Origin of the sequence: Streptomyces sp. NPDC056224 (genome assembly GCF_042267665.1) — a bacterium.
Taxonomy (GTDB): Bacteria; Actinomycetota; Actinomycetes; order Streptomycetales; family Streptomycetaceae; genus Streptomyces.
On the sequence record NZ_JBHJTK010000032.1, the window covers coordinates 1 to 57,671 of the forward strand.

Genomic DNA, 57,671 nt, shown 5'->3' on the forward strand with positions numbered 1-57,671 from the left:
GGGCAGGACCTTACGCGTCCTGCCCGTCGGCCGCCGTGGGCGCCGGATGGTGTGGTGCCTATTCGTCGTTCGTGACGGTCAACCCCTTGAGACCTGCCACGAGTGCCTGAAGGTCGTCATCCGAGAGATCGGCGGCGTAGGTCTCGTCTTCCTCGTTCACGGTCCTTCTCCTCTGCTGTATTTCCTGGGGGTTTCGGGTTCCTGGGATTCGACGGCGTTCAGCGCGGAACGTCGGACAGCGCGGGGTGGCCGAGGCCGGCCACGAGGGAGTCCAGCTCCTCCTCGGTGAGGTCGGTGGCCTCGAACCGCTCCGGGTACGGGACCAGCAGCCTGAGTGTGCCCCGGTCGGGAATCTGCTCCCAGGCCCGGATCTGGGATTCCAGGGTCCCGGACGCCGCGGGCTGATCGCGGACGACCTCGATGACGGTGCCCGTCGGCACGCTGATTCCGTGTTCGGCGAGCAGGGCCGCAGGGTCGCAGGACAGCATCCGCTCCTTGCCCGGGTCCGACCAGGCGGCCGCGACCACCGCGTTGTAGCGAGCGGTGAAAGTAGTGCGCTCGGCTTCTTCCATAGTGCGAACCTTCGCTTTTCGTCAAGGAGTTGAGGAGGTGGCGGCCGCATCGCACGGGTTCGCCGACTGCGCCCAGAGCTGGCGCTGGGCAAGCCGGTGGAACAGTCCACCGGTTTCCGCGAGCAACTCGTGATAGGTGCCGCTCTGGACGATCCGGCCCTGGTCCATGACCAGGATGACGTCCGCGTTGATCACGGTGGAGAGCCGGTGGGCGATGACGATCCGGGTCGCGGCGAGTTGCTGGGTGCTGGCGGTGACGATTTCCTGGGTGTGGTTGTCGAGAGCACTGGTCGCTTCATCGAAGAAGAGCACCCGTGGTTTGGAGATCAGCGCCCTGGCGATCAGGACGCGTTGCCTCTGGCCGACGGACAGGGCGCCGCCGCCGAAGGACAGCAGACTGTTGAGCCCCATGGGCATCCGGTCGATGTCCTCGTCGAGCCCTGCCATGGCGGCGGCCTCCCGGACCTGCTCGATGGAGTAGGGCTGGGCGCCGCAGATGTTCTCCCGGATGGTGCCGCTGAACAGCCGCCCGTCCTGGAGGACCACTCCGCACTGCCGGCGTACGGCCTGCACGTCGAGCTCGGCCAGGTCCTGTCCGTCGTAGAGCACGGAGCCGCTGCGCGGACGCTCGAAGCCGAGCAGCAGCCGCAGGAGGGTGGACTTGCCGGATCCGCTGGGCCCGACGATCGCTATGAACTGGCCGGGGCGGGCGTGCAGCGTCACCTTGTCGAGCACCGGGGTGTCCTGGGTCGGGTAACCGAAGGTCGCGTTGACGATCTCGATCTCCCCGCGGAGGTCCACCGGCTGGACATGGCTGGGTTCCCGCTCGGCCCGCGCGGTCAGTACCTCGGAGAGGCCGTGCAGGCGGGGGAGCACGACGACGAACTCGGCACCGCTCGTGACCAGGAGGATCATGGACTGGAGTTGCAGGGCGAAGGCCGCGTTGAGCGTGAAGAAGCCGCTCGCCGGCACCTGGCCCCGCAAAGGGCCCGCCAGGACGGCGAAGAGGATCAGTTGTCCGGCGATGGGTACGGTGACGGCGACCGCGGACAGGGCTCCCTGCACCCGGTGAACGCGTTGCAGCCGGGCGCGGGCCACGACGGTGGCCTGCGCCCAGCGGCTGAACATGGCATTCTCGGCGCCGGCCAGCCTGATCTTCATGATGCCGCCGAAGATCTCGTTCGTCACGGCCGCGGCGTGGTGCTCGGCGGGCAGGGCCTCGCGCTGACGGCGGATCACCACCGCACCGAAGAGGACTCCCAGGCCGCTGGTGCCGGCCAGCAGCACGAGGGTGTACAGGCCGACGACGGGATTGACCGTCATGGTCAGGGCCAGTCCGGCCGCCGCGGTCAGCAGGGCGAGGAAGGTCCGGGTCGCCAGCCCGTTCAAGGCCTGGCGGGCGTATGCGGTGCCCAGCATCTTGCTGGCCAGCACACCGCTCGTGGTCTGGGTGAAGAAGTCGGACGGCAGTCGGATCAGCCGGTCCCAGAGGGCCAGTTGGACCCCCGATTCCAAGCGGTCCTCCAGCCGCAACGCGTGCAGATTCAGCAGCGCGGTGAACAGGGCCGCCGCGACGGCGCTCACCAGGTACAGCCCGGTGGCCCAGGGAAGGTCCTGGAGGCTCCCGGACGTCAGGGAACTGAGCACCTGGCCGATGAGCAGCGGGGTGGCGAGGCTGAGCGACGCCACGGCAACTCCGTTGGCCAGCATGGAACGCAGCTCCGGCGCGGTGCCGAAGGCCCCCCGGCGCAGGAGTTGCCGCAGGCTGCTGTGCGCGGGCAGGGGCAGTTGGGCCAGGGTGGCGTTCCGGCTGAAGGTTTGCGCGCGCCGATGGTCCACCGGGGTACGCGCCCGGGTGTGCGGGTTGACCATCCAGTACCTGCCGCGGGCGAACAGCAGGGGAACCGGAATCAGCCGGGCGTCGTCGTCGGAGGCCACGGCTGCGCCGCCGGTCGGCGTGTCCGTCAGCTGATCGGCGGATGCCGGGCCGACCGACGAGGCCGGGCGCCAGCCGATGAGCGGTCCGACGTTGTTGTGCCACCACTTCGCGGACAGCCGGACCCGACGCAGGTGGAGCCCCGAACTCTGGGCGACCGCCCGCAGTTCGTCGCCGGGGTTGCTGGTCCCCGGCGTATGAGTGGGCGGCTCGGTCACGGCGACGTCCGCTCCCTCGGTGACCACCTGGAGGGTCTCGACCGCCCAGGCCCGGGCGTCCTGGGCGCCCTCGGTGGCGAGTCGCCCGCCGCGGGCGCTGTTGGCGCCGAGTACGCCCAGGGCCCGTCGGGCACTCGCTGCCACCATCTGCTCGGCCGCGCGTTTGCGGACGTCCAGGGCGTGCAGGAACGCGGTGTCGGTCGCCAGGGCGCGGTCGCCGAGCGAACGCACCAGATGGGCCATCTGCTGGTCGACCGCTTCGAAGAGGGCTCCGGAGCGCAGCAGGTCCGGGGTGTTCAGGAGCTCGACCAGACAGTCCGACTCCGCACGGGTCCAGTCCTGGAGACCGAGGAAGAGCGCTTCGCGTCCGGCGGAGACGATGTGGTCGGCCAGGCCGTTCTTGCTCATGCGGCCGTCCGCCAGCCGGATCCAGCACGGCCGACCGCCGCCGACGACCGTACGGCCGCGCGTGAGGGAGACGATCTGCCGGGAGCGCAGGACCTGGGAGTCCCGCGGGGCGCTGGTGGAGCGTACGGCGTCCGAGACGGCCTGCAGCGCACGGTCCAGCGCGTCGCTGATCACGTCGGCGATCCGGTCGTCGTGACCGGGCGGCCGACCGCCGTCCGACTCCTCGGGCTGGACCTGGCGGACCAGCCTGGAGAGCTGGTCGTGGTCGACGCCGCGGAGGCGGCCACCGGGCAGTGGCACCACGGTGAGCTGCCACTCGCCGGTCGCGGTCGAGGAGGGGATCGCGCTGTGGGCGGGGCAGCGGGCGACGAAGTGCTGCCGGGAGGTGTCGCCGTCGGGCACGAGACGGCTCGCGAAGATGTCGGCCGGCCCGCCTTCGACCAGGTAGACGGTGTGCCGCCCGTCGATGCGGCGGGTAGCGGCGGAGCCGGGGGCCGCCAGTCGGGCGAGCAGGTCCCAGTCCTGGGGCGGAACAACGGTGTTCATGTGGTTTCCCCCGCTGACTTCGCGTGGTGCCGGATGAGTGCCGCGTAGGAACCGTCGCGTTCCATGAGGGCGTCGTGAGTGCCGCGTTCGACCTCCTGGCCGTGCTGGAGCACGATGATCCGGTCGCAGTCACGAATGGTGGACAAGCGGTGGGCGACGATGAGGCAGGTGGCGCCGCGGCGGCGAAGGTTGGAGTCGATCAGTCGCTCCGTCTCGGTGTCCAGGGCGCTGGTGGCCTCGTCCAGGATGAGCAGCCGGGGGTTGCGGACCAGGGCGCGGGCGATTTCCAGGCGTTGGCGCTGGCCTCCGGAGAAGTTGCGTCCGCCTTCGTGCACCGGGCTGGCCAGGCCGCCGGGGCGGGCCGCCACTTCCTGGTGGATGCAGGCGTCCTTGAGGGCCTGTACGACGTCCTCGTCGGGGATGGTCGGGTCCCACAGGGTGATGTTGTCCCGTACCGTGCCCTCGAACATGATCTTGTCCTGGTCGACCATCGCCATGGTGGCGGCCCACAGCCCCGGGTCGAGGGTGTGCGGCTCCCGGCCGTCGATGGTGATCCGCCCGCTCCAGGGCTGGTGCAGGCCGGCGAGCAGCCGGCCGACGGTGGACTTCCCACTGCCGGAGCCTCCGACAAGTGCCACCCGCGCCCCGGGAGGCAGCTCGAGTGAGAAGTCCTGGAGGAGGGGCGGGACGAGCGGGTTGTAGCCGAAGGTGACCTTGTCGAGCACCACGTGGCCTTCCAGCGGTGTCGGTGTGCCGGAGACGACGGGTGCGGGTGGCAGCGGATAGCGCTCCACGTCCTGGAGGCGTTGCAGGTCCGCCCCTATCTCCTCGACCTGGGCGCTGACCGTGGTGAGGCTGGTGACGGGCCGGTTCATCGCGACGGCCAGGCCCTGCATGGCGACGAGCACTCCCACGGTCAGGGTGCCGGTCAGGACGAGGTGACTGCCCAGCGCGATCAGCACTGCGGTGTTCAGCGCGGCGAGCAGGGCGGGCACCGCTGCCACGACGGCGGCGGGCACGCCCGCTTTCTGCTGACCCGTGGTGACCGCCGCCTGGCGTGCGGCGAACTGCTGGTAGCTCAGCTCCTCCTGCCCGCTGGCCTTGACCGTCTCGATCATCGAGATGGTGGTGTACACGGCGGCGAAGAGCCGGCCGCGTTCGGCCTGCAGGCCTGCGATGGCAGTCGCGCGGATGGCGGACAGCCAGCGCAGCACGACCACGTTGAGGCCGGAGAAGACCAGCGCGCACAACCCCAGGACGAGCTCGTACTGGCACAGCAGCGCGGCGTAGGACAGGGCCAGTGCCATGTCCACCGCGGTGGATGCCAGACGCCGGGTGAAGATGTCGGCCACCACGTCGTTCGTGCGTACCCGCCGGGCCAGGTCGGCTGCCATCCGCTGGTTGAAGAAGCCCAGCGGAAGCTTGAGCATGTGCCGCATCAGGCGGGCCGCGCTGCCGAGCGCCACCGCGGTCTCGGCGCGCACGAGCAGGCGCTGTTGGAGCCATCCGGCGACGAGGGTGATCACGGTGGCCACGGCCATCGCCGCGACCAGCGCGACGGAGGTGACCGATTCCGATCCGAGCAGCACCCGGTCGACGAAGACCCGGGTGAGGGCGGGCACCGCGATGCCGACCAGGGCGACCAGCAGACCGAGGATCGCGGTCTGCGGCACCACCGAGCCGAGATTGCGCCAGCGTTCCCGCAGCGTGCGGACCAGACTGAACGGGTGCCCTCCGCGCTCGAACCCGGGGCCCGGTTCCAGCGCGATCAGGATGCCCGTGTACGCGTCGTCGAACTCCTCCCAGCTCGCCGTGCGGGGGCCGGTGGCCGGGTCGTTGAGCCTGACCTTCCGCCCCAGCCCCTCCAACACCAGGAAGTGTTCGAAGTTCCAGTACAGAATGGCCGGCAGCCGCACGGAGCCGAGGTCCGCGACGGGACTCTGCCGACCGCGCGCGGTCAGCCCGTACCGGCGCGCCGCCTTGGCGACGCTGGCCGCGGTGGAGCCGTCCCGGCTCACCCCGCAGGCCTGCCTGAGTTCTTCGAGCGGTACGTGGCGGCCGTAGTGGGCCAGGACGATGCCCAGCGAGGCCGCCCCGCACTCGGTGGCCTCCATCTGGATCACGGTGGGGGTGCGCACCCGCTTGGAGGTCGGCCGGTCGGTTCCGCGCTTCGGGAGGGTCAGACTCATCGGTTCACCAGCCAGCTCAGCGGGCGCTCGTGGGCCACGGTCAGGGTCGCCGTCACCGCGCTCTGCGAGTTCAGCGCGAAGGACGGGGAGGAGCGCGACCACTTCAGCCCGCTCGGCGACTCGGCGTCCGGGGTGAGGCGGACGGTCACCGCGACGACCGAACCGGTACTGAGGAACGGCGTCACATCGCGGCCGGAGCCGAGGAAGGCGTGCAGGGACTCCTCCGTCTCCGGCAGGGAGCCGACGGCCGAGACCGTCCCGGACAGTGTGCCGAAGACGCTCACCGGCGCCACCGCGGTCGAGAGCCGCACGGGCATGCCGACGCGCAGCAGCGGGGCATGGGCCGCCGGGACGTAGACCATCGCCTCCAACTGGTCGCCGGGCGTGTCCAACCGCTCCAGAACGGCGACCTTGCTCCCGGGCAGCAGCATCTCTCCTTCGGAGATCCGCACACTGACCACGTGCGCGGTCCACGGCGCGGTGACCGTTTCGGTCGAGCCGTTCTGGCCGACCAGGGTGTAGAGCGGCTGCTCCTTGCCGACCCGTTGGTTCGGGGCCACCAGGACCGAGGTCACCTGCCCCTGCCGGGTGGCGTCCAGGGTGACGGCGCCCGCCGCGTGGGTGAGCACCCCGGGGGCGGCGACGGTCTTCGGTACGGTGGCGAACGCCGACCAGGTGCCGACGGAGAGCACCACGACCAGGAGGGCCACCGTCGTCAGCCAGGTGGGTATCGAGGCCAGTCGGGCGATCTCGTCGAGCTGCTCGGGCGATTCGAGCTTTCGAAGGGCTTGTTTGCGGAATCTCAAGGCTGCTCCTCACAGTCGGACGGGCAAGAGCCGAGGACGAACTCGGCGATGGCGGGTTCGACCAGCGCGTCCAGTCCCGACAGCGCGGCGAACGAGGCGACGTCTCCCGCCCCCAGCGCGCACGGGGCCAGCCCCATGTCGGTGGCGACCAGGTACATCCACGCGGTCAGGATTCCGGCGTCCTTGAGCGCCAGCGCGTACGGGATTCCCTCGTACTTCCACATCAGGCGCCCGATCCGTGCGGTGATGACGAACAACACCTGCGGCGGGTCGGGCATGGTGGCCGTGGCGCGCGCGAACGACAGCATCTTCGCGGTCTCGGGGCCCGTGGCGGCCACGGCCGCCAGCCGGTGCCGTCGCGAGTCGTAGTGGTAGAGCCCGCTCTCCAGCCCGGCGCAGCGCGAGACCAGCGGATAGATCTCCAGTTCGCCGATCCCACCGGCCCCCGGGTACGGGCGCCTGCCGGTCTCCAGGCCGTCCGCGTCGCCGGTCGCGGCGGGTCCCAGGCGCTGGACCCGGTGCAGGAACTCGCCCAATTGGGCCGCGGTGATCGGCCGCGTGTCGTCCTGGCGGCGGACGCTGCGGCGACGGGACATCACCGCGGCCAGCGAGTCCGGCGCCGCCCCGGCGGGGCGCGCGGCGGGCGCGGGCAGCGCGATGGTGCGACGCGCGGTGGGACCGCCGGTCTGTGCGGGCTCCGGCTCCAGGACACCGCGGAAGCGGTGGGTGGCGCCGATCGGCGCCGCGTGGCGTTGCGGCCGCGTCCGGTCGTGCAGCCACAGTTCCTCCGGCGACCACAGACCCATCGGCGCGGTGCTGACTTCGGCCTCGGCTTCCTCGGACGTCACCAGGACTTGGGCGGAGAGCAGTTCGTCCAGCACGTACCCGGCGGTGGGCTCGTCCACCTCCAGTGCCTTGGCCACGTCGATCCGGCTGACCCCGTCCGCCGCCGCGCCCGCCAGGACGGCGCCCAGCTGGGTGTGCGCGCAGGCGATGGCGACGGTGCTCAGCGGGGAATGGGCCAGCATCCGCCCCCGATCGGTACGGAGCACCGCGAAGCGGGACAGCCGGTAGACCACCCCGGCGCCGTGCGGACGCCGGACGGGACCGCTCTGCGCCCCGAGCCCACGGGGCACCACGTCCAGCAGCGCCCGGGCCCCGGCAGCGATCCTTCGCTCCAGCCAGCAGTGCAACAGCAGGCGGCGTACGAGGAGCTGGGCGGGCAGGATTCGCGTTTCGCCCTCAAGGCCGGTGACGAGCTGGGCAATCTGGAGGTCGCTCAGCCACCCCTCGGACATGCGTAAAAGCAGCGCGCGCCGGCCGGCCTCCGGGGCGGGTAGGCGCAGCCGGTAGCGGGATTGCTCCAGCACCAGGGATCCGTCCGGCTCCTGGGTCAACCGTGCGTCGACGCGCAGCCGATAGCTCTCGACCTTGGCGGCGCCCGGAAACGGGGACGTGCGTTTCATGGGATTTCACGATCCTGATAGGGGAATGGTCGTGCGGGGGGTGGGCGGGGTCGGATCGGTATGAGGGCCGGCGGCTTGCGGCAGGTGGGGATCGGCCGTCCCGCAGCGCCTGCGGCAAGCCCGGTCGCCACTGACCGTAGGGCGGATGGGGCCGGTCCTCGGCGAACGGATCGATCCCGTGCCCAACACCGGATCGACCGCGGCACGGAATGGTGTCATCGGCCCACTGGGGGGCCGGGTTGCTCATCCGTTCTCGACGACGACGGATTCCTCGGCCCAGGGGGCAGACCCGTAGCTGCTGGCCAGCAGGTCCGCGGCCAGTTCCCGGCCGTGGTTCTCGGCAGCCGCGCGGAAGGCGCTCGCGAGGAGCTCCACCAATCCCTGGGCGAAGGTGCCGGTGCTGTGGTCATCCAACCCGGCGGCGGAATTCCGCCCGTGGCAAGGAAGGTTGAGCGAGAGGATGTCCGAGCCGACGACCTTGATCAGCTCCTCGGCCGCGCCGTCGATCCGGTCCAGCAACCGTGCCAGGCACTGCAGGGTGACCGCCGCGGGGATCCCCGCCCGGACGAGGTCGAGGGCGGCACGCAGGACGCCCGGCCGGGCGATGCGCACGGCGCCGTCCTCGTCCCAGCCGACCACGCCGTGCCGGTTCAGGGAGTGGAAGACGCCGGGCCTTTCCCGTATCACGCGCTGCAGGGCGGCGGTGATCTTCTCCCGGTCGTCATCGCGGCCCTCCGCACCGAGGATGGCGCCGATGGACACGAGGTTGAAGCCTTGGCGCTGCAGCGAAACGATGTGCTCCAGTCGGCGCACATGCGTGTCGTCGTAGTAGCCGACCCGCCCCCTGCGGATCGGCGGCTGCAGCAACTTGCGTGATTGGTGCGCTCGGACGTTCCTCGGCGACATGCCGACGATCCTGGAGAGTTCCTCCACGGTGTAGCGGGCTGCCGGACGATCCGGGCTCGTCAGGGACAGGGGGCTCGATGTCATGGTGTGTCCTTCCACGGGCCCGCACCGTGGTGATGGCGATGGGATGCGGTGCGGTGAGGTGATGTGGTGAGGTCGATGAGGTGGGCGCACCGCACCGCGAGAGGGGCGTGCGGTGTGAGGGGTCTGCCCTGCGGCCTTGGGGGTCGGCCGTGAGCCTGCCGTGCCGTGGTGTGGTGTGCCGTGGTGTGGCGCGTCGTGGTGTGGCGCGTCGTGGTGTGGCGCGTCGTGGTGTGGCGCGTCGTGCCCCGGCAGTGCGGCCGGACCCAGTCGAGCACGCGCCCGGTAGCGCGGACCAGGCGGTTCAGCCCGCAGGACTGCATCCGGCATACTTCTGCCGTACCGCTCGCGCCGCCCCCGGGGGAGCGCAGCACCGCGAGGAGCGTTCCACGTGCGGCAGCCCTGCCGAGCCCCTGCCATCGGGCGTTCACCAGCAGCGGGTCCGTCATGAGCGTCGGCGGATCCGCGCCCGGCGGGTTCGGGGAGCTGCTGCGCAGCCTGCGCCTCCGCGCCGGCCACACCCAGGAACGACTCGCCCACGCCGCGGGAGTGAGCGTCCGCACCCTCGTCGACCTGGAACGCGGCCGTACTCGCGGACCGCAGCGCCGTACCGTGCAGGCCCTGGCCCGTGCACTCGCCCTGGACACCGCGGACCGCGGAGACCTGGAACGGGTCGCCGCCTTCGGCCGTCCCCGCTCACGCCCGGCCGCCGTACCCTCGGGCACCCTGCCGCTGCCGCGCGACCTCAGTGACTTCACCGCCAGGACCCAGGCCCTGGCCCGCCTGCGCGCCCTGGCCGAACGCCCCGAAGGAGAGTCGGCACCCGTGGCGGTCGTCGCCGGACAGCCGGGCCTCGGCAAGACCGCCTTCGCCGTCCACGCCGCGCACTCCCTCGCCCCGCACTACCCCGACGGCCAGTTCGCCGTCGATCTGCTCGGCATGGACGAGCGGCCCGCTGACCCGCGTGAGGTCCTGGCCCGCCTGCTGCGCGCCCTCGGTGTGACCGAGCGTGCCGTCCCTCACGACACCCAGGACCGCACGGGTCTGCTCCGCTCGATCACCGCCGTCCGTCGGCTGCTCCTGCTGCTGGACAACGCCGCCGACGAGGACCAGCTCCGCCCGCTGCTCCCGAGTCGGGGCAACTCGCTGACCGTCGTCACCAGCCGCCACGCCCTGGCCGGCCTGGAGTGCGCACACCGCATCGACCTCGCGCTGCTGCACCGTGAGGAGTCCGTCGAACTGATCACCCGCATCATCGGCGCACAGCGCGTCTCCCAGGAGGCCCAGGCCGCCCGCGACCTCGCCGATCTGTGCGGCCACCTGCCGCTGGCCGTCCGGATCGCCGGACAGCGCCTGGCGATCCGGCCGCAGGAGCGCCTTGCCAAGCTCGTCGCCCAACTCACGCGCGAAGAGAGCCGCTTGGACGCCCTGAGGGCCGGCAGCCTCGAAATGCGGGCCGCGTTCGCGCTGTCCTACCGTCGGCTCACCCCGACCGCCCGCACCGTGCTCCGGCGCGCCGCCCTGGCGGCCGGCCCCGACTTCAGCCCGGAGACCGCCGCCCTGCTGGCCGGCACCACGCTGCGCCGGGCCCGGCTGTGCGCCCAGGACCTCGCTGACCGCGGACTTCTCCAGGCCCACCCGGAAACCGAGCGCTACCGCTTCCACGATCTGCTGAAACTGTTCGCCACCGAGCAGCTCGCCTCCGACGACGACCCCGCCGCCCTCGCGGGCGCCCGCGACCGCACCGCCCGCTGGATGCTGACCCGGGCCACGGCGGCGGCGCTCCATTTCGACGCGGAGCACCACCGGGCCCCCGACGGCGACCCCGACCCCGTCACCGCCCCCACCGGCCGCGAACCGGCCCGCGCCTGGCTGGAAGCCGAACGCGCCCAGTGGCTCTGGGCGCTCCAGCATGCCCAGGCCGCCGGATGGCACCGTGAGGTCATCGACACCGCCGAGGCCATGCACTGGTTCTCCGACCGCACCCAGCACTGGGAGCAGTGGGCGGAGGTGTTCCGACTCGCCGTCGCTGCCGCCCGCGCGCTGGGCAGCCGGGCGGACGAGGCCGTTCACCTCAACTATCTCGCCTGGGCCTACAACGTGTGCACCTACGACCACCATGCCGCCCTGGAGGCCGCCGACGCGGCCTTCACCGCAGCCGGGGAGAGCGGCGACCGGCTCCAGATGGGCTGGGCCCTGGGCTACGGAGCCGGCGCGCTGAAACGTCTCGGCCGCACCGGCGAGGCCATCGCCTGGCTGCGCGACTCCGCCGCCTGCCACCGCGACAACACCACCCCGCAGGGCCGGCTCGCCGAACTGACCACTCTCAACACGCTGGGCATCGTGCTGCGCGAGACCGGCCATGCCGACCAGGCCCTCGCCATCCACCGCAGCAGTGAGGCCATCTGCCGCGCGGGAATCCCGGGCCAGTCACCCGACCTGATCGCCGTCTACCACGCCGCCACCCTCCACCACCTCGGTGGCGACCTGGCCGTACTCGCCCGCTGGTCCGAGGCGGAAGCCCCCCTGCGCCGAGCGCTCACCGCCTTCGAGGCCGCGGACATGCCGGCCTGGAGCGAACCGGCCCGCCTCGACCTGGGTATCGCCCTGCACCACCTCGGCCGCGACGAGGAAGCCCGCACCGCCCTGGCCACGGCCCACCGCACCCTGACGGAACTCAACCACCCCCGCCACCCCGAAGCCGCCGCCCACCTGGGAGGACTCCCGGACGCCACCGCATGACCCGGGGGTCACTGACGGGACCGAATCCGACCGACCTCGGCAAGCCGGACGAAAGGGCCGGTCCCGGCCCGTACCGCGGGCGTGATCTCCGAACCGGTACAGGCCTTCCGGCTGGACCGGGCGTCCCTGGCGAGCGGTGTCGTCCTCGTCGCCGACTGCGGGCTCGGAACGTGGGCGGTGCTCCGGACGCCTCCTGGACGACGGCGCTCGGCCGGGGACCGGCGCTCGTCGGGTGGCGACAGCGACCGGCCGATGGCCGGATCTGAGACAACCTCGTCATTGCAGACACTGGCCGTGACGTCAATGATCAGTGCATGCCCTCACCGCGAAGAGTCGTCATCGTTGCGTTCCCCGGCGTCGAGCTGCTCGACGTCACGGGACCCGCCGAGGTGTTCTCCGTGGCGTCCCGGGTCCTCGTGGAGTCGGGGAAGCCCGGCTACCGGATCCAGATCGCGACGGCGGCCGGAGGGGAAGTACCGACCTCCAGTGGTGTACGGCTCATGTCCGACCTGAGGCTGGGAGAAGTGGACGGCCGCGTCGACACCCTGCTGGTGTCCGGTGCGATCACCCACACCGGCAACGGGGTTGAGGCGGTCATCGACGAGACGGTCACCGCCTGGCTGCGGCGGGGCGAACCCCGGGCCCGCAGGATCGGCTCGATCTGCGCCGGCGCGCACCTGCTGGCCGACGCCGGGCTGCTGAAGGGGCGGCGGGCGACGACCCACTGGCTGACCGCCGCGCAGCTGGCCGTCGATCACCCGGACATCGGCGTCGATCCGGACCCCATCTTCATCCGGTCCGGACGGGTGTGGACCTGCGCGGGGGTCACCTCGGGGATGGACATGGCCCTTGCGATGGTGGCGGAGGACCACGGTCAGGCCGTCGCGCTCGCCACCGCCCGCATGATGGTCATGTACGTCAAGCGCTCCGGCGGGCAGAGCCAGTTCAGTGCGCCCCTCGCGCTGCGGACTCCCCCGGACGACCCGGTGGAAGAGCTGTGCCGGTGGGTCACCGAGCACCCGCGCGAAGAGCTGTCCACCGAAGCGCTCGCCGCCCGCCTGAACCTCAGCCCCCGCCATTTCTCACGGACGTTCGTCAGACGTACGGGCAGCACCCCCGCCTCGTACGTGGAAACCGTACGGCTCGAAGCGGCCCGCCGGCTGCTGGAGGAAACCGACCTGAGCCTTCCGGAGATCGCCGACGACAGCGGACTGGGCTCGGTGAAGACGCTGCACCGGTCCTTCCAGCGTCGGCTGCGGACCACTCCCGCCGAGTACCGCCGCCGCTTCCGCTAGTCCCCGGGCGCACCAGCCCACCCCAACCCGGCCAGAAGGCCACGCCCGCCCCGGGCGCCCGGCCTGGCAGCCGCATGCCCCGGCAGCGGCATCAATCACCCCAGGAGCACCCGTGCCCGACACCAGAATCATCCCGATCCCCGTCCTGGGCAGGCACGCGGTCAACGCCTACCTGCTGCTGGGCCGCCGCCCCGTCGTCGTCGACGCCGGTACACCGGGCAGCGCCCGCAGGATCCGCGACCAAGTAGCCGCGCACGGAGTCGACCCGGCGGACATCGCACTGATCGTCCTCACGCACGGCCACATCGACCACTTCGGCTCCGCGGCCGAGCTGCACCGGCTGACCGGAGCCCCCGTCGCCGGCCACGTTGCCGATCTCGAGCCCTACCGAACCGGCCGCGTCCGCCTGCCGTACCTGCCCACCGGCCCCATGGGCCGCCTCATGAACCGCAACAAGAACCTGCACGTCCGAGCCGAGCCGATCGAGCCCGGCATCCTGCTCCGCGGGGAAACCGACCTCGACGACTTCGGGATCACCGCCCGCATCATGCCCACGCCCGGACACACCGCCGGGTCGGTATCCGTCATCACCGGCGCAGGTGACCTGGTCGCCGGCGACCTGGTCGCCAACTCCTTCATGGGACTCATCCCCGGCAAGCCCGCCAACCCGCCCTTCCACGACGACCCGCTCGGCAACCTCGCCAGCCTCCGCGAAATGCTCGCGCTCAACCCCACCCGCCTGCACGTCGGCCACGGAACCCCGCTGGACCCGGACCGCGTACGACGCTGGGCCGACCGCGAGGAACAGCGCCTCGCTCGCCTCGCCACACGCGGACGCCTGACCACACGGTAGTAGTCGGTGAGGAAGCGGCCGACGAGTACGGTCTGGGCGGCGCGTTCCCGGAACGGGGCCTGGCGGCGAGATGGGCGTGCGCGGCGCCAGCGGGGTGTCATGGCGGCGGTTGGTTCTCCGGCGGGTACTCGTACGACTCGGGCCGCGGCTCCATCCGCCCCACCATCTCCCCGAGCCGCGCGCAGACCCGTTTGATCTCCTCGTACGTTTTGTCGCGTTCGGTGATGACGGCCGCGATGAGGAGGGCCGTCAGCGCCGTCGTGCCGTTGAAGGCCTGGAGCGTGACCATGTCGGCAAAGACGTTCTCGCCGACGAACGGGCCTTTGTCGCCGGCGGCAGCGAGAATCGCCAGCGTCGACACCACGAGCGCGCAGGGCGCCGCGCCGGGCAGCCGGAAGCGGAAGGCCGCCCAGATCAAGAACGGCGAGACGAGGAAGAGCAGGTTCGAATCGGGCGTGCGCGTCACGAAGAGCGTGGCGAGAACCGTACCGAGGGCCAGCGCCACCGCCTCGAACCATCGGCCGGGTCCGGCCCGCGACGGCCACCGGGCCTTGCGCAGCACGAGCAGGAAGGGTGTGACGACGAGGATTCCCATCGCGTCGCCGGTCCACCACACCGACCACGTCCGCCAGAATTCGCCCGCATCCAGTGCTCCGGAGAGGACCAGGACGCCGCTGCCGATGGTTGAACTGATCAGCATCCCGGCGAGGGCGCCGAGGAAGACCAGCGCCAGCACGTCCCGCAGGCGGTCCAGCTCGTTCCTGAACCCCGCTCTGCGCAACATCAGGCAGGCACAGACCGGCGCCAGGGTATTGCCCGCCGTGATGGCCAGCACGGAGATCAACGACGGCCCGAGGAGCACGTTGGCCAGGAACGCGCCCAGTGCGATGCCCGGCCAGACGCGCAGTCCCAGCAGGAGCAGCCCGGCCAGCGCGACGCCGGTAGGCGGCCACAGGGGAGTGACCTGGTCACGCACCAGCTGCTGGAGAAGGCCGACCCGTGCGGCCCCGTAGTAGACGGCGGCGACGGCGAGAATGCGCAGAGCGGTGGACCCGTGACGACCCACCTTCGCGCTGCGCACGACAGCAGTCTGCACTCGGATCCCGCCACCGGCGACCGCAGCGACGCCCACCGGTCAGGCGGCCGGCTCCTGCGGGCCGTCGTAGCGGACGACGAGGACAGCGGCGTCATCGCGGTGTCCCGTCAGGTCGGCCACTTTGACGACGGCGGAGGCCAGCACGCCGGGATCGGCGTCGAACCCCGCGCGCACCAGTTTGACCACCTCGGCCAGACCCTGCTCCATCGGGTAGTGCGGGCCTTCCACCACTCCGTCGGTGAGCAGCACGAGCACCCCTGCCTCCGTCAGACGCCGGTGGGTCACCGGATACCGCTCGCCCGGCACGATGCCGAGCGGCGGCCCGCCGCGGTCGAGCGCTATGCCGTAGCGGCCTCCGGCTGTGGCCCAGACCATCGGGACGTGGCCGGCCCTGGAGTCCGTCAGATCGCGACTGACCGGGTCGAAACGAAGGAAACAGCACGTCGCGAAGAGGCCGCACCCCATGGCGATCAGCAGATCGTTGGCGCGGCCCAACACCTCGCGGGTGTCGCTCGTCGTCCGCGCGAGGGCGCGCAGGCTGGTACGCACCTGCCCCATGAAGGCGATGGCCTCCACGTCGTGCCCCTGCACATCGCCGACCGTGAGCCCCAGTGACCCGTCGTGCATGACGAAGGCGTCGTACCAGTCGCCGCCCACGTCCAGACCGCCCCGTGACGGCGCGTACCTGGCGGCCAGGCGCAGCCCGGGCAACTCCGGCAGCCCGGGCGGGAGCATGTGGCGCTGCAAAGCCATGGCCAGCTCGACCCTGGCCCGCTGGTACTCGACCCGTTCCAGGGCCTGATCGACGAGCTGTCCGAGGGCGACCAGAAGCTCCTGAACACTGTCGGGCGGCTCGGGACGGGGTCCGCGCGGTCCGCGCATCACGGCTCCTGGCTCTCCCCCCAGCCCTCCTCACCTCACCCTAGACGCCGCTGCCGCACGGCTCCACAGGGGTGATGCGGCGGGGCGGAGCTGGTACAGCGGCCGGACGGGGCGGAGTGGCCGTGGGCCAGCCGGCGGCCGGCCCACAGCGTCCCGGCCGTCGAGGGCGGGGCGGCCAGGAGCCCGGCCGCGCGCATCGTCGGGCAGCCGCCCCAGGCAGCCTTCCACGACGGGCGAGTCGCCGTTCCACGGAGGTCCGGTGAACGCGGGCGAGCGGGACGGGCTCGGGCGGGCGGCCGCCGTTCGGCTCGGGCAGCTGGCGGGCCGACCGGTCCGGGCAACATCAGCCGATGTCGGGCCCGCCGTGCCGTACGGCGTCGTGGGCGGCCAGCGCGGCGCGCAGCGTCAGCTGGTCGGCACCCCGGGCGGCGTCCAGGCCGGTGAGCTTCGTGGCGCTGCGCAGGCGGTAGTCGACCGTGTTGGGGTGGACCTGGAGCCGGGCGGCGGCTTGGCGCCGGTCGATGCCGCAGGCGAGGAAGGTGCGCAGCGTGTCGAGCAGCTCCGGGCGCGCCGCCAACGGGTCCAGCAGCGCGGCGAGCGCGCTGCTGGCCGGGCTCGGGCGGCTCAGCTGGTACTCCAGCAGGACATCGTCGAGCAGGTACAGCCCGGGGCCTCGGCCGGATGCCCTCGCCACCTCCCGGATCTCCCCCACCAGCCGGGCCGCGTCCGCGACACCGTCCGGTGCGGCGGCGGCTGCAGCCACCAGCAGTTCGGCGCCGCAGATCCGCCCGAGCTCCTCGACCAGCCGGGAGAGCCGGTCCCGGTCCGCACGGCCGAAGTCGGCGGCCGGGGTCTCGTACGGGATGAGCACCAGCCCGCCGTCTCCGGACAGCACGGACAGCGGGACGCCCGGCGTCTGGCGCTGCAGCTCGTCGCGCAGCCGCCGGAGTTTGCGGCGCGCGGCGACGGAGTGGTTCACGCCCGGCCGCAGCTCGTCCGGGTGCTGCCCCATGGTGATGCGCAGGACCAGATAGCAGGGCGGCAGCCGGATGCCGGCGCGGTCGGCCGCGGCCTGCGGGTCGCCGCCCTCCAGCAGCCGGGACAGCAGCGACTGCCGGGCGACCTGCTCGTCACCGAGCGCCGCCTGCCGCTCCTGGACGTACCCGGCCGCGACCGCGCAGCTCACCAGCCGCAGGTAGCCCAGCAGCTGGCGCTGGACCAGCAGCAGGTCCGACAGGTCGCCCGGCTCGGCGGCCGACAGGACCTGGGCCCCACACCTCTCCGCGCCGAAGTGGTAGGCGCCGACAACGGCCTCCAGCGGCACGCCCTCGTCCGCGCGCCGGGCCGACGACTCGCGGATCTTCGCCAGCGCCGCCTCCCCCGGCAGTTCGCCGGTGCGCAGCACCTCGACGAACGTCCGGATACCGCGGTCCACGGCCTGGGTGATCTCGCCCCGAAGCTGTTCCGACGGGAGCGCGCCGTACGGGGGCAGCTGCTCGACGAGCTGGGCCATCACCGCGGGTGCCAGGGCTGCCGCGGCGTCCAGGAGCCGCTTGTGGACCGGGATGCCGCCGAACTGCGGCGCCGGGTCGCGTTCCGCGGCGTTGGATGCGGTCACAATCCACCTCCCGAATCTCTGTGGTCCGCCCCGGGGACAAGGCCCCGTACCGCCGCCATGATGGTTTCCGGGACGTTACCTACCAGTTGGTAACACGCCAACCGGTGGATCACCAGACGTGTACGGACCCCACCCGCACCGTCCATCGGACCCCCACACCCCCACACGTACCGGAGGACCGCCGTGCTCGCGCGAAAGGCCGCCGCCACCCCGCCAGTTCGCGCAGTCTCCGCGCGGGGGCCGTCCTCGCCGCCGTGGCCGTACCGCCGGCGGCCGTAGCCGCGCCCGCGGCGGTTCCCTGAACGCCTACGACCCGGCCGACGCGACCTCTTGAACGCCTGCGGCCCGGCCGACGCGGCCCCTTGAACGCCTACGGCCGGACGACGGCCGCACCGGCGCCCACCGCGACCCCTCCCGGAGGGGGCACCGTCCGTGCCACCGGCCCGCCAGGTCGCCCTCTCGCGCTCTCGCGCTCGTGCGCGCGGGAGCAGCACCCATCCGCAACTTCCCTGCCACAAAAGTTCAGTTGATCCTATTTCGCAAACCGGGGGAATCATGCCCAAGGCAGCAGTTCGGCTGATCGCCGTCACCGTAGCCACCGCGGCGGCCCTGACCGCCTCTCCGGCGGCCACGGCGGCCGTCGCCACCGAGTCCGCGCCGACCGCGGCCACAGCCACGGCCACGCCCGCCGCCGGCGACCCGTTCTACTCCTACGACGGCAGCGAGCCCCTGTCGTCGTTCGCGCCGGGCACCGTGCTGAAGACGCGGACACTGCAGTACCACCTCGTCGGCATCCCCACGCCGCTGACGGCCGTCCAGCTGCTCTACCGCAGCACCGACGCCCAGGGCCGTCCGTCCGCCAACGTGACCTCGGTGGTGCGCAGCCTCACGGGTGACGGAAGCAAGGCCGTGTCCTACCAGTCGTTCTACGATTCGCTGAACCCGGAGGACGGGCCGTCCCGCGCGATCGCCGGCGACCTCACCCTCGGCGGCGTGATCCCGAACGCCGAGGCCGTCTTCATGGCGCCGCTGCTCGCGAAGGGCTACACCCTCGTCATCCCGGACACCCAGGGACAGCGGGCCGACTTCGCCGCGGGGCCCGAGTACGCGACCAACACCCTGGACTCGATCCGTGCCGCGACCAGGTCGGGTGAGACGGGGCTGAGCGCCGACACCAGGTTCGGTCTCATGGGCTACTCGGGCGGCGCCATCGCCACGAACTGGGCAGCCGCGATGGCACCGGCCTACGCGCCGGACGTGAACCGGAAGCTGGTCGGCTTCGCCGAGGGCGGCCTGCTCGTGGCCCCGGCACACAACCTGAAGTACGTGGACGGCTCCCTCGTGTGGTCGGGCGTCATCCCCATGGCGCTCATCGGCGTCTCCCGCTCCTACGACATCGACCTCAAGCAATACCTGAACGACTACGGCAAGCAGGTGTACGGGGAGCTGGAACACGGCTCGATCCTCGACGCGCTCGGCCACTATCCGGGGCTGACCTGGAAGCAGATGGCGAAGCCGCAGTACGCCGACCCGAACTCGGTGCCCGAGTTCGTCGACGCGGTGAACAGGATCAACCTCGGCTCGGCCGCCACGCCTACCATCCCCGGGTTCATCGCCCAGGGCAACGGCGGCGTCCTCGAGGGGACCTTCGGCAGCCCGCCGGGCATCGGCACCGGTGACGCGGTCATGGTCGCCGGGGACGTGCGGGCCCTGGCCCGGCAGTACTGCGCCACCGGCAACGACTCGATCAAGTACCAGCAGTTCAGCCTGCTCAGCCACTTGGGCGTGACCGTCATCTGGGCACCGCTCGCGATCGACTGGCTCGACGACCGGTTCGCGGGCGGTGCCGCCCCGTCCGACTGCGGCTACATCCCGGCGGGCAACTCGCTGGCACCGGAGAAGCCGGTGCCGACGTCCTGACCAGGTGCCGACGTCCTGACAACCCGCACGCCCCGAGGTCCCGCCGCACCCGAACCCGCGCGGCGGGACCTCGTCCGCGCCCGGCCGGAACCTCCGCCGGCACGTGACGCGGCGCGGGCGCGTGGCCGTGACCGGACCCCCGTTCCGGTCACGGCCCCCGGCCTCGGGCCCGGACACGGCGGTCGGCAGCCGCCGGAGCGGACGGGGGCGCCGATGCCCGGGCACTCCCGGGGTCGCGATGCTGCGGCCGCGCGCCGCAGCCGGTGGCCGGGCGGTCTCGACCGCTCCACGCCGGCCCCGGCGAACAGGAACGGGACAGCCCGGACTTGACGCCGCCGCCCCGGGCAGCGCATTTCGCCACAGCGGCCCGCCCGCCACCAGCGGAAAGTATGCTTTTACGTCTTTGCCGGTGGTGGGCTTTGCGCACACGGCCGGAGCCCCGCGGATCCGGCGGCGGGCGGACAGTCCGGCAGCGCGCAGGGCGACTTGCACGCCGTGGGCGTACTGCGGCCCGGACCGGACATCCCATTGCGATGATCCGTTCACGCTACGTAGCGTGGCCGAACGGAACGACCGGTCTCCGGATCGGGAATCCGCCGCATGCGCATGCACTCCGCAATCCCCCGTAGCGAAAAGGAGTTCCACCATGACGTATGAGCGCCCCACCCTCACCAAGGCCGGCAGCTTCCGCAAGGTGACCGGGATCAAGAACACGGGGCCCAAGGACATCCTCGGGGGCAAGCAGCTCCTCTGACGTGAAGGCCCGGCCGCGCCGCTGAACCGGCGGCCGGGGCAAGGGGTGGCGGCCCCCGGCCCCCGGCCGCCACCCCGCCTCCCGCCTCCCGCCTCCCGCCTCCCGCCTCCCGCCTCCCGCCTCCCGTACATCGCCGACCGAAGGCCGTAGCCGTGGAAGACTCCCTGTCACTCCAGGCCCTGCCCACCTGGTTCGCCGTCCTGCCCGACACCGACGCGGCCGCCACCGTCGCCGCCAAAGCGCTCGCCCATGCCACCCAGGGCATGCGCCACCGATCCGGACGCCCCTGGCTGGTGGGGCGCTGGGCACCCTCCAGCATCGTGGTCGGCGAGTGCGGAGGCACCCGCATCGCCGTGCTCGGCGAACACTCCGTCACCGCCGAAGCGGCCCGACGCGCAGCCGAAGCCGCCGAGAACACGTCCCTGTCGGCGCTCGACCGCATCAGCGCCACCTGGGCCGGCAGCCTCCACCTCGTGGCCAGCCGCGGCGGGCGGGTCCGGGTCCAGGGCGGCGTCGTCGGCATGAGACGGGTGTTCTTCACCGATGCCGCCCTCCCTGCGACCGGTGGTGTCAGCCTGGCCTCCGACCGGGCCGACGTACTCGCCGAACTGGTCGGCGCCGAACTCGACGAGCGCAGGCTCGCCCTCGAACTGCTCACCCTGGGCGTGCCGCACCCGCTGTCGGGCTCCCCGATGTGGAAGGGCGTACACGCCCAGCCCGGCGGCCACTACCTGACGCTCGACTCCGGTGGACGGGCAGAGGAGACCCGCTGGTGGTCGCCCCCCGATCCGCACCTGCCCCTGGCCGAAGGCGCCGGGAGGTTCCGGGAGGCACTGACCGCGGCCGTAGCCACCCGGACACGCGGGCGCGAGCTGGTGACGGCCGACCTGGGCGGTCTCGATTCCACCGCCGTGTGCTGCACCGCCGCCCGCGGGGACGCGAAGGTCGCGGCGTACACCGCCGCCATCCACGACGAACTGGGCGACGACGTGTACTGGGCCCGCCGGACCACCCAGGCACTGGGCACGATCGAGCACCACGTCGTCCCCGCGTCCGACCTGCCCATGACGTTCGACGGGATCGACACCCTCGACGACCTCCTGGACACCCCCAGCATCCTCACGGTCGACCGCAACCGGCGCATGCACATCATCGCCCTGGCGGCAGCCCGCGGATCGGACCTGCACCTGACCGGTCTGGGGGGCGACGAACTCCTCGCCGGAGCACCCGCCCGCCTGCACGCGCTGGTGGGCACGCATCCCCTCACCGCGCTGCGGGATCTGCGCGGGTACACCGCGAAGTACCAGTGGTCCCGGTGGCACGTGCTGCGCCAGCTCATGGACCGCCGCTCCTACCGCGCCTGGCTCGGCAGGGTCGCCCGCGACCTGAACGCGCCCCCGGCCCCGGCGGACGAACCGCTGCTCGACTGGTCGGCGCCGCCGCGCATGCCGGGCTGGGCCACGCCCGAGGCCGTGGAGGCGGTACGCGAACTGCTCCGCGCCCACCTCCCGGAAGCCGAACCCCGCGGCCGCGGACACGGCGAGCACCGGGAGATGGCCGCGATGGACGGCATCTCCCAGTGGACCCGGCACATCGGCCAGATGGCCGCCCCGCTGGGCATCACGGTGGCGGCCCCCTACTACGACGACCGGGTGATCGAGGCGGCCCTCGCCATCCGGCCGCAGGAGCGGATCACCCCTTGGCAGTACAAGCCGCTGATCGTCGAAGCCATGCGCGGCATCGTCCCCGAGGCCAGCCGCACCCGCGGCACCAAGGCCAATGCCACCTTCGAGGAGGAGACGGGGCTGCGCCGCCACCGCGCCCGCCTGCTGGAGCTGTGCGAGGAGTCGCGCCTCGCCCGGCTGGGCCTCGTCGACGCGAAGGTCCTGCGCGAGTGGTGCCGCCGGGCCATGTCGGCCGAGACGGAGAGTTATCTGCTGCACCCGACCGTGGCCTGCGAAGTCTGGCTGCGCTCCCGGGAGATGACGCCGTCCCGGACACGACCCCTGACGGAACGGGAAAGGTGAGCCGATGTGCACGTTGAAGCCCGGGGTGCTGTTGACCGAGACCGAGTACGGCATGGCCCTGCTCGATCAGAAGAGCGCCGAGTACTGGACCCTGAACCCCGCGGCGGCCGTCGTGCTCCGTCAGCTCCTGGACGGCCACGACGTCGAGCGGGCGGCCGCGGCCCTCGTCGAACAGTACGAGGACGTGGACACCGAAGTGGCCGCACAGGACGTCGTGAGCATCGTCGAAGACCTCCGCTCCGCAGGGCTCATCACGCTATAGCCGGCCCCCGGCCGCCGGCCGCCCCGGAGAAGGGACATGCAGTTGTCGACCCCGGAAGCCGTTCCCTACCACCCCCGCTCGGTCCCCCTGCGCCGCCGCCTCGGGGCGCGCCTCGTGATCGGCTGCGCCCACGTGCTGGCCGCCCTGCCGCCCCAGCGGATCCGGGCCGTGCTGACCCGGCTCCGCCGTGGAGCCCGGCCCGCCACGCTGGCCGAGGCGGAAGCGGCCCGGGAGACGGTGCTCGCCGTGAGCCTGGCCGCGGGCGGGCACAAGGGCTGCCTGCCGCGGTCCCTGGCCACGGTGCTGCTGTGCCGCTGCCGCGGCCAGTGGCCCACCTGGTGCGTGGGAGTGCGCACCCGCCCGCCGTTCGCCGCGCACGCCTGGGTGGAAGCCGAGGGCGAACCCGTCGGCGAGGGCACGCCGGCCGGATACTTCCAGCGCTTCTTCACCGTGGAGTGAGCCCGTGACCACTGCGTCGCTCGCCCTCATCGGGCACCTCCGACCGCAGCGCGCCCGTATGACGGCGGGCGTCCTGCTGGGTCTCCTCGGCAGCGTGATGGGTTTGGCCCAGCCCATGGCGGCCAAACAGGTGATGGACGACATGGGCCGAGGAGGCCCGGCGTACGGCCCGCTGATCGCCCTCAGCGTGCTGGTGGCGGCGGGAGGGATCCTCGTCGGCCTCGGGCACTACGTGCTGGACCGGTCCGCGGAGTCCATCGTCTGTACCGCCCGGCGCCGCCTGACCGACCGTCTGCTGGCGCTGCGCGTACCGGTGGTGGAACGCACCGAGCCGGGGGACCTGATCTCCCGCGTCACCTCCGACACGGCGCTGCTGCGGCAGAGCGTTCCTCAGGCGGTGTCGGCCGCGGTCACCGGCACCCTGATCACCCTCGCGACGGTGGTCATGATGGGCCTGCTCGACGCCGTGCTGCTCGGCGTCACGCTCGGCGTGATCGCGTTCGTCGGCATCGTCGTCGCTGCCGTGGCCCCGCGGATCGGCCGGGCGACCCGGCATACGCAGGAGGCGGTCGGCCGCATGGGCGCCGCGCTGGAACGAGCCCTGGGCGCCTTCCGTACGATCAAGGCGTCGGGTGCCGAACAGCAGGAGGCGGGGGCGCTGTACCGGGCGGCCGAGCACGCCCGGCGTACCGGTGTCCGCGCTGCCGCCTGGGAAGCGGCGTCGGCGACCCTGTCCGCGGTCGTCGTGCAGGTCTGTTTCCTGGCCGTGCTGGGAGTGGGGGGTGCGCGCGTCACCTCCGGCGCCATCGACGTCTCCACCCTGGTCGCCTTCCTCCTCTACCTCTTCGCGCTCGCACCCCGGATCGGCCAGCTGGTGGAGGGCGTCGGCCAGTTCCAGATCGGTTCGGCCGCCGCCGCCCGGATCCGGGAGGTGGAGAGCCTGGAGGTGGAGAGCCTGGGGGTGGACGGCCTGGGGTTGGACGGCCTGGGGTTGGACGGCCTGGAGGTCGAGAGCCTGAGGGTCAAGGACGCGCACAGCGCGAGAGAAGGCGGTGCGAGTCGGCCGGAAGCAGATCCGCTGCCCGCCCGCGTGGCCTTCCGCGATGTCCGCTTCGCCTACCGCCCCGGGCTGCCCCAGGTCCACCACCGCGTCTCCTTCACCGTTCCCGGCGGAGGCCTGACGGCGTTCGTCGGGCCGTCCGGCACGGGCAAGACCACGGTCTTCTCCCTCATCGAACGCTTCTACGACCCGGACGCCGGCCACGTGCTGCTGGACGGGAAGGACGTGCGGCAGTGGCCCCTGGCCGAACTCCGCGCGGCCATCGGATACGTAGAACAGGACACGCCCGTCCTCGCCGGCACCCTGCGCGAGAACCTGACGCTGGGCGCCGTCCATGCCACGGAGGAAGAACTCCGCAACGCCCTGCGCCTCGTCCGCCTCGATCCGGTGACGGACCGTCTGCCCCGTGGCCTCGACACCGACGTCGGCCACCGCGGCAGCAGGCTCTCGGGCGGCGAGCGCCAGCGCGTCGCCATCGCCCGGGCCCTGCTGCGCCGCCCGAGACTGCTGCTGCTGGACGAAGCCACCTCGCAGCTCGACGCGGCCAACGAGGCGGCACTGCGCGACACCATCACCGACATCGCCGGTCGCATCACCGTCCTCGTCGTCGCCCACCGCCTGTCCACGGTCACCACGGCCGACCGCATCGTCGTGATGGACGCCGGCCACGTACGGGCGGTGGGCACCCACGCCGAACTCCTCGAAGCGGACGCCCTCTACCGCGAACTGGCCACCACCCAGCTGCTGAACGGCCGGTGAGCGACGCCGCTCGCCGTGCCCGGCGGCGGGCCCTCCCCCCATGCTCGGCGGCAACGCGGCGCCCAGCGCCTGACGCACACACGGTCATGCGCCATTCAGGCATCAGTTGAAAGACAGGGATTCATCGCCATGTCACGGACCTGACGCGCCTGCGGTTTCTGGCACCTTGATACCCGAGGTCCGGAGCCGAACGGAATGGGGACACGGGGATGATGCGCGACCGTCGGATCACGGGGTGGGGTCGCCGCGGTGGGGCGACGTTCGTCGCAGGTGTGACCGTGGGCGCGATCGCCCTCCTCACCGGATGCGACGCGCTCAAGCCCTACACGCCACCGCGGCCTCCCCTCAAGGGGGCCCTCACCTTCTACGTGAGCCCGGACGGCGACGACGACCGGGACGGGCTGACCGAGGCGACGGCCTGGCGCACCCTCGCCCGGGCCGACCGGGTGCCGTTCCGGCCGGGAGACCGGCTCCGGCTCAAGGGCGGCGAGCGCTTCCCCGGAGGGCTGACCGTCGGCCCCGGCGACGCGGGCAGCGCACTCAGGCCCGTGGTGATCGATTCATACGGCACCGGTCGGGCCACGATCGCGACGCGGGGCACGGCCGGGATCGCCGTGTACAACACCGCCGGGGTGGAGATCCGGAATCTGAACCTCGTCGGCGATGCCAGGGCTCAGCGCGGTGCGGACGGCATCAGCTTCTTCAACGACCTCCGGCAGGGAAAACGCCTGGACCACGTGCGGATCTCCGGGGTCGACGTGTCCCGGTTCCAGCACGGGATTCGCCTCGGAACGGGCCCGAAGTCCTCCGGCTTCCGCGACATCCAGATCAGCGACTCGGCGGTGCACCACAATCAGGACGCCGGGCTGGTCACCTACGGGCCCCGCTTCAGGGCCGAGAAGCCGGGCTACGCACACGAAAAGCTCGTGGTCACAGGCGTCAGGGCGTACAGCAATCCTGGCGATCCGACCGCGGACGACCGCAACACCGGCAGCGGAATCGTTCTCGGCAGCCTCCGGGGCGCGACCGTTCAGCAGTCGGTCTCGTACGACAACGGGGGAAAGTCCTCGGCCCGCGCCCAGGAGGGGCCCGAGGGAATCTGGACCTACGACTCGACCCGCGTCGTCATCCAGAACAACAAGGCGTACCGCAACCGCACCGGCTCCCGGGTCGACGGCGGCGGTTTCGGCCTGGACAACAACGTGTCGTCCTCGGTGCTCCAGTACAACCTGTCCTACGGCAACGACGGCGCGGGGTTCCTCGTGTACTCGGGAGAGTCGACCAACGCCCACAAGGACAACGTCGTGCGGTTCAACTACAGCTGGGACGACGCCAGGAAGCTGCCCTGGTACGGCGGCATCGTGGCCTACGGCAACCTCATGCGGGACCTGGACATCTACCACAACACCGTGATCCTGCGGTCGAGCGGCACCGAGAGGCCCCCGGCCCTGCGCCTGCGCAACGGCATGAGCGGCGTCGGTGTCCGCAACAACATCTTCGTCACCAACGGTGCTCCCGTGGTGGATTCGGACACGAACTACACCCAGGCCCTCGTGCGCCTGCAGGGCAACGACTACTTCAGCACGGGCGACTGGAAGCTGCAGTGGGGCAGGGCGCGGTACTCCGACCTGGACGCCTGGCGGAAGCGGGCCGGACAGGAGCAGATGGGCTCCGTCACGACGGGCAGCAGCGCGGATCCGTGTCTCACGGGCGCGGTGGCCCCGGTCACCGATCGGGCCGGGGCCTCGCCTCTCGTCTCGCAATGCGCCGACGACCTGGAAGGTGCGGTCAAGCTTGCGTCGGTCGGCGTCGACCCCGGCCCGGTCGACTACTTCGGCGCCCGGCTGAGCACGGCGCCCTCCGCGGGTGCCGCGCAGCCGCGTGCCGAGGACTGAGCGGTACCGCCGCCGCGCTGGGGTGCGGGCACCGTCGCGGGGCCCGGCCTGCCCAGTACCCGGACGGTCCAGCCGGCGGAACGCCACAGACCCGCGTCGAGGCTGTTGCGGGCGTCGACCAGCCGCGGTGCGCACACCACGCGGGCCAGCTTCACCGGGTCGATCTCCCGGTACTGGCTCCACTCGGTCAGGTGCAGCACGACGTCCGCTCCCCGGCACGCGGTCAGGACGTCCGGCTCGTAACGCAGTTCGGGGTGGGCCAGGCAGGCGTTGTAGAGCCCCTCGGGGTCATGGACCCGTACCTCTCCGCCCTCGCGGTGGACCGCCGCCGCCACGGCAAGGGCCGGTGAATCGCGCACGTCGTCGCTGTTCGGCTTGAAGGTGGCGCCCAGGACGGTGATCCGGTGTCCGGAGAACGCACCACCGACCAGGTCGCGGGCGATGGCGACCGTCCGGCTCCGCTGGCGCAGGTTGATGTCGTCGACCTGGCTCAGGAAGCTCACCGCCTCCCCGACGCCGAGTTCCCGGGCCCGCGCGGTGAACGCCCGGATGTCCTTGGGCAGGCAGCCGCCGCCGAATCCGAGGCCCGCGTTGAGGAACCGGCGCCCGATGCGGGTGTCGTGCCCGAGCGCGTCGGCCAGGGTGCCGACATCGCCGCCGGCGGCGTCGCAGACCTCCGCCATCGCGTTGATGAACGAGATCTTGGTCGCGAGGAAGGAGTTCGACGCGGCCTTGACCAGTTCGGCGGTGGCCGGGTCGGTGCTGATGTACGGGATGCCGGCGGCGAGCATGGGGGCGTACACCTCGCGCAGGGTCCGGTCCGCCCGCGGTGAGCTGACGCCCGCCACGAGCCGGTCGGGCCGCAGTGTGTCCTCGACCGCGAACCCCTCGCGCAGGAACTCCGGGTTCCAGGCGACCTCGACGTCGGCGCCCGCGGGGACGAGTCCTCTCAGCCGGGCCGCGATGCGGGGGGTGGTGCCCACCGGGACGGTGGACTTGCCCACGATCAGGCAGGGACTCGTCAGGTGGGGAGCCAGCCCGTCGATGACGGCGTCGACGTACCGCAGGTCGGCCGCGTCCGAGCCGGCCTGCTGAGGCGTGCCCACGCAGACGAAGTGCACTTCGCCGAAGGCGGCCGCCTCGCTGAGGGAGGTGGAGAAGCGCAGGCGCCCGGAGCCGAGGGCGCGGGTCAGTACGTCATCGAGGCCCGGCTCGAAGAAGGGGGGCCTGCCCTCGGTGAGGGCTCTGATCTTTTCGGCGTCCACGTCGACACCGAGGACCTCGTGTCCGATGTCCGCCATGCACGCGGCGTGCACGGCTCCGAGGTATCCCGTGCCGATGACGGTCAAGCGCATGCGAATCTCCTGTCTGATGATCTGGGTGAGGGGGGTGATGCGATGAACCGAAGGCGGACCCGGACGCGTCAGCCCGTGTAGCCCGAGGGGTTGAGTTCCTGGAAGTGCCAGGCGTCGCGGCACATCGCGGCGAGATCACGGGTCGCGGCCCAGTTCCAGGCCTCCGCCACCGCGGTGGGATCGGCGACGAGCTCGCTCACGTCTCCGGGCCGGCGCCCGGTCACCTCGTAGGGAATCGGCCTGGCGGACGCCCGCTCGAAGGCGGCGACGAGGTCGAGGACGGAGGACCCCACCCCGGTACCGAGGTTGAAGACACGCATTCCGTTCTCGTCCCCGAGGTGCTCCAGCGCGCGGCGGTGGCCCTCGGCCACGTCCATGACGTGGATGTAGTCGCGGATGCCGGTCCCGTCGGGGGTGGGGTAGTCGTCGCCGAAGACGCTGAGCCGTTCGCGGCGGCCGACGGCGACCTGAGCCAGGTACGGCATGATGTTGTTGGGCACTCCCCGGGGGTCTTCGCCCAACAGTCCGGACGGGTGCGCGCCGACCGGGTTGAAGTACCGCAGGGCCAGCACGCTGAGCTCGGGCAGGCGGCGGCAGGTGTCGGCCAGCACCTGCTCGCAGAGCCACTTCGTCGAGGCGTACGGGTTGGTCGGGGCCGCCGGATCCCCTTCCGTCAGAGGCACCTTGGTGGCGTCCCCGTAGATCGAGCACGACGAGGAGAACACCAGCCGGTGCACTCCGTGCGCGTGCATGGCCGACAGCAGGGCGGTCGTGCCGCCGACATTGATGTCGTAGTAGGCGATCGGGATTTCCACGGACTCGCCCACCGCCTTCTTCGCGGCGAAGTGGATCACCGCGTCGATCGGGTGCGCGTCGAACACGGCGTCCAGGCCACGCCGGTCCCGCATGTCAGACCGGTAGACGGCGGCGATCGGGCGTCCCGCGATCTTCGCGACGCGCTCCAGGGCCTGCGGTGAGCTGTTCGAATGGTCGTCGACGACGACCACCTCGTAGCCGTTCTCGAGCAGTTCGACGCACGTATGGCTGCCGATGAAGCCGGCACCGCCGGTGACCAGGACCGTCGTGGGCATGGGGAGGGATCCTTTCTCCGTGATCGTCTGTGGGGGTGGAGAGCCGGTGCGCAGGTGTCACCAGCCGAAGATGCCTGCCGCGTAGACGGGAAACAGGCCGATGGCCAGGGCGAGCGGCAGCAGCGTGAGGGTTCCGGCGAGCAGGGGCAGCCGGGCCGTCACCACGGCCTTGTACTTGGGCACTCCCGCGGCCCGGGCCATCTCCGCGATGTGCAGCCCGGCGATGGTGAGGGTGACCAGCGCGTACGAGAGTGAGCCGAGGATGCAGAGGAAGACATATCCCGCGGCGGGGCCGGTGAGCTCGCCGGTCACGGCCGCGCAGGACAGCGTGGTGGTGATGATCAGGTAGGGCGCCATGAGCCGCAGCGGCAGGGGCTCAAGCCCGTCCGTCGACTTGGGGGTCACCTTGAAGACCACCGGCCGGGGGCGCAGCTTCTGCACCAGGGCGGCGCCCACCCCCCAGGCGACGAAGGGCCAGCGGGCGAGCCCGAAGAGCCAGCTCTCCCAGCTCAGGACCGGTGCTTTCGCGGGGCGGAGCAGGCCGCGCCTGCGCACGAGCACGGTCAGGAGCATCAGCCACACGGACATCGCCCAGAAGTGGCCGAGGAACGAGAAGTAGTTCACGCTGATCCAGGGCAGACCGGTGACTGCCGCGACCGGAGGCAGAGCCAGCCCCATGGTCGTGGTCGCGGCGAGCAACGGGTAGTACGACAGGGCGAAGGCGAAGCGCAGGCGCAGCCAGCCACGCATGCGCCCCAGGTGGCGCGGCAGCATCCCGAAGAGCATCACCGCGAGGCTGCGGGACCACTGGAACTCCTGGGTGGCCATGGCGGCGAAGGTGACGGGGCCGTCGCCGCTCGCGTGGGCGTCGATGGCGAACGAGCCCTGCCAGCCGGCCGAGTTCATCAGGAACGTGGTCGAGAAGTCCTCTGCGAGTTCGGGCCCGATGCCCCCGATGTCCCGCACCGCCTCCGTACGCACCGCGTAGTGGGAGCCGATGCACAGGGGCGCGAGGCCGGCCGAGTGCCCGAGCTGGACCGCCCCGTGGAAGACGGCCTCACGGTGCAGTCGGCCCCGGGCGGACCAGGAGGCGTCGGCATTGGCGTCGCACACGCTCGGAGCCGCGACGTACCCGATCGCGGGATCGGAGAACGGCCGCACCATCTCGGTCAGGTACGTACGGCTCGGCACGTGATCGCAGTCCAGCTGCGCGACGACGTCGTAGTCCCGGTAGCCCCAGTGGTCGTAGAAGAAGGCGAGGTTGCCCTCCTTGCAGCGCGTGCGGCGCGGCCACGTGGGCCGGTGGTAGTCAGGGCGGTCTCGGCGGCAGGAGACGCGGACTCCGTTCGCCTCGCACCAGCCCAGGACGTCGCTGGAAGGGTCCTCGTCGCACAGCCATACGTCGTAGGGGTGGGGGTAGTCCTGGCGGAGCATCGCCTCCAGGGTGGTGCGGGCGATGTCCCAGTGCTCCGACGGCGCCCGGGTGACCACGAATGCGGCACGTACCGCCGGGACTTCGATCCGCGAGTCGAACCGGCGCAGGCGGACGACCGCGACCAGGAAGTGCAGGGGCAGCAGCGCGAGGTAGAGCAGCAGCGCGCTGTTGACGGCCAGGCCCACCCAGCCGATCCGGTGCTCGGGACGCAGCCACCAGACCCAGAACCAGACGAGGCAGGCGACCCACCCCAGGGTCAGCACCGCCACCTTCAGCCGGTCGGCCGTGCCGAACTGGCGGACGAAGCTCGTCTCGCGGGTCGCCAGGGCGCGGCGCGGATGGGCGAACACGGGCCCGTCGGGAGGAATCTCGGCGACGCGGCCCCGGGAGAGCTCGCGGATCTGGTCCTTGAGTGTGGCCTGCTCTCCGGACGGGCTGGGGATGCGCCCGTCGGTCACGGTGGCCTCGCGTACGAGTCCTGGCTCGGTCGGGGTCATGTGAGCGCACTCCGAGATGATCTTGGCGTGGCGGCGCGAGAGCCTCACGGCCGCCTGGGAGATGAGGGGCGGGCGGGGAGGGGGGTGCGGTGACGCCGCTCCCCGCCGGATGGAAGGGTCCGGGACAGGTTCAGGCCGGTGCGGGAACGGATTCCGGCCTGTCGGACGCAGCGCCGACGTACCTCCTCGGGGGCGGCATCCCGTCCTCCTGCCCGCCGCGGATCGCGGCGGCTCCGGCCGAGAGGTCGGCAGGTCGGGAGGCGAACCAGTCACTCGTCCTGCGCAGCCCCTCCTCGATGTCCACCTCGGGCCACCAGCCGAGCGCGTCCCGCGCCCGGGAGATGACCGGCCGCCTGCGGACCGGGTCGTCGACCGGGAGCGGGTGGTACTGGATCTCCGACAGCGAGCCGGTGAGCCCCAGCACCATCTCGGCGAGCTCGGTGACCGTCCGCTCCACCGGATTCCCCAGGTTGAAGGGTCCGGCCTCCGAGGAGTCGAGCAGGGCGACGAGACCGCGGACCAGATCGTCGACGTAGCAGAAGCTGCGGGTCTGCTTTCCGTCGCCGTAAATGGTCAGGGGTTCGCCCGTGAGAGCCTGGGTGATGAAGCTGGAAACCACCCGCCCGTCGTGCGGGCGCATGCGCGGACCGTACGTGTTGAAGATCCGAGCGATTCCGACATTCAGACCGTGGGTGCGGCGGTACGCGACTGAGATCGCCTCGGCGAATCGTTTCGCCTCGTCGTACACGCTGCGGGGTCCTACGGAATTCACGTTGCCCCAGTAGTCCTCGTCCTGCGGGTGGACCAGCGGGTCGCCATAGACCTCGCTCGTCGAGGCGAGGATGAACCGGGCACGATGGCGCAGTGCGAGACGGAGGGCGTTCTCCGTCCCCCGGCTGCCGACGGCGAGCGTCTCCAGCGGCTGCCGCAGGTAGTCGGGCGGCGACGCGGGGCTCGCCAGGTGGGCGACGGCGTCGACACGGCCGGCCACCTCCGTCACGACGCTGACATCGGCATGGATGAATTCGAACGCTGGATTGGGGAGCAGGTGGGCAATATTCCTGGGCTCGCCTGTCGAGAAGTTGTCGAGGCACACCACGGAGTCCCCGCGCCTCAGAAGTGCCTCACAGAGGTGTGACCCAAGGAATCCACCGCCACCGGTGACGGCAACGCGCATACGCTTCTCCAGGAATCGGGAGCGGAAAGCCTCATATCGCTTTCCCGGTACGTCGGTCCACGCGCACGACGACCGGGAGGGAAAGGGCTCCGGAGGAAACTCAGGCAAAGCATATGGACATACGTAGGATGTTTTTGTGCAACGCAAATCCGCGCTGGGCCGATCGGCCGTACACGCCGACGCACCACGCGCCGTCGGCCCAAGGCGCCCAAGGCGCCCAAGGCACCGCGCTCCGGCAGCGCGCGGTTCCGCCTCACTCTCGCGTGTGAGTCGCCGCCGCGCGCGTCCGTGGCCGGACGCCACGGCAGGGCGCCGGGGAAGCGCTGCTGGGCAACCACGGTGCGGCGCGTGTACGGCCGGCACCGGAGGAACGTGCCGGCCGACTGCTCCCCCACGAAGCCCGGCGTCCGCTGGGTCGTTGCCGTACCGCGTGCCGCATCAGGCGTGTCAGATCGGCGGCCTTGGGGTTCGGGCAGGGCGACGACGGGAGGCGTCCGGGAGCTCGATGACGACGGCCCCGGCGCGCTGCGCGCCGAAGCGCTGCACCTCGGGGTCGATCGCGCGGTCGGCCCCGGCCACCGATGCCCAGGACGGCTTCTGCCCGCCCCGCGGCCACCGGCGCCGTATCGGTGAAGGCCACTGCGGTGAGCGGGCGTTGGGCCGGCGGGACCATGGTGAAGCCCTCGTCCACAGCCGTGGCGAAGACGGACGGGAAGGGCGCCTCGTCCGCTCCTTCGGGTGCTCGTCGGCGAGGGGCGGCGCGTGCCCGTGGAGGCCGGGCCGGCGGTACCCGGTCCACAGGCCGGAGAGGACGATCTTCTTGCGGCCGGCCGCCCCGACCGCCGCCCCGAGGGCCTCGTCCTCCCGGGCGTTCCTGCGCGTGCGGTCGATGACCTCGTACTCATGGGGAACGCCGCGGCGAGCTGCGGCGGCAGCGGCGGCAGCGGCGGCAGCGGCCCGGGGAACGGTTCGGCGGCAACGGTGGCGAGGACGGTCGGCACGTCGAACGCCCGAGCCGCCTTGGCGAGGCCCACGGCGCTGTTGATGATCGCGGCGCCGTCGCCGCTCACGGTGCCGAAGAACATCTGCGGCTGGGGGTCCACGAAGGGCATGACGGCGTTGCCGGGCGTGAGCAGGCCGCGCGCCCGTGTCTACGGATAGGTGTACGGCTGTCTGCGTACAGGTCTACGGGGCATCCGGACCGACGGCCCGCCGGTAGGCGACGTGTCCGCCCAGCGCGCCGCTCACGGCGACCGCGGTGAGCCCGGCGAGGGACCAGACCCGGCCCATGGCCGCCTGGCCCCGCACCCTCGCCTTGAGGGAGGCCGCGTAGCAGGCGATCACCGCCACGTTCGACACGGCGTGGGCCAGCCCGACCCGGGCCTCCCGCGGCGGCAGATCCGCCCAGTCCAGCCAGCCGGCCACGGCCGCCGGGCCGGCCCCCGCCAGTCCCACGGCAGTGAGCGTCGAGGCCGCGGGCTGTCCGCCGGGCACGACGTCCATCACCCCGGCCGACAGCAGGCAGCCGACCGGCACCTGCACCAGCACGGGATGCAGCGGATGTCCCAGGGGCCTGCCCCGCAGGATGTCGCGCGCCCCGCCCAGCGGAACGGCTCGGATGGCCCGCTGGAGAACACGAACTACCGGATCCGCGATCGTGGTCCGTTCGATGCGGTCCAAGGCTTTCAGCCACCCGGCGGACGCCCTGTCCAGCGCCCCGGCCGGGCCGGTCTTCATGGACCTGATCTGTGTGTTCATGGAGGTCGCCTACCCAGCTTCACGGCGCCACGCCCGCAGGTCACCGAATTCCCAGCCGGATGGCCGCCCGCCGCGCGCCCCGCACCGCACCGCCCTGCACCGCACCGAGGCGCCGCGCCCTGCGCGGGTCCCGAACCGGCCGCCGAGCGGGCAGTGCCTCAGCCCGGGACGTGCACGTGGATCGTCTTGCCTTCCCCCGCACCGTGGTGGCGGATCTCCACACCGGTCCCGAGCCGGTTGACCAGGTGCCACCCCCAACCGCCTTCACCCCGGTGGTCGGGCCGCCGGGGCTGCGGCTCGGCGCTGCTGGTGTCCGTGACGTCCACGTCGACGCCGTCGGGGCGCAGGTGCAGGACCAGCACGCAGCCTCCGGACGTGTGGCGGACGGCATTGGTGACGAGTTCGCTGATCACCAGCAGGGCGGTGTCCAGCGCGATGGGCGGGATCACGGGCCCCCTGTGCGCGGGCGGCGCGAGGAAGTCCCGGGCCGCACGGCGGGCGTCGGCCGCCGCGCCCCGGCCCTGCAGGTCCAGGTGCAGTGTCGGTTGGAGAGTCATGGATGCAGCTCTCCGCGAGCCTCGTTGTGTCCAGGAACGTGCATGGCGTAACTGCCATCGCTACCCGCCTGCCCGGTCCCGCCCCGTTCACGCGTCCCGCGGGCTGCGGGTGCGGGTGCGGGCTGCGGGCTGCGGGCTGCGGGTGCGGGCTGGGAAGGCAGCACCGGGTTCGGCGGCCCGTTCGGCGATGCCGGCCGGCGGGCGGCGTCCGGGCCGGCCGTGAGGTCCGCCGCCCGCACCGGGAGAACGAGGGTGACCGCGGTCGGGCACGGCCCGTCACGGAGGGTGCAGGGGCATCGGCGGGCGGGAGGGCGGGTCGGCGGCGTCCCGCGGGAAGGGTTGCGCGGGGCCCGGAGCGGGGTGAACATCAAAGCGCACGCGGATCCCTTTCCCTGGTGAGGGGAGAGACGCCATGGACCCCATAGACAGCGGTTCCTTCCGGATCACGATGCGTCGCTACGGTCCGAGCGTGCACCTGCTCCTGGCCGGGGAGGTCGACCACGAAGCGGAACCCGCGATGACCGAGATGTGCGCCGGGCTTCCCGAGGACGTCGTCGCCGTCGCGTGCGACCTCCACCACGTCTCGTACATGGACGTCGCCGGTCTGCACTGCGTCCTCACCCTGCAACGGCACTGCCGCCTGCACGGTGTGACCGTACTCGTCTACAACTGGCAGCCGCAGCCTCTTCGGCTCCTGCACCTCGCTCTGACCAGCCTCGACCACGTCCACGACGACGACCTGCGGGGACTGCGCGAGATCCTGCGGGAGCACTCCGAGGCCCAGCTCGCTCTCGGTATCCCCACCGTCCTCGAAGCCTCCGCCCGCGCGTACCCGGGCCGGTCGCGCTCCCCCGGCCGCATCCGGCACCCGGGTCCCCCTCCGGCGGCACGGTGACCCTGCCGCACCGCGGAGTCCACGGTCGCCCCGCGCGCCGAGCGCCGCATCCGCAAGGCTCCGGGTCCTGCGCGTCCGCCCGGTCGCGGGCGCGCCTGACGCGGCGGCCGGGCTCGTCGCCACGGGCGGTGCGGGCCGTACGGGCGGTGCGGGCCGTACTGGCCACACGGGCCACACGGGCCACGATCCTCCGGGCCGGGGTCACACGGGCGGCCGCCCCTGAATGCAGGAGGGGCACAGCCCGCGGTAGGTGACCTCGACCTCGGACACCGTGAAGCCGAACCGCTCCTCCGCCGGGAGGCCGGCCAGCGGATCGCCGGCCGGGTGGACGTCGCGGATGGTGCCGCAGCCGGAGCACACCAGGTGCTGGTGCGGGTGGTGTGCATTGGGGTCGTAGCGCTTCGCGCGGCCGTGGGTACAGACCTCCGCCACCTCACCGAGCAGCACGAGTTCGCCCAGGGTGTTGTAGACGGTCGCCCGGGAGATCTCCGGCAGTCGCCGTGCCGCGCGGGCGTGCACCTCGTCGGCCGTGAGGTGCACGTGCTCGCCGTCGAGGACCTCCGCGACGACACGCCGCTGGGATGTCATGCGCCAGCCGCGGCCTCGCAGTCGCTCCAGCAGGTCACTCATATTCGGTTCACCTGTTCGGGCTCGGCGGGATGGCGAAAGCTTACCGGCACGGGTTCGGCTTCTTACGGGAAGAGAGTGGGGCGACCTTCCGGGCGGCGGGCTGCTTGTTACGCGGGGCGCCCTGCGTGTTCTCGTCGCCGCGCGGTCCGCGGTGCGCGACCATACGGAACGCCGCCACGGCGCGCTACGGGCGCGGGTCGCAGTGCTCGAATCGGAAAAGCAGACGGCGTCAAGAGCAAGCAGCCAGCAGACGGAAACACCGAGACAGGAAGAAGGACGGACGTGTCCGGCAGCGAAAGCGAGAACCCAGCAATCCCCTCCCCGGCCCCGGCGTCGACTCGCCCCAGGACGAACCGGGACTGGTGGCCGAATCAGCTGGACCTCCAGGTCCTCCACCAGCATTCGCCTCGGTCCAATCCGATGGGTGAGAGCTTCGATTACGCGCAAGAGTTCGCGACCCTGGACGTCGACGCGCTGAAGCGGGACGTCTTCGAGATGATGACGACGTCGCAGGACTGGTGGCCTGCCGACTACGGCCACTACGGGCCGCTGTTCATCCGTATGAGCTGGCATGCCGCGGGTACGTACCGCATCGCCGACGGCCGGGGCGGTGGCGGCTCCGGCGCTCAGCGCTTCGCCCCCCTCAACAGCTGGCCGGACAATGCGAGCCTCGACAAGGCGCGCCGTTTGCTCTGGCCGGTCAAACAGAAGTACGGCCGGAAGATCTCATGGGCCGACCTTCTGGTATTCGCCGGGAACTGCGCCATGGAATCGATGGGGTTCAAGACGTTCGGGTTCGGCTTCGGGCGAGAGGACATCTGGGAGCCCGAGGAAATCTTCTGGGGATCCGAGGGCACGTGGCTCGGAGATGAGCGATACAGCGGCGACAGGGAACTCACCGGTCCTTTCGGTGCGGTGCAGATGGGATTGATCTACGTCAATCCGGAGGGCCCCAACGGAAACCCGGATCCCCTCGCCGCCGCCAGGGACATCCGCGAGACGTTCGGCCGCATGGCGATGAATGACGAGGAGACGGTCGCGCTCATCGTCGGCGGCCACACGTTCGGCAAGTGCCACGGCGCGGTCGGTCCCGAGTACGTCGGTCCGGAACCCGAGGCCTGCCCGATCGAGCAGCAGGGCCTCGGCTGGAAGAACTCGTACGGCAGCGGGAAGGGCGTCGACACGCTCACCAGTGGGCTCGAAGGCGCGTGGACCAACGAGCCGACGAAGTGGGACAACGGCTACCTGGACAACCTGTTCGGGTACGACTGGGAGCTGACGACGAGCCCGGCCGGGGCGCACCAGTGGACCCCCAAGGATCCCTCCGCCCAGGGCACGGTCCCCGACGCGCACGACCCGTCGAAGCGGCACGCTCCCATGATGCTGACGACGGACCTCTCGCTGAAGCTGGACCCGGTCTACGCGCCGATCTCGAAGAGCTTCCACGAGAACCCGGCCAAGCTCGCGGAGGCGTTCGCCAAGGCCTGGTACAAGCTGTTGCACCGCGACATGGGGCCCCTCTCGCGTTACCTCGGCCCGTGGGTTCCCGCCCCGCAGCTGTGGCAGGACCCCTTGCCCGAGGTCGATCACGAACTGGTCGGGGACGCGGAGATCGCCGACCTCAAGGCGCGGATCCTCGCCACGGGGCTGTCCGTTCCCCAGCTGGTCACCACCGCCTGGGCGTCGGCGGCGAGCTTCCGCGGCACCGACAAGCGGGGCGGGGCCAACGGGGCACGGATCCGGCTCGCGCCGCAGAAGGACTGGGAGGTCAACGCCCTGCCCGAGGTGGCCGAGGTGGTGGAGAAGCTCGAACGGATCCGGCAGGACTTCAACGCGTCACAGACCGGTGGAACGAAGGTCTCGCTCGCCGATCTGATCGTCCTGGGCGGGTGCGCGGCCGTCGAGCGGGCCGCGAAGAACGCCGGGCACGACATCACGGTCCCGTTCGCACCGGGGCGCACGGACGCCTCGCAGGAGCAGACCGACGCGGAGACGTTCGCCGTGCTCGAACCCAGGGCCGACGGGTTCCGCAACTACCTCCAGTCGGGAGAGAAGCTGTCGCCGGAGACCCTCCTGCTGGACCGCGCCAACCTGCTGACGCTGACCGCGCCCGAGATGACGGTCCTGATCGGCGGCATGCGGGCGCTGGACACCGGCTTCGAGCGGTCCCCGCACGGTGTCCTCACCGACCGGCCGGAGACGTTGACCAACGACTTCTTCGTCAACCTGCTCGACATGGGTACGGAGTGGAAGGCGTCGACCTCGGCCGAGAACGTCTTCGAAGGCCGGGACCGCGCCACGGGCGAGGTCAAGTGGACCGCCACCGCGGTCGACCTCGTCTTCGGTTCGAACTCCCAGCTCCGAGCCGTCTCGGAGGTCTACGCCTCCGAGGACGCGGGAGAGCAGTTCGTGGGTGACTTCGTTGCGGCGTGGGACAAGGTGATGAACCTCGACCGGTTCGACCTCGTCTGAGCCCGACGTCCCGGTCGGCCACGTCGTCAGCGTCGGCCACGTCGTCAGTCCCGCCGGATCCTCGCCCTTCGCGAGGATCCGGCGGGATTCCCTTTTTGAAGGCGGCGCGGCACGGCCGTTCGCGGCCCTTCGCGTTTCAGGGGCGCCCTGGCCTTCACCGTCACCACGGTCGCGGTGTTCGCGCTGGTGGCCCTCATCGCCCGCGGGGCCACATGGCCCGCGTCCACGGCTGAGGTGGGGGAATCGGCCGACGGGTCGGCGGGGGTCCCGAGGCCGGTGGGCAGGGATCGGAGCATGCCCATGCTCGTCGGAACCTCGGGGTGGCAGTACAAGGACTGGCGCGGCGTGCTCTACCCGCCCGAGCTGCCGCAGCGGCTGTGGCTGGAGGAGTACGCCCGGCAGTTCGCCACCGTCGAGAACAACAACGCCTTCTACCGGCTTCCCACTGCGGAGATCTTCGGGTCCTGGCGGGAGCGGACGCCCGAGGGGTTCGTCATGGCGGTCAAGGCCAGCCGCTACCTGACCCATCTGAAACGGCTGCGCGACCCCGAGGAGCCGGTGCACCGGCTGATGGAACGCGCGGCAGGCCTCGGCGACCGGCTGGGGCCGGTCCTGCTGCAGTTGCCGCCCGCCTTCCGGGAGGACGTCGGGGTACTGGACGCGTGCCTCGGCCGCTTTCCCGCCGCGGTCCGGGTGGCCGTCGAACTGCGCCACGCCTCGTGGTGGGAGGCGGAGCGGGACCTGCGGGCGGTGCTGGAGCGGCACGGCAGCGCCCTGTGCTGGGCGGACCGGTGGTCCCGGCCGGTGACTCCCCTGTGGCGGACCGCGTCATGGGGGTACGTCCGGTTCCACGGCGGCATCGCCGAGCCGCCGCCGCGCTACGGCCGCCAGGCCCTGAAGTCCTGGGCCGACCGCATCGCGGACGGCTGGCCGGACGAGGCGGATGTGTACGTGTACTTCAACAACGACCTCGGTGGTGCGGCCGTTGCCGACGCCGTGAGGTTCGCCAGGACGGCGGCCGCGATGGGCAGGACGGTGAGCCGTACGCCTCCGTCCCCGACACCCTGGCCGACGTAGCCCGGACCGGCGGCCACGGCCACCCGGGCCCGGCCCGGCTCGGCCCGGCCCGGCTCGTAGCCCGCTGGGCCGTCTCCCCGCGACCGGCTACTGCCAGTCGTCCCACGGCGGGTCCATCTCGTCCAGGTCGAACGGCGGCTCGTCGGCCGGCGGCTCGTCGGCATGCCGACCCGCGGGCCGGGCCACCAGCGCGGGCGCCGCGAGGGCCGGGCCGGCCGCGGCCGGCGGGGCGGACTCGGCCGGGAGCGCGGGGTCGGCCCCGGGGGCGTCGCACTCCGCCAGCGTGTCGAGCACGCCCTCGGCGTACTTGGTGAGCTTGGCCTCGCCGACCCCGCCGATCGTGCCCAGCTCCTCGGCCGTGGTGGGGAGCCGCGTCGCGATCTCCCGCAGCGTCGCGTCGTGGAAGATGACGTACGCCGGGACGCCCTGCTCGCGCGCCGTCGCGGCCCGCCAGGCGCGGAGGGCATCGAAGACCGGTACGGCGGCCGCCGGCAGGTCGACGGGCACGCGGGCGCCCTTCCCCGAGCGCGACCCGGACGCCTTGCGGGGCGGGCCGACGGCCGCCCTCTCCTTGCGCATGGGTACGCTGCGGCGCCCTCCCAGCACCTCGCCGCTGTCGTCCGTCAGCACGAGCGTCCCGTAGTCGCCCTCCACCGCCAGCAGGCCCAGCGCCAGCAGCTGCCGGACGACCCCCCGCCACTCCGCGGTGCCCAGGTCCGAACCGACTCCGAAGACCGAGAGCGCGTCGTGGTCGAACTGGATGACCTTGGCCGTCTTCTTCCCCTGCAGGATGTCGATGATCTGGCCGGCGCCGAACTTCTGGCGCCGCTCCTTCGCCAGCCGCCACACCGTCGACAGCAGCTTCTGCGCGGCGACCGTGCCGTCCCAGGTCTCGGCCGGCGTCAGACAGGTGTCGCAGTTGCCGCAGGGCTCGCCCGACTGCCCGAAGTACTCCAGCAACCGGACCCGGCGGCAGCCGACCGTCTCGCACAGCGCCAGCATGGCGTCCAGGTGCATGGCCAGTGAGCGGCGGTGCGCCTCGTCGCCCTCGGAACCGTCGATGAGCTTGCGCTGCTGGACCACGTCCTGCAGGCCGTACGCCAGCCACGCCGTGGCGGGCTCGCCGTCGCGGCCGGCCCGACCGGTCTCCTGGTAGTAGCCCTCGACCGACTTCGGCAGGTCGAGGTGGGCCACGAAGCGCACGTCCGGCTTGTCGATGCCCATGCCGAAGGCGATCGTGGCCACCACCACGACCCCGTCCTCCCGCAGGAAACGCGCCTGGTTCGCCGCACGCGCGCGGGCGTCCATCCCGGCGTGGTACGGCACGGCGTCGATGCCCTGCTCCACCAGGAACGCCGCGGTCTTCTCCACCGAGGACCGCGAGAGGCAGTAGACGACTCCGGCGTCCCCGTCGTGCTCGGTCCGGAGCAGCTCCAGGAGCTGCCCCAGCGGTTTGTCCTTCGCGACGATGCGGTACTGGATGTTCGGCCGGTCGAAGCCGGCGACGAAGTGCCGGGCGTCCTCCAGACCGAGCCGCGCCGCGATCTCGGCATGGGTGGCCTCGGTGGCCGTCGCGGTCAGCGCGATGCGCGGCACCTTCGGCCAGCGCTCGTGCAGCATGGACAGCGCGAGGTAGTCGGGCCGGAAGTCGTGACCCCACTGCGCGACGCAGTGCGCCTCGTCGATCGCGAAGAGCGCCACCGTGCCCCGGTCGAGGAGCCGCTGCGTGCCCTCGGTGCGCAGCCGCTCGGGAGCCAGGTAGAGCAGGTCCAGCTCGTCGGCGAGGAAGGCCTGCTCGACGGCCTGCCGCTGATGCGGGTCCTGCGTCGAATTGAGGAATCCGGCCCGCACCCCGAGGGCGGTGAGCGCGTCCACCTGGTCCTGCATCAGCGCGATGAGGGGCGAGATCACGACGCCCGTGCCTTCTCTGACGAGCGCCGGGATCTGGTAGCAGAGCGACTTTCCACCGCCGGTCGGCATCAGCACGAGGGCATCGCCGCCGCCGACGACCTGTTCGATGATCTCCTGCTGCTCGCCGCGGAAGGAGGTGTAACCGAAGACGCGGTGGAGCGTCTGCAGGGCGTCGGAGATCTCGGGGGAAGCGTCGGGAAGGGCCATTCACGAAGCCTAACGGCACCCGCCGACACCCCCGCCCCGTCCTCCCGCGCCTGTGGACAACCTCCCCGGCGGGGACCTCCGGCGTGGGGATCTCCCCGCAGGGTCACCCCACGGCGCGCTCGCGGTGATCGCCGGCCTCTGCGGGGGTCGTCGTCCCGTCCGCGTCGTCCCCGGGCAGGCGGAGCAGGTCAGAAGTCGACGGTGAGGAAGCCGTCCTCGTCGGCCGGCCCGGGGGCCAGTACGCGGTATCCGAACTCCTCCTTCAGGCCGGTGAGCTCCCAGTTCGCGGCCCGCTCGCGATAGTTGAAGAAGAGGTCCTTCGTCTGCCCGCCGTGCTTGAGGATCCGGGCGATGGCGACGTCGTCCGGGTGGCCGTGGATCTTTCCGTTGGTGGAGATCAGGTAGCGGCCGCAGTCGAGGAGGCCGAGGAGTTCGTTCGAGAGGTTCCTGGCGCTGCCGTGGTGGGCGACCTTCAGGGCGTCGATCCGCAGTCGCCCGCCCTCGGCTTCGGCGCGCGGCCGGAGCGAGGCCACCAGACGGGGGTCGTCCGCGTCGCCGGTGAAGACGATGCGGGTGCCCTCGAACTCGAACAGCAGGCCGATGCTCGTGGGATTCGTCGGGGAGCCGTCCCGGTTGAACGGCGTCGCGGCCAGTTTGCCGACGTCGACCGGGCCGAAGTGTTCGACGCCGGCCACCGGCTCCCTCTCCTTGGGATCCACTCCCGGGATCAGACCGGCCTCCTCGCACTTGGTCTTCCACGTCGTGATCAGCGACTCCAGGAGCCGGCGGTCCGGCGCCAGCACCTCCATCGTGGATCCGTCGTCGAACCAGGACAGCGGGTGGCCCACCTCGATGCTGCGGCCCCCGAAGGCCTCGTTCCACGGGAGGTGCTGGGTCATGAGCGCGGTGGTGAGCTCTTCTCCGTCCACCGCGCCGAGCACCTCGCGGTCGTGGAGGTGATCGAAGCCGTTGAACCACACGTCCCCGAACTCCACCGGCCGATCGAGGTCGGCGAGCATCGCCAGCACGCCGAGGATGTGGTCCTGGTCGACGTGCGTCACCACGAGCACGTCGATCCGGCCGCCGTCCAGCCCGGCGAGCAGTGGTTTGATCCGCCCGTAGGTGCCGTGCCGTCCGCCGTCGAAGAGGATCCGCCGGACGAACTCGTCGTTGCCGTATTCGAGGAGCAGGCAGTCGCCGTCCTCCGCGGGCAGCATCCTGAGCCGGATCATCGAGCACTCCCTTGCCGCAGATCGAGAATGAGGAACGGCTCGCGCATGTCGGCCAGCCAGGACAGCCGGCGCGCCTCGTCGAGGCGGCGTACGCACTCGGGGTCATCGGGGAAGGCGGAGAGCCCCTCGACGAGCCAGGCGAGCCCGAGCGTGTAGAAGGGGATGCCGCGGTCGAAGGCCTCGATCAGCCCGTCCCGCGCCCTGTCCGGCGAGCCTCGGCGCAGCAGCCGCACCGCCCGCAGGATCGCCCCGTCGCCGATCCGGGGGAAGGAGTCGGCCAGCCGGTCCAGCCACGGGTCCCAGTACGTCTCGCCCACCGAATGGTCGGTGCCGATGAGCACGTAGGCCCCGGCTGCCGCCGCGAGCGGGTTCTGGAACTTGGAGTAGAGCATGGCCTCGACATCGGTGAAGAGCCGGGCCGCCATGTCCAGGGCGCCCTGGGCCATGTACGCGAGCCCAGCGCCGACCGCCGGGTCGCGCACGGCGACGGCGACGGCGCTGCCGGTCGGGCTCTGCCGCAGATTGACCAGGACCTCGGCCTCGGTGGTGCCCCAGGGCAGGGGGAGGGTGGCCAGCCGTACGGACCCGGCGGCCTCCACGACCAGGAACTGCCGCTCGCCGACGGGTCCGCCGGGGGCACCGACGGGGCCGTCGGGACCGAAGCGGTAGAGCGGCGACACCGCTTCCCCGCGCACGTCGGGCACCGGCAGGACGCGGGGCTCGCCCCGGGCGATCACGCGGGCCACCGGGGGCCCCGTCCGGTTCTGCCCCAGCGCCAGCATCGACGCGAAGGAGCAGCTCGCCGGGGCGGCGTCCCCGATCCAGGTGGCCAGCGCGGTCAGGTCGACGGCCGCCGCGGAGGCGACACCGTCCGGCGCGGCGGCGCTGGCGACCATGGACCGTGAGGCGACCGACTCGGCGAGCGGGACCTCGGCCGGGCCGTGGTAGACGCGGTCCGGCTCGATGTTGCCCATGAGGTACTGCCAGGAGTGCGTCTCGTACGGCGAGTCCGTCATGGCGAAGTCCACCGGCGTCTCCTGGCCCTCCACCGCCACGGCGTTCTCCGTCAGCACCAGCCCGGACGGCAGCGCCGCCGATACGACGTAGCGCCCCGGCGTCACCGGGTACGACGCGGGCCGGGGCGAACTCCCGCAGGGGATGAGGATGTTGAGCCGGGACGCTCCCCCGGGGTCGGCGGAGCGGATGTCACCGACGATCACGGCGTCGTTGGGCTCCCCGGCGGACGAGAGGAAGAGCCTGACGGCGAGTCCGGTGCTCACGGCCGGGCCAATCCGATGCGGAACAGGGGTGGGCGGGCGTCCAGTTCCTTCGTGCGCACGTCCTCGGGACCGAGGACGGCCTCGGCCTCGTACCGCCCGAACGGCAGGAACAGGGCCCACTCGCGAAGGTCGGGTTCGTCGCCGGGCGCGGGCGGCGGGCGCCGGCGCTCCGCCTGCTCGGGGTGGCGGCAGACGAATTCGGCCCGCGCGTTCTCCGTGGGGTCCTTGCAGCCTATGTACACCGGGACGACCGGGTCGCCCCGCAGCTCGTGGAAGTCGAAGTCGAACGACTCCTTGCTGACCGGTACGGAGGCCCCCACGAGGGATCCCGCGAACGAGGGCTCCCGCATGAAACGGACGGTCGCGTGCAGCAGGGTGGCGGTGGTCACCCGCCAGACGCTGTCTTCGGTGTTCTCGCTCCCCGCGCCGTCGAAGCTCCGCAGCAGCGCGTCGGTGAACAGGCTGACGCCCCCGGCGCGTGCGACGGCCTCCGCGCCGTGCAGGGTGGCGTAGATGACGGCGTGTTCGCGCGGGACGAACCCGCCGGGGCGTACGTTTCCCGCGACCGGGACCCGCCCGAGGGCGTCCGTGCCCACCTGGCGGACGAGTGCGTCGGAGCCCTCCCGGCAGGCGTCGACGAAGAAGACCTGCTGGGCGGCCCGGCAGTTGTTGAGGCCTCTCGTCAGGGCCTCGAAGTGCAGTGCGCCGTTCAGCGGGCTGTCGCGGTCGGCGAACACGTCCGCCGCCAGGAGGGAGGTGTCGACACCCAGCGAGATTCCGTGGCCGCAGAAGTAGAAGACCAGCCGGGCCTGGTCGTGGTCGCCCCGGGCCTTCCACTCCGTGACGGCGGCCACGATGTTGTCGATGGTCGCCGTTTCCACGCCGTGCGCGTCGTGCGTCTTCGGGTGGACGAAGGGGGCGGGAGCCGCTTCGCTCAGCAGGAGGGCCAGACTCCCCAGCGGTCTGCCCCTGTCGTGGTACTCGTCGATCATCCAGGTGGCGAACGCGCGCGCCGAGCGGGGCGGTGAGGAGAGCTGCCGCATTCCGACGGCGCCCGGGTGGTCCGTCGGAGACGGGCCGCCGTCCAGGTGCTCGTACGCCCCGACCCCGATGACGAGCGCGTGTGTGGACGCGGGCCCCGCGTGTTCGTCCAGGTGGACGGTGAAACCGGCCATGGAACCTCCGCGTGACGCACCGGCAGGACGATGGGAGGCGTTGATCCCATTATAGGAATGAATGGGGCGTGTGTCCCTCGGAGGTCACCTGGGCAAAAGGTGCCTGGTGGGGCTGGCGGACGCTATATAATGTCACATCGCATGATCCTCTTACGTCGTGCCGCGACGGCCGCGGTACTCCTCGCCACATTCCTTCCGACCGCAATCGCCGCCCCCGCGCACGCGGCTGACGGTGTCTCCTGCGCCACCTCCGCCGCCGCGCCCCTCGACTCCGAACAGGCACGGCTCGCCGATCCCAGGACGTCGGCGCTCGTCGAGCGGGCCGGGCTGACGAGCTTCGTGCGGCGCTTCCCCGCCGCGCTGTGCGGTGTCCGGGGGCCCGCCGAGGCCGCCCGACTGCTCGACGGGTGGGGCGAGGCCCTGTGGCAGGCCTCCGTACGGCGGGCCCAGGGGCTCCGGCCGGGCGGCGATCTCGCGACCGGCGACGACCGGCCGCTGTACTGGGCGCGGCTGGCCATGACCGCCTCGCTCGCCCGCTGGGAACCGGGATTCGCGGTCGACCGTCCCGCGCTGCGCGCCCGCTTCGAGGACGCCTCCCGCGGCCTCACGGACAACGGCTTCACCGGCCGGCCCGGCGTGCGGCGCGTCTTCATCAGCGGCTTCGACCCGTTCGGCCTCGACGCGGAGATCCGCCGCGCCAACCCGTCCGGCTCGGCCGCCCTCCAGCTCAACGGCAGGCGCGTGACCCTCGCCGACGGCAGTACGGCCGAGATCCGCGCGGTCGTCCTCCCCGTGCGGTACGCCGACTTCGACGCGGGCATCGTGGAGCGCGCGTTCACCCCGCGCCTGACGGCCGGCGGCCTGGGATCGGCGGACCTCATCACGACCGTCAGCCAGGGTTATCCGGGCATCTTCACCCTGGAGGCGTGGGCGGGCCGGTCCCGGTCGGCGGATCCCTACCCCGACAACGCCGGCGCCCTCTCCGGAGGGACCCGCACGCATCCGGTGACCGCCCCGGGCCTCGGCGCGGGGCCGGAGTTCATCCGCACGACCCTCCCCGCCGACGCGGTGACGGGCGCCGTCCAGGCGCCGTACCCGGTGCTGCTCAACTCCGCCGTCACCGAGATACCGGCGGGCGGGACGGCTCCGGTCGACCGGGAGGACGGCCCGACTGCCGGGTCGCGGGCCGTGGCGGGCGGCGGAGGCGGCTATCTGTCCAACGAGGTGGCCTACCGCTCCAACCGGCTGCGCGGTGAGCTCGCCCCGCAGCTCCCGGGCGGCCATCTGCACACCCCCGTGCTGACCGGCCTGCCGGCGGACCCGCAGGCGTTGACCGGCCCCGAGTTCGAGCGCAACGAGAGCGCCATCACCTCGGAGGTCCGCGCGGTCCTCGAACACGCCGCCGTCCGCCCCTGAAACCGGGGCCCCCGTACCCCGGGCCCCGCTCTTCCGCGGGCGGTCGCGACGCCGCCGGCGTCCGCGACCCGGGCTCCGGGCTCCGGGCTCCGGACGCCGGTCGGCTCCGCGCGCCGTGCACGCTGTCCGAACGCTCGAACACGCCCGGCACGAGCGCGCCCCTCCGCCTTGCGGCGCACGGCACCGGACGCCGTGCGCCGGCCCACCGGGGACACGGGACAACCCTCGGGCCGTGGCCGGTTCCGCGGCCGCCGGTGCGCGCGCTCCCGCTCCCGGAGGCAGGAGGCCCCACCGCGGCCCTCGACCCGGTGACCGGACGGGTCCGCGTCAGCCTCGACGCCCTCTGCCCGGCGGGCAGCCCGGCCGTCGTCCTCGGTGCTCCTGCCCCGGTCCGCTCGACGGCCGCCCGGCCGCAGCGCGTCATGGCCCCCTGCCCGGGCCGGACGGCGTCGTCGCGGCCACCGCGGGCCGGGTCCCGCCGTCCGGAGAAGCCTGGCCTCCCGCCTGGCCTCCCGCCGGGTCACCGCCGGGCGCCCGCCCCTTCGGGCCCGTCGGCGGGAGTACCCAGCCAGCGCGCCGGGTGCGGCTCGTGGGCCAGTACGTATCCCAGGGACATGGCCACCGTGACGACGACGAAGAACCCGATCAGCCACGACAGCAGGACGAAGACCAGCCCGAGGCCGCCGAACTGCTCCAGGCTGTGCTCCACGGCGCGGGGAACGTAGTACCTCGAACCCCAGGTGACCACCTGCGCGCCGACGGCGACGAGGACCGCGCCGGGCAGCAGTGGCAGCCACGGCACCCTGGCACCGAGCAGCAGGTGCTGGGTCCACCACCACAGCAGTGTGCCGCTGACGAGCGCGATCACGGCGCCGAGGGTACGGCCGACGCCGAAGGCGGTCTGGATCGGTCCCTGGAAGACCAGGGCGGTCAGCCAGACGGCGAGCCAGGCCAACCACCGCCAGGCGGCGAGCCGGGCTCCGGCCTTGGGCAGGTGCCACGACCGCTCGCACGTCTTCTGCAGGGCGCGGCTGCACGCGGTGGCGGACAGCAGCGTCACCACGACACCCACGGCCCCGGTGCTCGCGACGGCCGTGGCACTGCCGGCGTCGTACACCGTGCGCACCCCGTCCAGGGCGGGGTCCGTCAGGCCCAGGGTCGTGCTGATCGTGGAGACCAGCTGTTGTTGCACCCAGTCGGGGGCGACCGCGCCGATGACGAAGATGGCGGGGATCGCGCCGAGGAAGGCCTGCGCCGCCAGCCGGGTGGCGCAGTCCAGCACGTTGACGGCCGTGAGCTGTTCGAGGAGCCGGCCCAGGAGCGGCGTGTACCTGCGCATCCAGCCCGGCACGGCGAACCGGCGCCGTGGGGCATACGGTCCGGCCACGGTGGCGGCTCCTTCCGGGGGCGGCGCCCGCCGGCTGCGGCCGTCTCTCCACAGAAGGATGCGGGAGACGGGAATATCCGGCATTTCCACAGTATGTGACAGCCGACCGTCGCTGCGACCACCACCATTCACCCCCGCCGGGGCAGGCCCTCGCCTGGGTGCGGCGTGCCCGAATCATGGGGGCCGAACTCCCATGTGCATGTCAGGTGCATGGCGTTGACTCGGGCATGCCGATCGGCCGGTAGGACCCGAATCCTGCTGCGCGTACCGCGCACTCGACCACCGAGGAGGTGATCCGCATGAGCGTGCTCAAGCTTCAGAACCTGGCGCCCCGCACCTCGAACAACAGCACCGCTGTCGTCAGCCTGACGAGCAGCAGCAGCAGCTGCTGTTCCACCAAGCCGGTGTGACCCATGGCGATCCGTGCGGGGACACCCCGTCCCCGCACGGATCCCGCCGTTCTCACCACCGCTGCCGCCGGCGGCCCCCGTCCGAACACAGAGGCTGAGATGCGCAACGAACGATGGGTCTACCGATTCCTCTTCGCCTGGAACGACACGCTGTTCTTCGACCCTCTCGACGTCTCCTACGAGCCGAGGGCCGACCACTTCCTGGCCGGTCTCGACGAGGGGGTGCGGGCGCGGTTCGTCCGCAGCGGCATCTGGTGGAGCCACCGGCACGACCCGGACCTGCCGGCCCAGGGCTGGAAGATCCACGTATCGGCGAGTCAGCGCAACGTGCACGAGGTCGCCGCCTCGGTGATCGGGTACCTCGTGCCGCGCGGGATCGACTTCAAGATCGCCCTCGACCTCAACGTCTTCGAAATGCTCAACTCCAAGGCCATGTCCCGGGGCAGCGGCGGCAAGCTCGTCACCGTCTACCCGCGTGACGACGACGCGTTCCGGTCGTGCATGGCCGGCCTGGCCGGCGTCCTGGAGGGCGCCGAGGGCGCCTACGTCCTGTCGGACCTGCGGTACCGCGACAACAAGGCGCTCTACTTCCGGTACGGCCAGTTCCTCGCGACCCACACCGTCGACGTCCTCGGCCGGCGGGTGCCGCACATCCTCGGGCCGGACGGAACCGTCCCCGACGACCGGCGCCCCGGGTACGCCCAACCGTGGTGGGTGCCCTGGCCGTTCACCGACTGGAAGCCCGCCGACGACGCCGAGGACGACGGTTTGCTCGGGGGGCGTTTCCGGGTGACCGGTGCGCTCCAGTTCTCCAACAGCGGCGGCGTGTACACGGCCGAGGACACGGCGGACGACGACCGGCCCGTGGTGCTCAAAGAGGCCCGTCCGCACACCAACATCAACCCGCGCCAGGACCACGACGCCGTGGACATCCTCGCCCGGGAGTGGACGTTCCTGAACCGGCTGGCCGACGTCGGCGCGTATCCGGCCCCGATCGCCCTGTTCCGGCACTGGGAGCACCACTACATAGCCGAGGAGTTCGTCGACGGCTCCGACATCCGCTCGGTCCTGCTCGAACGCAACCCGCTCGCGCGGCCGGGGTCCGGCGCCGAGCAGTCGCGGGAGTTCCTGAAGATCTTCATCGCCGTCTTCCGCGGACTGGCGCGTGCGATCCGGGCCGCCCACGAGCGTCAGGTGATCCTCGGTGACTTCACCCCCGCGAACCTGCTCATCGATCCCGACACGTACGCGGTGACCATCGTCGACCTGGAGGCGTGCCGGCTGGCCGGGGACGACGGGGAGCGCGACGGCGCGGGCGAGGGCGAGGGCGAGGCGCCGCTGGAGAAGCCGGTCGAGCTCTTCACACCGGGTTTCAGCCTGTCCCGGAGCCGCTTCAAGGCGTTCGGAACGGAAGGCGACCTGTACGGCCTGGCGAACACCATGGCGTACTTCATCTTTCCGATCGCCGCGATGTCGTACCTGCGCGAGGACGTCCTCGACACGTACCAGATCTTCATCGACGGCCTGGGCTGGCCGGAGCGGATCCACCGGCTGCTCACCGACCTGGCCCGGGCGCGGATCACCCTCGACGAGGTGCTCGAAGCCCTGGACGACGAGGAGGAACTGCTCGGACAGGTGACGGCCGCAACGCCGCGGCCGGTCGTCGAGGAGCGGCTCGGGCTGGTGGAGGCCGAGGCCGGGGTGGCCGCGTTCGTCGACGCCGTCGCCGACACGGACCGGCCCACGCTCTTCCCCGTAGACCCGTTCGCGCACGTCACCAACCCGCTGAGCCTCGGATTCGGGGCGAGCGGCGTCCTGTGGTCGCTGGGCGCCTCCGGTGTCCCGATCCGGCCCGAATGGCGGAACTGGCTGCGCGAGGAGCTGGCCGGCATCGACGTGGCGGGGTACCCGGACGGGCTCATGAGCGGCCTGGCCGGCATCGCGTGGGCGGCCGACTCGCTCGGGCTGCGGGCCGAGGCCAGGGAACTGCTGGCACACGCCAACCGGCGCGCGCCCGAGACCGGTGACCACACCTTCTACTACGGCCTCGCCGGGCTGGGGATGACCAATCTGCACTTCTTCCTGCGCAGCCGGGACCCGCGCGATCTCACCGCCGCGCGGGACTGCGCGCGTGCGCTGTGCGACCGGGCCCGGCGTGACGGCGGGCGGGCCCACTGGCGATCCGCATTCGCGACCGGGGAACCGCTGACGGGCCTCGGCTTCGGCCAGGCCGGTGTGGCGATGTTCCTGTTGCGGGCGCACCAGGTCACGGGAGAGGAGCGCTTCCTGCAGGTCGGGCGGGAGGCGCTCGCCTGGGAGATGGCCCATGCCAGGCCGCTGGACGCCGGTGTCGACGGCAGCCCGGTGATGTTCGAGCACGAAGGGACCATGGAGCCGTACATCGAGGTGGGGTCCGCCGGTGTGGCGCAGGTGCTGCTGCGCTACGGCGACTTCGATTCCGCGCGAACGGTCCTGCGCGGGCTGGACGTCGGGCACGCGGTGCTGCCGGGGTACGCCTTCGGGATGAGCGGGGTCGCCGACGCGCTGCTGGACGCGGCGCGGTTCACCGGGGACCGTTCGTACCGCGACACCGCGCTGCGCCAGCTGGACTTCGTCCGGAAGGTGTTCCTGTTCGAGCCCGCCGAGCACTTCGCGGTGCCGCGCCGCGACGGGCGGACCCTGCTGGGCGTCCCCGGCGAGGGCCTGCTGCGCTGCTCCACCGACTACCTGACCGGATCCGCGGGCGTGCTGCGGGTGCTCCATCGCGTGAACAGCGGCGGTCCGGCCGACTTCCTGCTGGACGAGGCGGCACCGTGAACCATCTGTGGCGGACCCTTCGGGGTCACCGGGCCCGGTTCGTCGTGATCCTGGCCGCCGAGGCGGCCGCGGGCGGGCTCGAAGCCCTGCTGCACCCGCTGCTGCTCAAGGCCCTGTTCGACCAGGCGATCCTGACCGCGGACTTCCGCAGGTTCCTCGTCCTCGGCGGCTGCTACCTGCTGCTCGGCCTGACCCTCAACCTCGCGGGCTACTGGGTGTCCTGGTGGCGCAAGCGGTACGAGAACGCGTTCACGCTGGTCCTGGAAACGGAGCTGCTGGGCCGCACGCTCGCCCTGGACGGCCGGAAGGTGTCGGAGGCGGGAAACGCCTCCTACGTCAGCCGCATCCACAACGACGTCTCCGAAGGCGTCCTGCCGGCCGTGGACGTCTGCATCCGCATCGCCCGGCAGGCGGTCGCCTCGGTCGTCTTCCTCGGCGTGCTGCTCTACCTGTCCTGGCAGGCCAGCCTCATCCTGCTGGTCATCGTTCCGCCGCTGGTGCTCGTCAGCAACCGGATGGCCAGGCGGATCGAGGACAACACCGAGCCCGAACGCGAGGCGGAGGCGCGGTACATCAACAAGCTGACCCGGACGCTGGAGTCCTTCCACGCGCTGCGCGGCCTGCCGTCGCTGCTGCCCGGCACCCGCGCGGCGAACCAGGACGCGCTGCGCGGTTTCCTCGGCATCACCTTCGTCAACTACCGGCTGTCGCTGAAACAACGGACCCTCAGCGATCTGGTGATGAACCTGTCGGACACGGCGTCGATGGTCATCGGAGCCTTCTTCGTCTTCTCGGGCAGGATGTCCTTCGGCAGCTTCCTGGCGTTCGTGAACTCGCTGTGGCGGGCCGTCACCGGCATCTTCGACCTCGTCAACATGATTCCGCAGGTCCGCCGGAGCTCGGCCGTCCTCAAGCGGATCGAGACCCTGCGCGGCTCGCGGGAGACGCCGTACCACGACGAAGGATCCCTGGTGCTGGTCCGCGGGGCCCGGGTCGGGTACGGCGACGGCGCCGAGGTGTCCATCGACGGGTTCGAGCTGCGCGCCGGCGAGCACGTGCTGCTCCGCGGCCCCAACGGCTGCGGAAAGACCACGCTCCTGCACATCATCTCCGGGACGCTCGCCCCGGACACCGGGGCGGTGGTCCTGCCGCCCCGGGTGGCGAGCCTGACCGCTCCGGTGAACCTGCCCCCGCTGCCGGTGCGCGACCTCGTCTCCGACGAGCGGCTGCGCACCTCGATGGGCCTGGACGCCCTGGCCGACCAGCTGCCCTCGGAGCTGTCGTCCGGCCAGCGCCAGCGGGCCGCGGTCGCCGCGCTCCTGTGCGAGGACGCGGACGTGTACCTCGCCGACGAACCGTTCTCGAACCTCGACGACGAGGGCAGGGACCTGGTGCTGCGCAGCCTGCGGGAGCGGACCGGGGGGCGCGCCCTCCTCGTCGTGCACCACGGGGACGAGGAAATCGACGGCCTCTTCGACCGGGTGGCGACCCTGGCGGGGACGCCCGCGCTGTCCGACAGCTCTAGACGCGGCGCATGACCAGCTCTCGGGCGGCGGAGGCGAAGGCCGTCCGGTTGGGATGGCCGGTCTTCTGCAGGAGGCTCGCGACGTGCTTCTCGACGGTGCGCGGTGAGATGTGCAGCCGGCCGGCGATGTCCTTGTTGCCGATGCGCTCGGCGAGCAGCCGGGCCACCTCGAACTCGCGGACGGTGATCCCGCACCGGCGCAGGTCCGGCGGCACCTGCTCGGTGCCCGTGCGCCGTTGCCGGACCGGCGCGCCCATCCCGCGGAGCAGCCCCCGGCAGGCGCCGACGACCGCCTGGAGGCCTGCTCCGTGGAAATACTCCTCCGCCTCGCGCAGCCAGTCGACCGGCGCGCCCCAGCCGTCTTCGTACGCCGACCGCGCGACCAGACGCAGACACAGGTGGCGCGCCATGGGATAGGGCCCGGCCGCCTCCAGCGCCGCGCCCGCGGCGGCCGTCGCCTCGCCGGAGCGGCCCTCGCGGCCCAGCAGTACGGCGTGGGCCAGGCCGACGAACTGGCGGTTCCAGCGGGTGGCGCTGACGTCGGCCTCCGTGACGCCCGCGTGGTGGCCCCGGCCCATGCGCCCGGCCAGCACGCCGAGCAGCAGGACGACCCCGTGCTTGCCGAACTCGCCGGTCGCCGGATTCTCCGCGTCGTACGCGAGGGCCTGCGCGAACTCCTGCTCGGCGGCCTCGTGTTTCTCCTCGAGCAGCGAACAGAACGCCCGCGCCAGCCCGTACGACAAGGACCGCAGGCCCGGCGCGGCGTCGATGAGCGGGGCCAGCCGGTCCAGCGCCTCCTGCATCTCGGCGCGCCGCCCCTGGTGCGCGCAGCGCACCGCTTCGGCCAGCCGCAGCACGGACAGGGCCCGGCCCAGTCTCAGCCGCGTCGCCTCGGCCACGCCCTCGCGGATCCGCTCTGCGGCCGCCTCGAACTCGCACCGCTGGATCTGGTCCAGCGCGAGGACGGAGCCGGTCTCGTGCGCCAGGGGGAGCACGCCCGTCCGCAGGGCCTCCCGCCGGGCCTGCTCGATACGGTCCGGCCGGCCGTCGCGCCGCGCCGCGATCCTGGCCAGGTACGTCTCGGCGGACACCTGCTGTACGGGGAGCCGGTGCGCGTGGGCGAGCGCGCAAGCCCGTGTGAAGTGTGCCGTCGCGGTCGGCTCGTCCCGTTCCCAGGCCAGCTCCCCCAGCACCAGCAGAGCCCTGCAGGCCACGGTCGGCAGACCGGCTCGCTGGGCCGCGTCCGCCGCCCGGCGGGCGAACCCGGCGGCGGTGGACAGCCGGTCGGGCGCGAACCGGCTCAGCTCCACCTGCGCCGCGGCGAGGTCGACGAGGGCGGCGTGGGCGGGGGCCGGGTGACCGCCGAGCAGCCAGCGGGCGATGTCGACGTGCCGGTGGGCCTCGGCGGGCCGGCCCATCAGGGTGGCGACGCCGGCCAGCCGTGCGTGGAGCCCGGCCCGGCGCTGGGCCGGTACGCCGTGGTCGCCGCCCAGGGCTTCGATGCCGACGGCCAGCGCGGGTACCAGGTCGAACCGGGCCGAACAGGTCACGGCCTCCAGCATCTGCTCCAGCACCGTGGCGTGCAGTTCGGGCGGGGTACCGGGGTCGACGAGACGGTGCGCGCGGGTCAGCAGCGCCACCGCGCGCTCCACCGTGCCCCCGGTCATCGCCCGCCCGGCCGCTTCGCAGTACAGGCGGATGGCCTCGGGCGTGTCGCCCGCGTGCCCGTACAGCCCGGCGGCGTGCGCGCACCACGCTCCGGGCAGCCCCGGGTGCAGCTCGGTCAGGGCGCGCGCCGCCCTCGACGCGTACCCGGCGCGCTCGCCCGGTCCGAGGTCGTCCAGCAGGGCCCGCGCCGCAAGCCCGTACCGGAACGCGTACCACTGCGCGCTCGGCCCGTCCGGCACGATCAGGTACGACGCGACCCCCGCGCGCAGGATCGCGGACAGGTCCCCGGGGTCGCAGCCGAGCGCGCGCTGCAGCACCGGGAGCGGGAAGCGGTGTCCGAACAGGGCCGCCATGCCCAGGAGTTCCCGGCCGGCCGGGCCGAGCCGCTCGGCCCGGCGCCTGACGCTGTCAGCGACGGCGGGCGGGACGGCGGAGGGGACGGACGGCGCCCGGCTGCCGCCGGCGAGGTCCCCGACGAGCTCCTTGACCACGAACGGGATTCCGGCGCTGCCGCGCAGCACACGGTGGACCAGCTCGGATCCGACCGCGGCCGGAGCGAGCCCCAGCTCCGCCGCGACGAGGCCGCGCACGCCGGGGCGGTCGAGGGGGCGCAGGTCGAGGATCGCCGCCGCCCCGCGTTGGCGGGCCCGCGTGGCCAGCTCGGTCGCCACGCACGATGCGCGCCCCGCGGTGAGCAGGAGCACGGCGGGCTGCTGACCGATGTTGTCCAGCAGGTACTCGACGACCGCGAGGGTCCCGGCGTCGGCGTCGTGCAGGTCGTCGAGGACGAGCAGAGAGCCCCGCCGGCGTCCGACGACGCCGGCCAGGCGCAGCACCGCCTCGGCGACCACGAGGTGGGACGGGGCGGCTCCGGCGTCCCCGGAGTCGGTCAGCAGGTGCGCGAGGACCGGCCCGTAGCGGCCCAGTTCGTCCGGTTCCGGCAGCAGGCCGGTGCGGGCCAGCGAGAACAGCGCTTCGACCAACGGCCGGTACGGGACGGGCGAGCCCACTGTGCTCGCCCGTCCCTGCGCGGTGACCATGTCCGCCCGGGCAGCGGCGACGACGGCCTCGGCGGCGAGCCGGGTCTTGCCGACCCCCGGCTCGCCTGTGACGAACACCGCTCCGCCCCGCCCCGACCGGGCGGCGGCCAGCGCGGCCGCCACCTGCCCCATCTCGGCTTCGCGGCCGATGAGTTCCCCCCGCCTCGGACGGCGGCCGTCGGGGCCCGGCGCGGTGCGGAGCGCGTCGTCCGTCAAGGTCGGCCAGAAGTCGGTCACCGGCTCATCCCCCTACCCCTGGCGGGCCTTTCTCGGCGCCGCCGGAGACGACGATACGCAGCGGCGGCCCTCGCCTGTAGCCGTCCGTTTGGGGGGCTTGCGCCGACGGGTCAGCTGCCGTCGAGGCTGTCCTCCCGTACCCGGCGGGCCAGGTCGAGCTTCGTGTACGCGGGGCGGCCCGCCTGCTGGTACTTGGCCTTGACCCGGTCCAGGTAGTCCTTGGCCGTGTAGACGGTGATGCCCGCGCGCCGGGCGGCGGACTTCAGGGTCAGCCCGGAGGCGTAGTCGAGCAGGATCTGCCGCTCCCGGGGCGAGAGCCGGGGACGGGAGGAACCGGTGTCGTGGGCGCAGGCGAAGGCGAGTTCCACGGAGTGGGCCCCCCGGCCCGCCGCGACGTCCTTGATCGCGGCGACCAGCGTCGGCAGGTCGTTGTCCTTCGTCAGGTAGCCGTCGGCGCCGGCCCGGAGCGATTCGATGATCCGCGAGCGGTCCGGGACGGTGCTGATCATCAGGACCCGGCTTCCGGAGTCCAGCAGTCGCCGGATGTTGTCGGCGGGGGTGGAGCCGTCCCGCAGCGCGAGGTCGAGGAGGACCACGTCGGGCGGGTCGTACGGCGGCTCGCCCGGCCCGTACGGGAGTTCCGCGTCCGGGGGACCGAGCAGCTCCCGGACGGTGGCGACGGTCGCCACCAGCCGCACCTCGGGGACCCCTCCCAGCCAGGCGCGCATGCCGTCGAGGAGCATCCGGTCGTCGTCGACCACCGAGACGGTGATCACCGGGGCCACCGCAACTCCACCCGTACGCCCTCACCGGGGGCGGTGTCCACGGTCGCCCGGCCGCCCACCTCGGCCATCCGGCCGCGGACCGAGCCGCGCAGCCCGAGGCCGGGCACGCACCGCTCGGGATCGAATCCGGGACCCCGGTCGACCACGGTGACGACCGCTCCCCCACGGCCGTCGGTGTCCCGCGTGGCGGTGAGGTAGGCGTGTCCGGTGCCGGCGTGCCGCCGTACGTTGTTGAGCGCCTCCCGCGCGGCGTCCGCGAACGCGGCGGCGACCTCGGGCGGCACCTTCGGCAGGTCGTGGTACTGGGCGGTGACCCGCAGTTGCAGGCCCTCCACCGAGCCGACCGCCTCCTCGAGCGCGGCACCGATCTCCCGGTGGTGGACCTCGTCGGCGGTCTGCTGGACGAGCCGGCGCAGGTACGCGGCCTCGCGGGCGCACCGTTGCCTCACTTCGGGGGCGTTGGCGTCGACCCCGCCGGCCGCGAGGGTGGTGAGCGTGGCGAGGACGGTGTCGTGCAGTGCACGGTGGTGCTCCAGCCGCTCGGCGTAGCGCGCCCGGTGCGCCTCGGCGGCCAGCGCACGGGCGTTGGCCCCGTCGAGGAGACGTCCCTGGCGGCGCAGGTACCACCACATGACCCAGGCCATCACGGCGGACGACAGCAGCGAGTTGACGTGGCCGCCGAGGACCGCGGGGCTCGCGCCGACCAGCCGGTAGCCGAGGAGGTGGGTCACCACCAGGAGCGCGACAGCGGCGAGGGCCTCGAACCGTTCCAGGGCGATGGCCGCGGCGGCGCTCGCCGACCCGCCGAGCAGCATCGCCCACCCGAGCAGGGCGGGCTCCCGCACGCCGCCCCACACGACGAGGACGAGCGGCAGCACGCAGCCGGT

Annotated in this window: 41 protein-coding genes and 1 pseudogene (1 of these 42 running past the window's edge); 17 read left to right on the plus strand and 25 right to left on the minus strand. The window is 72.2% G+C overall.

What is annotated here, in order from left to right; all coding sequences use genetic code 11:
• Positions 1 to 218 precede the first annotated feature (218 nt).
• From ACFCZ1_RS28230 to ACFCZ1_RS28255, 6 genes are all read right to left on the minus strand, one after another.
• Positions 219 to 572, minus strand: a complete 354-nt coding sequence (locus tag ACFCZ1_RS28230) for a hypothetical protein (RefSeq protein ID WP_376681082.1) — start codon at positions 570 to 572, stop codon at positions 219 to 221.
• 21 nt (positions 573 to 593) lie between these two features.
• Complete coding sequence (locus ACFCZ1_RS28235) at positions 594 to 3,680, minus strand: ATP-binding cassette domain-containing protein (RefSeq protein WP_376681083.1); 3,087 nt, start codon at positions 3,678 to 3,680, stop codon at positions 594 to 596.
• On the minus strand, positions 3,677 to 5,869 hold the full coding sequence (locus ACFCZ1_RS28240) for an NHLP family bacteriocin export ABC transporter peptidase/permease/ATPase subunit (RefSeq protein ID WP_376681084.1): 2,193 nt from the start codon (positions 5,867 to 5,869) through the stop codon (positions 3,677 to 3,679). The genes ACFCZ1_RS28235 and ACFCZ1_RS28240 overlap by 4 nt, the downstream gene beginning before the upstream one ends.
• Positions 5,866 to 6,675, minus strand: a complete 810-nt coding sequence (locus ACFCZ1_RS28245; protein ID WP_376681085.1) for an HlyD family efflux transporter periplasmic adaptor subunit — start codon at positions 6,673 to 6,675, stop codon at positions 5,866 to 5,868. Before ACFCZ1_RS28245 ends, ACFCZ1_RS28240 begins: the two co-directional genes overlap by 4 nt.
• Positions 6,672 to 8,141, minus strand: coding sequence for a SagB family peptide dehydrogenase (locus ACFCZ1_RS28250; protein WP_376681086.1), 1,470 nt, complete (start codon positions 8,139 to 8,141; stop codon positions 6,672 to 6,674). The genes ACFCZ1_RS28245 and ACFCZ1_RS28250 overlap by 4 nt, the downstream gene beginning before the upstream one ends.
• 243 nt (positions 8,142 to 8,384) lie before the next feature.
• The gene (locus ACFCZ1_RS28255) at positions 8,385 to 9,131 is read right to left on the minus strand and encodes a MerR family transcriptional regulator (protein WP_376681087.1); all 747 of its coding nucleotides are present in this window, start codon (positions 9,129 to 9,131) and stop codon (positions 8,385 to 8,387) included.
• 444 nt (positions 9,132 to 9,575) lie between these two features.
• On the opposite strand from ACFCZ1_RS28255, the gene ACFCZ1_RS28260 reads away from it, so the two are divergent.
• From ACFCZ1_RS28260 to ACFCZ1_RS28270, 3 genes are all read left to right on the plus strand, one after another.
• Positions 9,576 to 11,870, plus strand: a complete 2,295-nt coding sequence (locus ACFCZ1_RS28260) for a helix-turn-helix domain-containing protein (RefSeq protein WP_376681088.1) — start codon at positions 9,576 to 9,578, stop codon at positions 11,868 to 11,870.
• Positions 11,871 to 12,184: 314 nt separating this feature from the next.
• Positions 12,185 to 13,165 (plus strand): GlxA family transcriptional regulator, encoded by a 981-nt coding sequence (locus ACFCZ1_RS28265; protein ID WP_376681089.1) that lies wholly within the window; start codon positions 12,185 to 12,187, stop codon positions 13,163 to 13,165.
• 112 nt (positions 13,166 to 13,277) lie between these two features.
• Positions 13,278 to 14,018: an MBL fold metallo-hydrolase gene (locus ACFCZ1_RS28270; protein WP_376681090.1), complete on the plus strand. Its 741-nt coding sequence runs from the start codon at positions 13,278 to 13,280 to the stop codon at positions 14,016 to 14,018.
• Between the two features lie 97 nt (positions 14,019 to 14,115).
• Here ACFCZ1_RS28270 and ACFCZ1_RS28275 read toward each other — a convergent pair whose 3' ends face one another.
• The 3 genes from ACFCZ1_RS28275 to ACFCZ1_RS28285 all read right to left on the minus strand — a co-directional run bounded on the left by ACFCZ1_RS28275 (position 14,116) and on the right by ACFCZ1_RS28285 (position 17,614).
• A complete protein-coding gene (locus tag ACFCZ1_RS28275; protein WP_376681091.1) occupies positions 14,116 to 15,099 on the minus strand; it encodes an MASE1 domain-containing protein in 984 nt (327 codons plus the stop codon).
• Between the two features lie 54 nt (positions 15,100 to 15,153).
• Positions 15,154 to 15,996: a PP2C family protein-serine/threonine phosphatase gene (locus ACFCZ1_RS28280; protein WP_376681092.1), complete on the minus strand. Its 843-nt coding sequence runs from the start codon at positions 15,994 to 15,996 to the stop codon at positions 15,154 to 15,156.
• Between the two features lie 343 nt (positions 15,997 to 16,339).
• Positions 16,340 to 17,614 carry a PucR family transcriptional regulator gene (locus ACFCZ1_RS28285; RefSeq protein ID WP_376681093.1) on the minus strand — a complete coding sequence of 425 codons (1,275 nt, stop codon included), beginning with the start codon at positions 17,612 to 17,614 and terminating at the stop codon, positions 16,340 to 16,342.
• A gap of 555 nt (positions 17,615 to 18,169) precedes the next feature.
• Here ACFCZ1_RS28285 and ACFCZ1_RS28290 point away from each other — a divergent pair.
• From ACFCZ1_RS28290 to ACFCZ1_RS28320, 7 genes are all read left to right on the plus strand, one after another.
• Positions 18,170 to 19,534, plus strand: coding sequence for a lipase family protein (locus ACFCZ1_RS28290; protein WP_376681094.1), 1,365 nt, complete (start codon positions 18,170 to 18,172; stop codon positions 19,532 to 19,534).
• A 646-nt stretch (positions 19,535 to 20,180) separates the two neighbouring features.
• On the plus strand, positions 20,181 to 20,288 hold the full coding sequence (locus ACFCZ1_RS28295) for a keywimysin-related RiPP (RefSeq protein WP_365363487.1): 108 nt from the start codon (positions 20,181 to 20,183) through the stop codon (positions 20,286 to 20,288).
• A 152-nt stretch (positions 20,289 to 20,440) separates the two neighbouring features.
• Positions 20,441 to 22,315: a lasso peptide isopeptide bond-forming cyclase gene (locus ACFCZ1_RS28300; RefSeq protein WP_376681095.1), complete on the plus strand. Its 1,875-nt coding sequence runs from the start codon at positions 20,441 to 20,443 to the stop codon at positions 22,313 to 22,315.
• A 4-nt stretch (positions 22,316 to 22,319) separates the two neighbouring features.
• Positions 22,320 to 22,577, plus strand: a complete 258-nt coding sequence (locus tag ACFCZ1_RS28305) for a lasso peptide biosynthesis PqqD family chaperone (protein ID WP_376681096.1) — start codon at positions 22,320 to 22,322, stop codon at positions 22,575 to 22,577.
• A gap of 42 nt (positions 22,578 to 22,619) precedes the next feature.
• A complete protein-coding gene (locus ACFCZ1_RS28310) occupies positions 22,620 to 23,036 on the plus strand; it encodes a lasso peptide biosynthesis B2 protein (RefSeq protein WP_376681140.1) in 417 nt (138 codons plus the stop codon).
• A gap of 4 nt (positions 23,037 to 23,040) precedes the next feature.
• The gene (locus ACFCZ1_RS28315) at positions 23,041 to 24,855 is read left to right on the plus strand and encodes an ABC transporter ATP-binding protein (RefSeq protein WP_376681097.1); all 1,815 of its coding nucleotides are present in this window, start codon (positions 23,041 to 23,043) and stop codon (positions 24,853 to 24,855) included.
• A gap of 278 nt (positions 24,856 to 25,133) precedes the next feature.
• Positions 25,134 to 26,750 (plus strand): right-handed parallel beta-helix repeat-containing protein, encoded by a 1,617-nt coding sequence (locus ACFCZ1_RS28320; protein WP_376681098.1) that lies wholly within the window; start codon positions 25,134 to 25,136, stop codon positions 26,748 to 26,750.
• Here ACFCZ1_RS28320 and ACFCZ1_RS28325 read toward each other — a convergent pair.
• From ACFCZ1_RS28325 to ACFCZ1_RS28355, 7 genes and pseudogenes are all read right to left on the minus strand, one after another.
• Positions 26,684 to 28,105: a UDP-glucose dehydrogenase family protein gene (locus tag ACFCZ1_RS28325; protein ID WP_376681099.1), complete on the minus strand. Its 1,422-nt coding sequence runs from the start codon at positions 28,103 to 28,105 to the stop codon at positions 26,684 to 26,686. The genes ACFCZ1_RS28320 and ACFCZ1_RS28325 overlap by 67 nt on opposite strands.
• Before the next feature lie 68 nt (positions 28,106 to 28,173).
• Complete coding sequence (gene galE / locus ACFCZ1_RS28330; RefSeq protein WP_376681100.1) at positions 28,174 to 29,196, minus strand: UDP-glucose 4-epimerase GalE; 1,023 nt, start codon at positions 29,194 to 29,196, stop codon at positions 28,174 to 28,176.
• Positions 29,197 to 29,253: 57 nt separating this feature from the next.
• Positions 29,254 to 31,128 carry a glycosyltransferase family 2 protein gene (locus ACFCZ1_RS28335; protein ID WP_376681101.1) on the minus strand — a complete coding sequence of 625 codons (1,875 nt, stop codon included), beginning with the start codon at positions 31,126 to 31,128 and terminating at the stop codon, positions 29,254 to 29,256.
• Positions 31,129 to 31,258: 130 nt separating this feature from the next.
• The gene (locus tag ACFCZ1_RS28340; protein ID WP_376681102.1) at positions 31,259 to 32,305 is read right to left on the minus strand and encodes a UDP-glucuronic acid decarboxylase family protein; all 1,047 of its coding nucleotides are present in this window, start codon (positions 32,303 to 32,305) and stop codon (positions 31,259 to 31,261) included.
• A gap of 792 nt (positions 32,306 to 33,097) precedes the next feature.
• A pseudogene (locus ACFCZ1_RS28345) lies at positions 33,098 to 33,441 on the minus strand (isochorismatase family protein); the annotation flags it as partial.
• A gap of 49 nt (positions 33,442 to 33,490) precedes the next feature.
• Positions 33,491 to 34,063, minus strand: coding sequence for a DUF2231 domain-containing protein (locus ACFCZ1_RS28350; RefSeq protein WP_376681103.1), 573 nt, complete (start codon positions 34,061 to 34,063; stop codon positions 33,491 to 33,493).
• Between the two features lie 158 nt (positions 34,064 to 34,221).
• The gene (locus tag ACFCZ1_RS28355) at positions 34,222 to 34,620 is read right to left on the minus strand and encodes an ATP-binding protein (protein WP_376681104.1); all 399 of its coding nucleotides are present in this window, start codon (positions 34,618 to 34,620) and stop codon (positions 34,222 to 34,224) included.
• A 412-nt stretch (positions 34,621 to 35,032) separates the two neighbouring features.
• Here ACFCZ1_RS28355 and ACFCZ1_RS28360 point away from each other — a divergent pair, with 412 nt between their 5' ends.
• Positions 35,033 to 35,515, plus strand: coding sequence for an STAS domain-containing protein (locus ACFCZ1_RS28360; protein WP_376681105.1), 483 nt, complete (start codon positions 35,033 to 35,035; stop codon positions 35,513 to 35,515).
• A gap of 201 nt (positions 35,516 to 35,716) precedes the next feature.
• Here ACFCZ1_RS28360 and ACFCZ1_RS28365 read toward each other — a convergent pair whose 3' ends face one another.
• On the minus strand, positions 35,717 to 36,145 hold the full coding sequence (locus ACFCZ1_RS28365; protein ID WP_376681106.1) for a Fur family transcriptional regulator: 429 nt from the start codon (positions 36,143 to 36,145) through the stop codon (positions 35,717 to 35,719).
• A 282-nt stretch (positions 36,146 to 36,427) separates the two neighbouring features.
• On the opposite strand from ACFCZ1_RS28365, the gene katG reads away from it, so the two are divergent.
• Together katG and ACFCZ1_RS28375 are read left to right on the plus strand one after the other, a co-directional pair.
• Positions 36,428 to 38,617, plus strand: coding sequence for a catalase/peroxidase HPI (gene katG / locus ACFCZ1_RS28370; protein WP_376681107.1), 2,190 nt, complete (start codon positions 36,428 to 36,430; stop codon positions 38,615 to 38,617).
• Between the two features lie 294 nt (positions 38,618 to 38,911).
• Complete coding sequence (locus ACFCZ1_RS28375) at positions 38,912 to 39,694, plus strand: DUF72 domain-containing protein (protein WP_376681108.1); 783 nt, start codon at positions 38,912 to 38,914, stop codon at positions 39,692 to 39,694.
• A gap of 87 nt (positions 39,695 to 39,781) precedes the next feature.
• On the opposite strand, the gene recQ is transcribed toward ACFCZ1_RS28375, so the two are convergent.
• The 4 genes from recQ to ACFCZ1_RS28395 form a co-directional block, all read right to left on the minus strand.
• The gene (gene recQ, locus ACFCZ1_RS28380; protein ID WP_376681109.1) at positions 39,782 to 41,812 is read right to left on the minus strand and encodes a DNA helicase RecQ; all 2,031 of its coding nucleotides are present in this window, start codon (positions 41,810 to 41,812) and stop codon (positions 39,782 to 39,784) included.
• Between the two features lie 188 nt (positions 41,813 to 42,000).
• A complete protein-coding gene (locus ACFCZ1_RS28385) occupies positions 42,001 to 43,044 on the minus strand; it encodes a ComEC/Rec2 family competence protein (RefSeq protein WP_376681110.1) in 1,044 nt (347 codons plus the stop codon).
• Positions 43,041 to 44,324: a hypothetical protein gene (locus tag ACFCZ1_RS28390; protein ID WP_376681111.1), complete on the minus strand. Its 1,284-nt coding sequence runs from the start codon at positions 44,322 to 44,324 to the stop codon at positions 43,041 to 43,043. The genes ACFCZ1_RS28385 and ACFCZ1_RS28390 overlap by 4 nt, the downstream gene beginning before the upstream one ends.
• Entirely contained in the window at positions 44,321 to 45,499 is a 1,179-nt protein-coding gene (locus ACFCZ1_RS28395) for a caspase family protein (RefSeq protein ID WP_376681112.1), read from the minus strand. Before ACFCZ1_RS28395 ends, ACFCZ1_RS28390 begins: the two co-directional genes overlap by 4 nt.
• 141 nt (positions 45,500 to 45,640) lie before the next feature.
• Between ACFCZ1_RS28395 and ACFCZ1_RS28400 the strand changes: the two genes are divergently transcribed.
• Entirely contained in the window at positions 45,641 to 46,915 is a 1,275-nt protein-coding gene (locus tag ACFCZ1_RS28400) for a pyroglutamyl peptidase (protein ID WP_376681113.1), read from the plus strand.
• A gap of 520 nt (positions 46,916 to 47,435) precedes the next feature.
• Here the strand turns inward: ACFCZ1_RS28400 and ACFCZ1_RS28405 are convergent.
• Positions 47,436 to 48,302, minus strand: coding sequence for a YhjD/YihY/BrkB family envelope integrity protein (locus ACFCZ1_RS28405; protein ID WP_376681114.1), 867 nt, complete (start codon positions 48,300 to 48,302; stop codon positions 47,436 to 47,438).
• 299 nt (positions 48,303 to 48,601) lie between these two features.
• On the opposite strand from ACFCZ1_RS28405, the gene ACFCZ1_RS28410 reads away from it, so the two are divergent.
• The 3 genes from ACFCZ1_RS28410 to ACFCZ1_RS28420 all read left to right on the plus strand — a co-directional run bounded on the left by ACFCZ1_RS28410 (position 48,602) and on the right by ACFCZ1_RS28420 (position 53,067).
• Complete coding sequence (locus tag ACFCZ1_RS28410) at positions 48,602 to 48,712, plus strand: class III lanthipeptide (RefSeq protein WP_376681115.1); 111 nt, start codon at positions 48,602 to 48,604, stop codon at positions 48,710 to 48,712.
• Between the two features lie 99 nt (positions 48,713 to 48,811).
• Positions 48,812 to 51,529: a class III lanthionine synthetase LanKC gene (gene lanKC, locus ACFCZ1_RS28415; RefSeq protein ID WP_376681116.1), complete on the plus strand. Its 2,718-nt coding sequence runs from the start codon at positions 48,812 to 48,814 to the stop codon at positions 51,527 to 51,529.
• Positions 51,526 to 53,067 carry an ATP-binding cassette domain-containing protein gene (locus ACFCZ1_RS28420; protein WP_376681117.1) on the plus strand — a complete coding sequence of 514 codons (1,542 nt, stop codon included), beginning with the start codon at positions 51,526 to 51,528 and terminating at the stop codon, positions 53,065 to 53,067. The genes lanKC and ACFCZ1_RS28420 overlap by 4 nt, the downstream gene beginning before the upstream one ends.
• Here ACFCZ1_RS28420 and ACFCZ1_RS28425 read toward each other — a convergent pair.
• The 3 genes from ACFCZ1_RS28425 to ACFCZ1_RS28435 all read right to left on the minus strand — a co-directional run.
• Positions 53,051 to 55,999, minus strand: coding sequence for an AAA family ATPase (locus tag ACFCZ1_RS28425; RefSeq protein WP_376681118.1), 2,949 nt, complete (start codon positions 55,997 to 55,999; stop codon positions 53,051 to 53,053). The two genes, ACFCZ1_RS28420 and ACFCZ1_RS28425, sit on opposite strands and share 17 nt — an antisense overlap.
• 110 nt (positions 56,000 to 56,109) lie before the next feature.
• A complete protein-coding gene (locus ACFCZ1_RS28430; RefSeq protein WP_376681119.1) occupies positions 56,110 to 56,784 on the minus strand; it encodes a response regulator in 675 nt (224 codons plus the stop codon).
• On the minus strand, positions 56,772 to 57,671 hold the 3' portion of the coding sequence (locus ACFCZ1_RS28435; protein WP_376681120.1) for a sensor histidine kinase. Its footprint extends 228 nt past the window's final position; 900 of the gene's 1,128 nt are visible here — the last part of the coding sequence; its start codon lies beyond the right edge, outside the window; its stop codon occupies positions 56,772 to 56,774. Before ACFCZ1_RS28435 ends, ACFCZ1_RS28430 begins: the two co-directional genes overlap by 13 nt.

What these genes read in the sequence shown, in the direction of transcription:
- ACFCZ1_RS28230 (WP_376681082.1), bottom strand. Translation starts at nt 572, where the DNA reads ATGGAAGAAGCCGAGCGCACTACTTTCACCGCTCGCTACAACGCGGTG.
- ACFCZ1_RS28235 (WP_376681083.1), bottom strand. Translation starts at nt 3,680, where the DNA reads ATGAACACCGTTGTTCCGCCCCAGGACTGGGACCTGCTCGCCCGACTG.
- ACFCZ1_RS28240 (WP_376681084.1), bottom strand. Translation starts at nt 5,869, where the DNA reads ATGAGTCTGACCCTCCCGAAGCGCGGAACCGACCGGCCGACCTCCAAG.
- ACFCZ1_RS28250 (WP_376681086.1), bottom strand. Translation starts at nt 8,141, where the DNA reads ATGAAACGCACGTCCCCGTTTCCGGGCGCCGCCAAGGTCGAGAGCTAT.
- ACFCZ1_RS28255 (WP_376681087.1), bottom strand. Translation starts at nt 9,131, where the DNA reads ATGACATCGAGCCCCCTGTCCCTGACGAGCCCGGATCGTCCGGCAGCC.
- ACFCZ1_RS28260 (WP_376681088.1), top strand. Translation starts at nt 9,576, where the DNA reads ATGAGCGTCGGCGGATCCGCGCCCGGCGGGTTCGGGGAGCTGCTGCGC.
- ACFCZ1_RS28265 (WP_376681089.1), top strand. Translation starts at nt 12,185, where the DNA reads ATGCCCTCACCGCGAAGAGTCGTCATCGTTGCGTTCCCCGGCGTCGAG.
- ACFCZ1_RS28280 (WP_376681092.1), bottom strand. Translation starts at nt 15,996, where the DNA reads ATGCGCGGACCGCGCGGACCCCGTCCCGAGCCGCCCGACAGTGTTCAG.
- ACFCZ1_RS28290 (WP_376681094.1), top strand. Translation starts at nt 18,170, where the DNA reads ATGCCCAAGGCAGCAGTTCGGCTGATCGCCGTCACCGTAGCCACCGCG.
- ACFCZ1_RS28295 (WP_365363487.1), top strand. Translation starts at nt 20,181, where the DNA reads ATGACGTATGAGCGCCCCACCCTCACCAAGGCCGGCAGCTTCCGCAAG.
- ACFCZ1_RS28305 (WP_376681096.1), top strand. Translation starts at nt 22,320, where the DNA reads ATGTGCACGTTGAAGCCCGGGGTGCTGTTGACCGAGACCGAGTACGGC.
- ACFCZ1_RS28325 (WP_376681099.1), bottom strand. Translation starts at nt 28,105, where the DNA reads ATGCGCTTGACCGTCATCGGCACGGGATACCTCGGAGCCGTGCACGCC.
- galE (WP_376681100.1), bottom strand. Translation starts at nt 29,196, where the DNA reads ATGCCCACGACGGTCCTGGTCACCGGCGGTGCCGGCTTCATCGGCAGC.
- ACFCZ1_RS28335 (WP_376681101.1), bottom strand. Translation starts at nt 31,128, where the DNA reads ATGACCCCGACCGAGCCAGGACTCGTACGCGAGGCCACCGTGACCGAC.
- ACFCZ1_RS28340 (WP_376681102.1), bottom strand. Translation starts at nt 32,305, where the DNA reads ATGCGCGTTGCCGTCACCGGTGGCGGTGGATTCCTTGGGTCACACCTC.
- ACFCZ1_RS28350 (WP_376681103.1), bottom strand. Translation starts at nt 34,063, where the DNA reads ATGAACACACAGATCAGGTCCATGAAGACCGGCCCGGCCGGGGCGCTG.
- ACFCZ1_RS28355 (WP_376681104.1), bottom strand. Translation starts at nt 34,620, where the DNA reads ATGACTCTCCAACCGACACTGCACCTGGACCTGCAGGGCCGGGGCGCG.
- ACFCZ1_RS28360 (WP_376681105.1), top strand. Translation starts at nt 35,033, where the DNA reads ATGGACCCCATAGACAGCGGTTCCTTCCGGATCACGATGCGTCGCTAC.
- ACFCZ1_RS28365 (WP_376681106.1), bottom strand. Translation starts at nt 36,145, where the DNA reads ATGAGTGACCTGCTGGAGCGACTGCGAGGCCGCGGCTGGCGCATGACA.
- ACFCZ1_RS28375 (WP_376681108.1), top strand. Translation starts at nt 38,912, where the DNA reads ATGCCCATGCTCGTCGGAACCTCGGGGTGGCAGTACAAGGACTGGCGC.
- recQ (WP_376681109.1), bottom strand. Translation starts at nt 41,812, where the DNA reads ATGGCCCTTCCCGACGCTTCCCCCGAGATCTCCGACGCCCTGCAGACG.
- ACFCZ1_RS28385 (WP_376681110.1), bottom strand. Translation starts at nt 43,044, where the DNA reads ATGATCCGGCTCAGGATGCTGCCCGCGGAGGACGGCGACTGCCTGCTC.
- ACFCZ1_RS28395 (WP_376681112.1), bottom strand. Translation starts at nt 45,499, where the DNA reads ATGGCCGGTTTCACCGTCCACCTGGACGAACACGCGGGGCCCGCGTCC.
- ACFCZ1_RS28400 (WP_376681113.1), top strand. Translation starts at nt 45,641, where the DNA reads ATGATCCTCTTACGTCGTGCCGCGACGGCCGCGGTACTCCTCGCCACA.
- ACFCZ1_RS28410 (WP_376681115.1), top strand. Translation starts at nt 48,602, where the DNA reads ATGAGCGTGCTCAAGCTTCAGAACCTGGCGCCCCGCACCTCGAACAAC.
- lanKC (WP_376681116.1), top strand. Translation starts at nt 48,812, where the DNA reads ATGCGCAACGAACGATGGGTCTACCGATTCCTCTTCGCCTGGAACGAC.